We start from the raw sequence: 57,671 nt of genomic DNA on the forward strand, positions 1-57,671 counted from the left end.
CTACGAACTGGGCGCCGGCCGCTTCCACAGCTGCAAACATATGCCGATCCAGTACAGTGCCCGCCCCCACCGTCAGGTTCGGCCGCTGCTCACGCAACAGCTCGATAGCCTTGAGCCCAAACTTGGACCGCAGGGTCACTTCAAGGCACGTAAGCCCACCGGCGGCCAAGGCATCGGCCATCGGCAGAATTTCGCGTTCGTCGTTGATCACGATCACCGGCAGCACGCGTGCACGCTGTGCAATTTCGTCGATCAATGTGACCTTGTCCGCCATGCGGGCTTGTTGTTCAGGCGTCATAACGGCTGATCCTTGGCTCAGGGGCGCCGGTTCGTGCCCGGCAGGGTGGTTGAGAGAAGCGAAGCCAGTACTGGGCTACTGGCCGGTTTCAGATATCGCCATACCAGGACCGCCCATCACGGGTAATCAAGGCAATGGAGCTCATTGGTCCCCAGGAACCTGCAGCGTAAGGTTTAGGGGCATCACCAGAACGCTTCCAACCAGCAATCAACTGGTCACACCAGCGCCATGCATACTCGATTTCGTCCTTGCGCACGAACAGGTTCTGGTTACCCTGCATCACTTCAAGCAACAGCCGCTCGTACGCGTCAGGAATACGCGAGCTGCGGCTGTCCGACAGGTTGAGCTGCAGCGGGCCGCTCTTGAGGTGCATGCCTTTGTCCAGGCCCTGCTCCTTGGTCATCACACGTAGCGAGATACTTTCGTCCGGTTGCAGGCGGATGATCAGCTTGTTGCTGATCTGAAGCCGCTGTTCGGGTGCAAAGATGTAGTGCGGCGGCTCTTTGAAGTGGATGACGATCTGCGACAGCTTCTGCGGCATGCGCTTGCCCGTACGCAGATAGAAGGGAACGCCTGCCCAACGCCAGTTGCGGATATCTGCACGCAGGGCAACAAAGGTTTCGGTATCGCTCTGGGTATTGGAGTTTTCCTCCTCCAGGTAACCTGGCACACCACGGCCCTCGCTATAGCCGGCGATGTATTGCCCTCGAACCACATGGGTACTCAACCCCTCGCCTGTAATAGGCGCAAGTGCTTTAAGCACTTTAACTTTCTCGTCCCGAATAGCGTCTGCCGACAGGTCTGCGGGAGGGTCCATTGCGATCAGGCATAGCAACTGGAGCAGGTGGTTCTGCACCATGTCGCGCAGTTGGCCTGCCTTGTCAAAGTAGCCCCAGCGCCCTTCGATGCCCACTTTCTCGGCAACGGTGATCTCTACGTGAGAGATGTAGTTCTGATTCCACTGGGTCTCGAACAAGCTGTTGGCAAAGCGCAAGGCAATCAGGTTCTGAACCGTTTCCTTGCCCAGGTAATGGTCGATCCGGTACACCCGGTTTTCCGGGAAGTAATGCGCCACCGCGTCATTGACGCGGCGTGAAGATTCAAGGTCATGGCCGATGGGCTTTTCCAGCACCACCCGTGTGCGTTCCGCTAAGCCAGCCTTGGCGAGGTTTTCGCAAATCGCGCCATACACTGCAGCGGGTGTAGCGAAATAAGCGATGACTGGGGCAGGGCCAATGCGCTCGGCCAGGACGGCATAGTCCTCGGCAAGCAGAAAGTCGACATGCAGGTATTCAAGGCGAGCCTTGAAACGTGCCAGGTGATCGTCGTCCAATTCTGCTGCAGGTACAAACTCATGCAACTGCTCGTCAATTCTTGTCAGGTGCGCAGCGGTGTCACCTGGCTCACGAGCCAGGGCAAACAACCGAGTCTCGGGGTGGAGCAGGCCTGCCCGTTCCAACTGGTACAGCGCTGGAAACAGCTTGCGCAGGGCCAGGTCACCGAGGGCGCCGAATAAAGCGAAGGTGCAAGGTTCGGAAATTGACAGCATGATATAGGTTCTTTTATCAAGTTGGACGAGTATTACGGGTTTGAGGCCCGCGTATCAAGCCAAAAGTAGTAATAAAACAACAAGCCCAGGGCTTGCTGCATCGGTACTGGTGATTGGCGGGCCCCATCAGTACGATAGACCACCCATTTTCCCCACCGCACAGGGCGCCGCGCCAGAAAACGACCCGCGGTGCCCCGCAGTGCCAGTGGCCCCACAGGAGAGTACATGGATCGCGTGCGCAACCTACTGGAGCAGATCCAGGGTCGCCTTGAAGACCTGAACAAAGCGGAGCGCAAGGTTGCCGAGGTTATTCTAAGCAATCCCCAGCAGGCCACCCGGTTCAGTATCGCCGCCCTTGCCCAGGCCGCCAAGGTCAGTGAACCTACGGTAAACCGATTCTGCCGGTCCTTCGAGGTCAGCGGCTACCCCGAACTGAAACTTCAACTGGCCCAAAGCCTGGCCAGCGGTGCAGCTTATGTGAGCCGGGCCGTAGCGCCAGACGATGACCCTGCTGCCTATACACAAAAGATTTTTTCCAGCGCCATTGCCTCGCTGGACAGCGTTTGCCAGCAACTGGACCCACAACTGATCAGCCGCGCTGTGGATATGATGATCCAGGCCCGGCAGATCCATTTCTTCGGGCTGGGTGCTTCCGCCCCTGTCGCCGTAGACGCTCAGCACAAGTTTTTCCGCTTCAACCTGCCGGTCTCCGCCCATGCAGACGTATTGATGCAACGCATGCTGGCTTCGGTAGCGCACACGGGGGAGCTCTTCGTGATTATTTCCTACACCGGGCGTACTCGCGAATTGGTGGAGGTGGCGCGTATCGCCAGGGAGAATGGCGCTTCGGTACTGGGCCTGACCTCGGCCGGTTCGCCGCTGGCGCAGGCCAGCAGCCTCAGCCTGAACATCCCATTGCCTGAAGACACGGACATCTACATGCCCATGACTTCGCGCATTATCCAATTGACGGTGCTGGATGTGCTGGCTACAGGCATGACCCTGCGCCGTGGCTCGGATTTCCAGCCACATTTGCGCAAGATCAAGGAAAGCCTGAACGCCAGCCGTTACCCCCTCGAAGAGGGTTGATGGCGGCTGGCTGTGCTGTCGCCTGAAGGCGACAGCGTGCTACAGGGTTAGAACTTGGACTGCACCTTCAAACCGGCAACCAGGGCGTTGTCCACATCGTCCACGCCGCCTGGGCGCTTGATGTACTGCAGGTTGGGGCGCACGGTAAGCCAGTTGGTGACGTGGAAGCCGTAATAGATTTCCGCGTCGTACTCGCTGCTGCGTATTGGAACGAACGTCGGATTGTCATAGTCGTCGATGCCGTTCAGGGCATTGGCGAGGCGGGCATTGTCCGAGACGTCATCGTTAACATGGATACGCGCCAGGCCTACGCCGATGTCGTCTTTGGGACGGCCATCGAACAGGCCCTTGTACACAAAGCCAACCTGTTGGTAGTTATCCACAACGGTCGTGGCTTTGTCGTGCACAGTGGCGTTGGCAAAGATACTCAGGCCGCGGCTTGGGTCGCCATTGTGACTGGTCAGCTGTTGCTGGGCCACGATCCAGGCACCGTGCTTGCTGCCGTGGCGGCGGAAATCGCCCCCGCTGGCGGCTTGCAGTTGGCCGTCTTCGCCTTCGGACACGTCGTTGGCTTTGGCTGTGCTGTAGTAGTAACCGGCACGGTACTCGCCTGGCAGGCCATTGACCGAGGGCGACCACACCACTTCCACTGGGATGATAGCGCCTTTGGTACCGCTGCCACTGAGCTTCCAGGCATTGCCTGTTTCCAGGTAGGACGGGTTCTGCTCATACGCACCAATCTGCGCATAGAACTCTGGCGTGATGTTGTACTTCACGCGCAGTGCCCATTGGGACACAGGCCAGTTGTACCAGATGTCGCCAATCCAGTTACCCACTTGAGAACCGCAGAACGCCAGGTTCTGGAAATCGCATGGGAAGCTGTTGAAGTCCTCGCCTTCGCCGAAGCGGCCGAACTTCACATCCAGCTTGTCGTCCAGGAAGGTCTGCTTGACCCACATCTGGGTGAGCCGCCAGGTTTGGCCGCGGCCCCAGACTTCCTGGGAGGAGCTGAGGGTGCCGGCACGAGGGTCGCCAATGCGATCGTTGCTGATGTTGCGACCACTACGCTCGGTGACCGCCAGCTTGAACTCCGCACCATGCCAGCCGAACAGCTTTTCCAGGTCCAGCTGCACGCCTAGGGCGAACTGGTCGGAATAACGGGCAGTACGGTCGTCGTTGTAGCCACCATTGAGGTTGGTGGCCGCTTCACCGACGTATTCGAGGGTGAAGTCATAGCCTTTGTCGTACAGCTCATGGCGCAACCCGCCCCAGTCGCCGGTGCCGTATTGGGAGGCATCGTAGGGCTTGGCGGCATAGGCCGTTGTAGCCAGCCCCATGGCGCCGAGCACCGACAGCTGGCGTGCCAGCCGGAAGGTCCTTTTTTTAGTGGTAATTTGCTTCTTCATTCCCTGGCTACCCTCGTTGTTTTATTGTTATTAAAACGCTGTGTTGTGTGCCTTTGTGTGTTGGCACGCTCTTAATGGCGGCCGGCGAACCGGGCCACGTTGTCATCTGACGGCTGTATGGCAGCAGCCTCCGTCACACCAAGCCGTTCACCCGTAACGGCGTCGAACAACAGCACCTTGCTTGGGTCGAAACGTACATCAAGTGTCTCGCCTATCACGGGGGCGTCGTCCGGTGCCACGCGGCAACACACCTTGGTGTCGTTCAAGGTCACGAACACCAAGGTGTCCGGGCCGGTGGGCTCGGTCACCTGAACCTCAGCGCGCAGGCCTGGCAAGGCACTACCGGCTTCCCTGGCTACAACCAGCTGTTCAGGGCGTACGCCCAGGATCACGTCACGGTCTTCAAGGCCAGCGGTATGCACGCCAAGTGGCAATTCGCAACGCGCCTGCCCGCTGTCCAGCACTGCCACCAAACCTGTATCCCTGCGCTGTAAGCGTAGCGGAATAAAGTTCATGGGGGGAGAACCGATAAAGCTGGCGACGAACAGGTTGGCCGGATTGTTGTAGATGTCCTTGGGCGTACCGAACTGTTGGATGATCCCGTCCTTCATCACGGCCACCTTGTCACCCAGTGTCATGGCTTCGATCTGGTCATGGGTCACGTACACGGTAGTGGTGCGCAAACGCTGGTGCATCAGCTTGATTTCGGTGCGCATTTCTACCCGCAACTTGGCGTCCAGGTTCGACAGCGGCTCATCGAACAGGTAGATCTTCGGCCGCCTTGCCAAGGCCCGGCCCATGGCGACCCGCTGTTGCTGGCCGCCTGACAATTGGCCTGGCTTGCGTGAAAGCAAATGTTCAATTTGCAGCAGCTTGGCCACGCGCGCGACTTCCTGATCGATCTCGGCGGTAGGCATTTTGCGGATTTTCAGCCCAAAGGCAATGTTTTCCCGCACAGTCATGGTGGGGTACAGCGCATAGGACTGGAACACCATGGCAATGTCCCTGTCTTTCGGGCTCATGCCGCTGATGTCGACCCCGTCGAGCATGATGGCGCCGCCCGTTATATTCTCCAGGCCGGCAATGCAGTTCATGAGGGTGGATTTGCCACAACCTGACGGGCCTACAAGAATCAGAAACTCCCCAGCGTCAATCTGCAGCTGGATGTTCTTGAGGGTATCCGGCAAACCAGTGCCGTAGGTTTTGATCACGTTACGCAGTTCGAGCGCTGCCATTTGCCTTACCCCTTGACCGCGCCGGCCGTAAGCCCACGCAGGAAATACTTGCCCGCCAGTACATACACCAGCAGTGTCGGTAGCCCGGCGATCATCGCCGCGGCCATGTCTACGTTATATTCCTTCACGCCGGTGCTGGTATTGACCAGGTTGTTCAGCGCAACGGTAATCGGCTGAGCGTCGCCACTGGCGAACACCACACCGAACAGGAAGTCGTTCCAGATCTGCGTGAACTGCCAGATCAGGCACACCATGATGGTGGGAATCGACATGGGCAGCAGAATGCGCCCGAAAATCGTAAAGAACCCTGCCCCGTCCAGCCGCGCCGCACTCACCAGCGCGTTGGGTACGCTGACGTAGAAGTTACGGAAGAACAGTGTGGTGAACGCCAGCCCGTACACCACATGGACCAGAACCAGGCCGGTGGTCGTGTTGGCCAGGCCCATCTGGCCCAGGGTGAAGGAGGCTGGCAGCAATACTGTCTGGAACGGCAGGAAGCAGCCGAACAGCAACAGGCCGAAGAACAGCTGGGAGCCACGGAAGCGCCACATGGACAGCACATAGCCATTCAGGGCACCCACGAACGTGGAGATCAGCACAGCCGGCACCGTGATCTTTACCGAGTTCCAGAAGTAGCCACCCACGGTGTTCCACGCCTTGCCCCAGCCGTCTACGGTAAATACCTGAGGCAGGCTCAGCAGGTTGCCGGCAAATACATCTTCCGGCGATTTGAAGCTGGTGAGCAGCATCACTACCAGCGGTACCAGGTAAATGGCCGCAGCGACCAGCAATACGGTGTAGATCGCCACCCGGTCAAGGGTCAGGCCTTGCTTGAGGCGGGTATCAGTCATGGCGCTTGCCTCGCAGTTCCGAATAGAGGTAAGGCACCAGGATGGCCAGGATGGCCCCTAGCATTAGCATGGCGCTGGCCGAGCCCACGCCCATCTGGCCACGGCTGAAGGTGAAGGAATACATGAACACGGCGGGAAGGTCCGAGGCATAGCCTGGCCCACCGGCTGTCATGGCCATCACCAAGTCAAAGCTTTTGATCGCGATGTGAGCGAGGATCATGAAGGCACTGAAGAACACCGGGCGCAGGCTAGGAAGCACAATCTTCAGGTAGATGGTGGGCAAGCTGGCGCCGTCGACCTGGGCCGCGCGTACGATGGAGCTGTCCACGCCACGCAGGCCGGCCAGGAACAGCGCCATCACAAAGCCGGACGCCTGCCATACAGCAGCGATCACCACGCAATAAATCACACGGTCCTGATCCACCAGCCAGTCCAGGCGAAAGCCTTCCCAACCCCAGTCACGTAGCATCTTGTCCAAGCCCAGGCCTGGGTTGAGCAGCCATTTCCAGGCGGTGCCGGTCACGATCATGGACAGGGCCATGGGGTAGAGGTAAATCGTGCGAAGGAAACCTTCGCGGCGAATGCGCTGGTCTAGCAGCACGGCCAGAAAAACGCCGATCACCAGGCTGATGGCAATGAACATGCCGCCGAAGACCGCCAGGTTTTTGCTGGCGACCCACCAACGGTCGTTCTCCATCAACCGCATGTATTGTTGCAGGCCTACAAACTTGTAGGTCGGCATGAAGGTAGAACTGGTAAACGAAAGGATGAACGTCCAGATGATGTAACCGTAAAAGCCCACCAGCACGACAAGCATGCTTGGGGCCAACACCAGCTTGGGCAGCCAGCGTTGCAGGGCATCCAGGGGCGAGGCTTTGCTCAAGGCCGCTACTGAGCTCATAAACTTGGGTTCCGCTGAAAGCATTCGGGTTCGAGCTCGCCACTGCGGTCAGGCACAGGCCCGCAGTGGCGAGGGTACGGCGTTACTTAGCTGACTTGATAGCGCTTGCCAGTTGCTTGGCAGCCGCGGCTGGATCGGCCTTGGTGTTATTGATGTAGTTGGTGACTACGTCAAAGATCGCGCCTTGAACGGCCAGAGAGGTCGCCATGTTGTGCGCCATGCTTGGCTGCAGGCCGCCGCTCTTGTCGTCCGCTACGAAGTCCTTGGCTGCCTGCTGTGCACAGGAATCGAAACCAAGTTTCTCCATGTCGTTCTGCATGTCGGTGCGAACAGGGATCGAGCCTTTGTTGATGCTGAACACCTTCTGGAAGTCGGTGCCCAAGGCAACCTTGGCCAAATCTTGCTGAGCGGCAATGGTGTTCTTGTCTTTGACCAGGAACACGGCCAAGGAGTCGATGTTGTACGTGAAGGCCTTTTCGGTGCCTGGGAACGGCACACACTGGTAGTCCTTGCCGGCGATTTTCTTCGCGGCGGTCCACTCGCTCTTGGCCCAGTCACCCATGGCCTGCATGCCCGCCTTGCCGCTGATCACGTCACCGGCCGCCAGGTTCCAGTCACGCCCGGCACGGTTGGCATCCATGTAGGTAGCGACTTTCTTGAGCTCGGTAAAGGCCTTGACCATGTCCGGGCCCGTAAGCGTGCCCTCATCCAGGTCTACGAACGCCTTCTTGAAGCCTTCCGGCCCCATTACCGACAGCACCACATCTTCGAACACGGTGCTGTCCTGCCACGGTTGGCCGCCATGCGCCAATGCAATGAAGCCAGCAGCCTTGAGCTTGTCGCCTGCTGCATAGAATTCTTCAAGGGTGGTAGGCGCCTTGTCGATGCCGGCCTTCTTGAACACTTCCGGGTTGATCCACAGCCAGTTCACACGGTGGATGTTCACAGGCACCGCAACGTATTTGCCTTCGTACTTGACGGTGTCAGCCACTTTCTTGGACAGCAGCCCGTCCCAGTTTTCCTGCTTGGCCACATCAGTGAGCGCGTCAGGGTTCAACAGGCCAGTGCTGGCCCATTCCTGGATATCCGGGCCTTTGATCTGGGCCACACCCGGCGGGTTACCGGCCATGGCGCGGCTTTTCAGTACGGTCATTGCGGTCGAGCCGCCACCACCGGCGACAGCACCGTCCTTCCAGGTGAAGCCGTCTTTTTCCACCTGCGCCTTGAGCACGTCAACAGCGGCTTTTTCACCACCCGAAGTCCACCAATGCACGACTTCGACCGTGCCTTTGCTGTCGGCAGCCTGGGCAGCGAAGGGAAAGAGTGTGGCGAGGGATATGACTGTAGCGAGGCGATTGATCGCGTTCATTGAGTTACCTTTTTGTTGTTATGCATTGCAAGTCTGGCGCTTGCGCTGCGGGAAGTGTATGCAGGGTATTCAGCATGCCGGGTAACGAATGGATGCAGTTTTGTCACAACTTGGTGACAACTGGCTCCCCAACGCCGGTGGCCAGGCTTCGCGCCAACGGCAGTGTAGGCAAGAGCACTGCCTGAAGGGCATGGTAAAGGTCAGGCTTGCCACCCCACACTTGCGCTGAAGGCCTGTTATAGGCGTCCAGTTCGTGATGCCAACTGCCCTTGATCGTATCCAGCAGGTAGGTCGCAGAGAACTCCCAGAAGGTGCGGTACCACTGTTCGTATTCGCTTTCCCCGGTACGTTGCAGCAACGCCGCTGCCGCCGAACTAGCTTCGGCATGCACCCAATGCATGCGCTGCCGGACCACGGGCTGATCGTTCCAGTCCAGGGTGTAAACCAGCCCAGGCGCACCGTCCACATGCCAGGCGGTATGGCAGGCCTTTGCAAACAGTGCACGGGCATCGGCCAGCAGCCAGGCCGGCGCGTCCAAGTTGCGCAGGCTTAGGGCTGCCTCAAGGTGCAGCAATAGCCGGGCCCATTCGAATGCATGCCCGGGTGTGCTGCCGTAAGGCCGGAAAGGGTCCGCCGGCTGGTCATGGTTATAGTCCAGTGCAGGGGCCCAGCCAGGGCTGAAGTGCTCGATCACCCGGTGCCCGTTGCTGGCGGCGTGCTGGTGAATAACACGCGCACAGATCCGCACTGCCCGCTCCAGCCATTTCACCTCACCTGTTACGTCCGCCAGGGCCAGGAAGGCTTCGACCGTGTGCATGTTGCTGTTGGCGCCCCGGTAGGCTTCCTCGTTCGCCCAGGCCCGATCAAAGGCTTCGCGCATGGCACCTTCAGTTTCGCTCCAGAAGTGCTTTTCAATGATACGGATGGCCTTGGCCAACAGTTCGGTCGCCCCTGGCCGGGCAGCTGCCACGGCAGAGCTGGCCGCCAGCGCCACGAAGGCATGCAGGTAGGCCGCCTTGCCCTCGTCCCTGGCCATGTTGGCGGTGTTGTACCAGCCGCCGTGTTCAGGGTCTTGCAGGCAGCCTTCAAGGGCGGCAATGCCATGATCGATGTACCCGGCATAGCCCGGCACACCCTTCAGGTGCATCAGGGCAAAACTGTGGGTCATGCGGGTGGTGATCAACGTTTGAGCAGTGGTGTCGGCAAGCTGACCGCTGTCATCGAGGGGGCCGAAGCCTTCGGCCAGCCGGGAGGCCTTGGCAAAATCAGCCAGCCGGGCCGCCTCGGCCGTGAGCCACTGCTGGTGCGCAGGTGCAGCCAGCCAACTGTTGTATGCAGGTTGGAACCTGTTCATGGAAGCCCTTTGGTTTTTATTGTTCGCGCTGGAGTGTAACCAAGGGCAATGGCGGCACGGGTAACGAAGCGGTTTTTAAATGTCACAGGGCGGTGACGTTCATGCCGGGTGTGGCCAGCCCCGTGGCGGCCAAGCCGTTTGCAAACCGTTAGCGACGGGGAAGGTACAGTGTCACCCGCAAGCCACCTGCGGGTAGGTTCTGAAGGGTGATCTCACCCCCATGGCTATGGGCGATGTTGCGTGCGATACCTAGCCCCAAACCGTAGCCCTGCTGGTTGCTGGACAAACGCACATGGGGCTCGAACACCGTTTCCAAGCGTTGCGCGGGTACACCAGGCCCTTCGTCGTCCACATGGAGCACAAAGGCCTTTGCCGAATCCTCCACAAACAGGTGCGCCCGGTCGCCATACTTGAGCGCATTGTCGATCAGGTTGCCCATGCAGCGCTTGAGTGCCAGCGGCTTGCCCCGGTAGGCGCGGCGCGCCCCCCCTTCCAGGGTCACACGGCCCTCTCCGGCCTGCCCAAGGTACGGCTCCACCAGGCAATCAAGCACTTGGTTGAGGTCCACCCGCTCGATGTTCTCGTGAATGTCTGTGTCTTTCACGCACTGCAGAGCACCTTTTACCAACAGGTCCAGCTCGTCCAAATCCCGGTTGAAGCGTGTATGCAGTGTTTCATCCTCCAGCAGCTCGACACGCAGGCGCAGCCGGGTAATAGGCGTACGCAGGTCATGGGAAATGGCGCTGAACAGCAGGCTGCGCTCCGTCAGGTAACGGCTGATACGATCGCGCATGGCATTGAAGGCACGGCTGACTTCCATGACTTCGCTCCCACCCCCTTCGGCAAGGGGCTTTTGGGGTTCTTCACCCAGCGACAATTCGCGCGCCGCCTGGGCCAACCGTTTCAAGGGGCGGCTTTGCCAATGCACCAGCAACCCGATGAACACCAGCAGGAAGGCGCTGGTCAGCCCAATGAATAGCAATTGCTGGGCAGGCAGGCCCTCCTCGTCCAGGCTGGTGTAGGGCTCGGGCAATAGTGAAGCAATGTACAGCCACTCCCCGTCACCCAAGTGTATCTGGGTCACCATCACCGGCGGGTTGACCGGTTCCAGGGTCAAGGCGTAATGCGCCCAGGAGCGCGGCAAATCGTCCAAGGCCAACCCGCTGTTGAATATGCGCAGGTCCTGCGGCGTCACGAACTGCACCGTCAAGCTCACCTGCTCCCCCAATTGCTGGTGAAGTACGGCCTCCACGGCACTGACCACTGCCTGGCGCCGGGGCGAGGGGCCTAACACCCGCATGCTCAAGGGCTTGTCGTTGAGGGACACGAAGAACCGTGTTCCGCCCATGCTGCGCAACTGGTCCAGCACCAGTGGCCGGTAGGCCAATGGCAGAGAGCGGAAATAGCTGACACTGGCCGACATGGAATGCGCCAGGCTGCGAGCGCTGGTTACGACACCCTCCAGCTGGGTTTCCCGTAGTTGAGACAGCCAAATGACGCTGGACAGGGTTTGCGCCAGCAACACCGCCAGCAATGTCAGCATCAGCATGCGCCCCAGCAACGAGCGTGGCAGGGGCAGGCGTTTAAGCAGCGACAACGTGAGCGGCCAGCAGGTACCCACTGCCGCGTACAGTACGGATCAGCCGAGGCGGTTTGTCTGTATCGCGCAGCCGTTGCCGCAGGCGGCTGACGGCCATGTCAACGATGCGGTCCAGGGGCATGGGTTCACGGCCGCGGGTCGCATTGCCAATGGTGTCGCGGTCCAGAATCTGTTGGGGGTGGTCCAGGAACAGCTTGAGCAAGGCGAAATCCGCGCCGGAAAGAATGACCTCTTCGCCGTCCACATGGAACAGGCGGTGGCTGATTACATCCAGCCGCCACTCATCGAAGGCGAGCAGCTCGCTGACGCGCTCGCTGCCAAATTGGGCCCGCCGTAGCAAGGCCTTGATACGGGCCTGCAATTCGCGGGGGCTGAAGGGTTTGCCAAGGTAGTCGTCCGCCCCCAGCTCCAGGCCCACGATGCGGTCGGCCTCGTCGGAACTGGCAGTGAGCATGATAATGGGCACATGGGCCTGCCGAGGGTGCTGGCGCGCCCACCGGCACAGGCTGAAGCCGTCTTCATCGGGCAGCATGATGTCCAGGATGACCAGGTCTACGCTGGCCGCGTTGAACGCGTCACGAAAGCCCTGGCCATCGCTGACCGCATGAACCTGGAAGCCGGCGCGGCCCAGGTATGTGGTCAGCAGCTCTCGAATGTCCTGGTCGTCGTCTACCAGAAGGATGGTTTTGCCGGCAGTGGTCACAGCGTTTATTTCCCGTCAGCCCGGGTCGTCGCCCGTTCGACGCCGATTAGACGCTCAAGCTGCCCCTTCCCGCAAGGCCACACCGGCACCAATCAGGCCGGAAAACTCGGCCGTGACCACCCAGACCGGTACATTTGAGAAATATCCGCTCATGCAACCCTTGTCTGCGAAGCTGTCCTTGAAACCGCTGGCCAGGAACAGCTCGATGAATTTAGGGATCACACCGCCCACAATGTACACACCGCCCAACCCACCGACGGTCAATACGTTGTTACCCGCCACCCGCCCCAGGAAACGGCAGAACTGGTCGATGGTCTGGCAGGCCACGTCATCACCCTTGAGCGCCAGCTCGGTCACCTGTGACGGCGAAGTTGCCTTGGCTACGCGGTCATCCACGGCACAGATCGCCTGGTAGAGCCGCAACAGGCCACCGCCGCTGAGAATGGTTTCGGCGCTGACATGGCCGATTTCATCTTGGATATGCTGGCGCAGTTTGGCTTCACGCGCATTGCCCACAGGCAGGTCCACATGGCCTCCCTCCCCCGGCAAAGCCATATAGTGGCCGTTTTCCAGGCGAAGCAACGTGCCCACGCCCAGGCCCGTGCCCGGCCCGATGACCACAGCAGGCCGGCGCGGCTGTGCCTGGCCTTCACACACGGTCTTGAATTCGCCTTCCTGCAGCTGCGTCATGCCTAACGCCATGGCAGTGAAGTCATTGATCAACAGCAACCGCTGCACACTCAACGTGCTGCAAAACGCCTTCTGGCTGATCCGCCAATGGCTGTTGGTGAACCGGAACTCATCGCCGGACACCGGCCCGGCTACCGCCAGGCAGACGGAACTGATCGCACCGGCAGCCAGGCCCTGGTCTTTGAGGTACTGACCAATAGCTTGCTCGGGGCTGGTGTAATCGGCGGTGGCAAACACCTGAACTGCCCGGATGGCCCCATTTTCCCACAGGGCGAAACGTGCATTGGTGCCGCCGATATCACCTACCAGTGACAATGTCATGTAAGGGCTCCCAAAGCCGAGGTAAAGGCGCTGGCGCCCTGCTCGGCCGAGCTGAACGCCACGCGCATGAAACTGAACAGTTCGCGACCACAGCCCACGCTGCTGTCGATTGTAGGCACGGCGGGTTCACGTGCGGCAAATTCGGCAGGGTCTACCTTGATTTCAAGGGTCCCGGTCGTGCCGTCTACGCGAATGATGTCACCATCACGCACCCTGGCCAGCGGCCCACCCGCTGCCCCTTCAGGGCACACGTGGATCGCGGCCGGGATCTTGCCCGAAGCACCTGACATTCGTCCATCAGTAACCAACGCTACTTTGAAACCCCGGTCCTGCAACACGCCCAGGAACGGCGTCATCTTATGCAACTCCGGCATGCCGTTGGCACGCGGCCCCTGGAATCGCATAACGGCCACCAGGTCGCGCTCCAGCTCGCCTGCCTTGAACGCGTCGGCCAAGGCCTGCTGGTCCTCGAACACCCGGGCGGGGGCTTCGACCACACGGAATTCAGGCGCCACAGCCGACACCTTCATCACGCCCCTGCCCAGGTTGCCTTCCATCACCCGAAGCCCGCCTTCGGTAGAGAACGGTCGGCTGGCCGGGCGCAGGATGGCTTCGTCCAGGCTGGCCACTGGGCCTTCACGGAACACCACGTTGCCGTTGTCCAGGAAAGGTTCACGGGTGTAGGCCTTGAGGCCCTTGCCCATCACCGTGTTCACGTCCTCATGCAGCAGGCCGGCCTCCAGCAGTTCGCGGATCAGGAACGCCATGCCACCCGCCGCCTGGAAGTGGTTGATGTCGGCTTTGCCGTTGGGGTACACGTTGGACAGCGTTGGCACTACCTCGGAGAGGTCGGCCATGTCTTTCCAGGTCAACTGGATGCCAGCGGCCATGGCGATCGCGGGCAGGTGCAGTGTGTGGTTGGTGGAGCCGCCCGTGGCGTGCAGGGCCACGCAGGCGTTGACCAATGCCCGCTCGTCCACGATTTCACCCAAGGGCATGAAGGCGCCGCTGGCTTTGGTAATGCGCGTCACTTGCTGTGCGGCTTCCACTGTGAGCGCTTCGCGCAGCGGCGTATTGGGGTTGATGAAGGACGAGCCTGGCAGGTGCAGGCCCATCACTTCCATCACCAACTGGTTGGTATTGGCGGTGCCGTAGAACGTGCAGGTGCCAGGGGCGTGGTAGGAGTTCATCTCCGACTCCAGCAATTCCTCGCGGGTAGCCTTGCCTTCGGCGTAGCGCTGGCGCACATCCGCTTTCTGCTTGTTGGAGATCCCCGAGGGCATGGGGCCGCCTGGCACGAAAATGGTCGGCAAGTGGCCAAAGCGCAGTGCGCCGATCATCAGGCCGGGCACAATCTTGTCGCAGATGCCCAGGCACAAAGCGGCGTCGAACATGTTGTGAGACAACGCCACGGCCGTGGCCATGGCAATGGTTTCGCGGCTGGCGATGGACAACTCCATACCCGGCTCGCCTTGCGTCACACCATCGCACATGGCGGGTACACCACCGGCGAACTGCCCCACCGAGCCCATTTCACGCAGTGCGGCCTTGATCACCTCAGGGTAGCGCTCATAGGGCTGGTGGGCCGACAGCATGTCGTTGTAGGCCGACACGATAGCCACGTTGGCCGCATTGAGCAGGCGTAGCTGGTGCTTGTCCTCCGCGCCGCACCCGGCCACGCCATGGGCAAAGTTGGCGCATTGCAGCTTGCCGCGCTGAGGCCCCTCGGTCGCGGCGGCACGGATCATGGCCAGGTAACGCTCGCGCGTGGGGCGGCTGCGTTCGATCAGCCGTTGGGTAACCTCGAGGACGCGGGGATGCATGTAAGACTCCAGGCTTTCAGTGGGACCGTTGTCGGGCGCTGCAAAAGGATCCGCCTGGTTTCAAATCTTTCAACTTAACTGCCAGGGGTCGATCAAAAGACAGAGCCGTACCGGTCACGCGTTGTAGATAAAACAAAATTCTGCCATTAAAAAGGCTTGTTTTCTATTTCTATGCGAATAATCTTGTAATTCCAACAACAAAACAGATTTTCGCGGTTCCGGCTATGGTTTGGAAACGCTCACACTCTGACAGTAGGTAATGCCATGACCATTCGCATCGCAATCAATGGCTTCGGCCGCATCGGCCGAAACGTCCTTCGTGCACTGTATACCCAGGGGTACCGTCAGGACCTGCAGGTCGTCGCCATCAACGACTTGGGTGACAGTGCCATGAATGCCCACTTGCTCAAATACGACACCGTGCACGGTACGTTTGATGCCACAGTCGAGCACGATGAAAACGGCCTGAGTGTCAATGGAGACCGCATCGCGGTGTCGGCGATCCGCAACCCGGCGGAATTGCCATGGAAAGCCAACAATGTAGACGTTGTGTTCGAATGCACCGGTTTTTTCACCGACCGTGAAAAGGCTGCTGCGCACCTTACCGCCGGCGCTGGCAAGGTCATCATCTCGGCACCCGCCAAGGGCGCAGATGCCACGGTGGTGTATGGGGTCAACGATGACGTGCTGACCGCCTCCCATCAGGTCATCTCCAACGCCAGTTGCACCACCAACTGCCTGGCACCCGTGGCGCAGGTACTGGAACGCGAACTGGGTATCGAACAAGGCCTGATGACCACCATCCATGCCTACACCAATGACCAGAACCTGATTGACGTGTACCACACCGACCCCTTCCGGGCGCGCTCGGCCACCCAGTCGATGATTCCGAGCAAGACCGGCGCGGCTGAAGCCGTTGGCCTGGTGTTGCCAGCGCTGGCCGGCAAGTTCACAGGCATGGCCGTGCGCGTGCCCGTGATCAATGTGTCTGTGGTGGACCTGACCATCAACGTCAAGCGTGATACCACGGTTGCCGAGGTCAATGCCCTGATGAAGGCCGCAGCCGAAGGCTCCAAGGTGCTGGGTTACAACACCCTGCCGCTGGTGTCATGCGACTTCAACAACAACCCGCTGTCCTCGATCTTCGATGCCAATCACACCAAAGTCATCGGCCGTATGGTCAAGGTCATGGCGTGGTACGACAACGAATGGGGCTTCTCCAACCGTATGCTGGATAACTGCCTGGCACTGTGTAACGCCAAGTAATGGTTTCTCGGTGGGGCTGACTTGACCGGCTGAAAAGATGAGAAGCATTATCATCTGACCTCCGTAGCCAGGTCGTCCCCCCCGTGAATCCGTCCCGCCTCGACGCTGTCTTTCTGCGTCACCGCCTCAGCCTGCTGCGTACCCTTCACAGTATGGTAGGCGACCCACACGTCGCCGAAGACCTGCTGCATGACACATGGCTACGGGTGTCGCGGGCGCTGGCGGGCTATCACGTGGAACACCTTGAACCCTTCGTTTTTCAAACCGCCCGCCGCCTGGCGCTCGACCACCTGCGTACCCAGCGCCGGCACACGTGCATCCTGGACGGTGACCTGCCCTTGCAGGTTGTGCACAACATTCCCCAAGAAGGCAGCACCGCCGAAGACGCTGCGTACACCGATCAGCTCCTCCAGCGCCTGAGCAGGCGGGTCGCTCGGCTTACGCCACGACAACGCAGCATCTTCATTGAGAACCGGTTACACGGCCAGCCTTGCCCAGCCATTGCTCGGGCATTAGGGGTCTCGGCCAGCACCGTACAGAAGGAACTCAAGCAGGTAATGCGGATATGCCAGCAGGTCACAGAGGGCACCGGTGAATGACAGGCCTGCGCGCAACGCCTTAAGCTACCTGTAAGCGCCTGCGAAGCGGGCGAAATGATGTTCGCAGGCTTACGCCTACTCCCACAAAGACTGTGCTGCGTGCAGAAGAAACTCAGGCAGGTAATGCGGACATGCAAGCAGCTCACAGAAGGTACCTGTAGGAGCCTGCGAAGCGGGCGAATAATGTTCGCAGGCTTACGCCTACTCACACAAAGGCTGTGCCCCGTGCAGAAGGAACTCAGGCAGGTAATGCGGCTATGAAAGCAGGTTACAAAAGGTACCTGTCGGCGCCTGCGAAGCGGGCGAAATGATGTCCGCAGGCTTACGCCTACTCCCACAAAGGCTGTGCCCCGTGCAGAAGAAACTCAGGCAGGTAATGCGGACATGCAAGCAGGTCGCAGAAGGTACCTGTGGGAGCCTGCGAAGCGGGCGAATGATGTTCGCAGGCTTACGCCTACTCCCTCAAAGGCTGTGCGGCGTGCAGAAGGAACTCAGGCAAGTAATGCGGACATGCAAGCAGCTCACAGAAGGTACCTGTGGGAGCCTGCCAAGCGGGCGAATGATGTTCGCAGGCTTACGCCTACTTACACAAAGGCTGTGCCGCGTGCAGAAGGAACTCAGGCAGGTAATTCGGCTATGAAAGCAGGTCACAGAAGGTACCTGTGGGAGCCTGCGAAGCGGGCGAAATGATGTCCGCAGGCTTACGCCTACTCCCACAAAAACTGTGCCCCGTGCAGAAGAAACTCAGGCAGGTAATGCGGACATGCAAGCAGGTCGCGGAAGGTACCTGTGGGAGCCTGCGAAGCGGGCGAAATGATGTCCGCAGGCTTACGCCTACTCCCACAAAGGCTGTGCCCCGTGCAGAAGGAACTCAGGCAGGTAATGCGGACATGCAAGCAGCTCACAGAAGGTACCTGTGAGAGCCTGCGAAGCGGGCGAAATAATCTTCGCAGGCTTACGCCTACTCCCACAAAGGCTGTGCCCCGTGCAGAAGAAACTCAGGCAGGTAATGCGGCTATGAAAGCAGCTCACAGAAGGTACCTGTGAGAGCCTGCTAAGCAGGCGAAATAATCTTCGCAGGCTTACGCCTACTCCCACAAAGGCTGTGCCCCGTGCAGAAGGAACTCAGGCAGGTAATGCGGACATGCGAGCAGCTCACAGAAGGTACCTGTGGGAGCCTGCGAAGCGGGCGAAATGATGTCCGCAGGCTTACAGTTACTCACACAAAGACTGTACCCCATGGCACTGAACAACCCACCCAAAACCCTCCACGTCACCTGCTGAAAAAATTTACGCATTTGCCTCGCTCATTCGTCTCGTCTTTCTGCCAATGCAAACCATTCGCATCAAGACGGAGCTATTCATGTACCACCCTCTTCTACCCAGCGCCTTGCTGGCTTTCGCTGCCACTTTCGTCACCCCTGCGTTCGCTGAATCCGGTAGCCGCACGTTTAATATCGCTCAACAACCGCTGACCCACGCCCTTACTGCGTTCAGCCTGGCCACGGGATGGCAAGTGGAGGTTCCTACCGAACTGGGCAGCGACCTACTCTCATTAGGCGTGAGCGGGCATATGGCGCCGGAAGAGGCGCTGAAAAAACTGCTCGCAGGTACTGGGCTCGGTTATCGCCGGGTAGGCGAAGGTTCCGTTGTGCTAATGCGCCGGGCAGCAGCAGTGGAACTGGCACCGGTAACCGTAAGCGCCACGCGACGCGTCCAGGCCGTGACGGAGGTGCCTGGCACAGTGAGCGTGATTGACCGCCAGGTATTGGACCAAGGCAACGTCAACACCCTTCAGGACGTGGTGCGTTATGAACCTGGAGTGAGCGTGGGTGGTAGCGGCCAGCGTGCAGGCATCACGGGTTACAACATTCGTGGTATCGACGGTGACCGCGTCCTTACCCAGATCGACGGCGTGGGCATCCCGGAAAGCTATTTCTTCGGACCTTACGCGCAAACCCAGCGCAACTACGTAGACCCTGAGATCATCAAGCGCGTGGAGATCCTGCGCGGGCCCAGTTCTTCGCTGTATGGCAGCACGGCCATCGGTGGGGCAGTCAGTTATTACACGCTCGACCCTGCTGACATCATCAAGCCAGGGCAGGCCACTGGGGCGCGCCTGAAGGCTGGTTACAGCTCTAAAGACAACAGTTGGTTGAAGTCCGGTACCGTTGCAGGGCGCCAGGGTAATGTGGATGCACTTGTGCACCTGAGCCAGCGAGACGGCCACGAAACAGAATCCTTTGCCAGCCACGGCGGCAATGGGCTGGCCCGTACTGCCGCTAACCCTGAGAACACGCACAGCACCAACGTGCTCGCCAAGGCCGGGTGGACCTATGCGCAGGACGGGCGCCTGGTGTTCACCTATGAAAGGTTCAAAGGCAACAGCCAGGCCGACGTAAAAAGCGCCATTGGCGGGCCGTTCATCCAAGGCGTGGCGTCGGGCATGTACCGTTCCAGAAGCACGGACGACACACGCACGCGGGAGCGCTTCGGCATCGCCCATGACGTGACACTCGACAGCCCGCTGGCCGATGAAGCCAAATGGAGCTTGAACTACCAGTTGGCCAAGACTGACGAGCAGACCGACGAACTGTACGTTCCTTACACCCGCCAGGTGCTACGGCACCGGGAAACCTCATACAAGGACCGTCAATGGGCCTTCGATGGGCAGCTGGATAAAGCCTTCAGCCTGGGCGCTAGCGACCATGCATTGACCTACGGTGCTACGCTCAAGCGGCAAAAAATCACCAACCTGCGCTCCGGCTACGGTATCTGCCTGGCAAATGGTCGCAACTGTACCGCAGGCCAACCCAGCCCCGGTGACGCCTTGGCGCCGGAAAGCGATTTCCCGGACCCTACCGTCGATACGTACAGCGTGTTCGCCCAGGATGAGATCCGGTTGGGCAACTGGTCCTTGCTCCCTGGCGCGCGTTATGACTACACCCACCTGAAACCGAAGCTGACCGCGGCGTTTTTGCGCACCCTCAAGGGCAGCGATAACACCCAGTACAGCGACGACACCAAAACCTGGCACCGCCTCTCGCCCAAACTGGGCGTGACCTATGCCTTCACCGAGCATACCTCCTGGTATGGCCAGTACGCTGAGGGGTTCCGCACACCCACTGCCAAGGCCCTGTATGGCCGGTTCGAGCATGCTGCCAGTGACTATGTAGTAAAACCCAACCCGAACCTGGAGCCTGAAAAAAGCCGTAGTTTTGAAACCGGGCTACGAGGCTACTTCGAAGCAGGCAACTATGAGCTGGCCGTGTTCTATAACACCTACCGGGACTTCATCGACGAAAACCAGCTGCAAGGCGGCTACGACCAAGCCACGTTCCAGAGCAGCAATATTCGGCACGCCACGATTCGCGGCGTGGAAGCCAAGGGCCGGCTCAACCTGGACCGCTTCGGTGCACCGCAGGGCCTGTATACCCAAGGTTCGATCGCCTACGCCCACGGGCTCAACAGGGACACCGGCCAGCCCCTCAACAGCATCAACCCGTTAACGGGTGTGCTGGGCATTGGTTACGACCGGCCGCGCCATGGCGGGTTGCTCAGTTGGACCCTGGTCAATCGCAAAGGGCGCGTGGACAGCAGCCGCTTCAATACGCCTGATGGCGGCACCCTGTTCAAAACACCGGGTTTCGGCACGCTGGACCTTACCGGCTATTACAAGCTCAGTGACGACATCACCCTCAACGCAGGCCTTTACAACCTGGCCGACAAAAAATACTGGCTCTGGGACAACGTGCGCGGCTACGACAGCGTGGGTGAAGCCTCGGTCACTGCGCCTGCCAACCTGGACCGCCTTACTCAGCCAGGCCGCAACGTTTCGGTCAATCTGGTCTGGGACATCTAAGCCCCCTGCGTGTGCTGTCATCATTTCAAGGAGCGATTCCCAATGCGTCTACAGGCTTCTCCCGCACTCGAACCCGTCACGCCCCTACTGCGCTCGCAGCGCTTGAACCAGGCCACGCATGCCCCCCATGCAGCGCTTGATCAGCTGGTGAAAACGCAGGCGCCCTTCGATTCCCTCGAAGGCTTCGGCCGTTTCGTAACGGCCCAATACCTCTTCCAGGCAGACCTGGAAGGGCTCTACCAGGACCTGCACCTGCGTACCTGGTTTACCGACCTGCCCCGCCGCTGCCGCGCCGGTGACGCCCTGGCAGACCTCGCCGACCTGGGTGTAACGCCCCCCGAGCCGCCACCAGGAGGGCCTGCTGTGCTGAGCGTTGGTGAGTCACTGGGGTGGCTTTTTGTCTCGGAAGGGTCGAAACTCGGCGCCGCATTCCTGATCAAGCGTGCTGAAGCGCTCGGGTTGTCTGCCACCTACGGTGCTCGTCACCTGGCGGCGCCTGTAGAGGGCCGCGCGGCAAGCTGGAAGGGTTTCACCCAAGCGCTGGATGCGCTTGAACTAAGCCCCAGAGACGATGCACTGGCCCAAGCCGGTGCCCTGGCAGCCTTTCAACGCTTTACAGTACTGCTGCAAACCGCCTTTGCCCGTGCATAGGCCTGAACTCACCGCCCGGCCCGCCCATGGCGTGGCCTGGCCCGATCACTGCCCGGTGCCGATGACCGACCAGCTCCCCCCTACTCGCTCACGCCTGGCTCGCGTCCTCTATGGGGTGCTTGCGTATGTCTGCGTAGGCATTGGCATCGTTGCCATCTTCGTTCCTGGCCTACCCACCACCGAATTCATCCTCATAGCCGCCTGGGCGGCCACGCGCAGTTCTCCACGCCTGGCCGCCTGGCTGGAAAACCACAAGGTGTTTGGCCCCATCATTCGCAACTGGCGCCAAGGGAAGGTGATTACCCGCCGTTCCAAGGTCGCAGCCACCGGGAGTATGCTGGTGTGCGCGGTGATCATGTGGCTTACCTTGCGCCATTACTGGGCGATCTACGCAGCGATTGGCGGCATGGTGCTGGTCAATCTCTGGATCTGGTCACGGCCCGAGCAACCTAGAAGGCCCAGCTAGGCTCCACCGCTTGTCGGCAGATGATAAAGCCGTGGTCAAAGAGGCCGATGAGGAAGTAAAGCCGAACCCTCTGCTTCTGGGGAGGCCAGCCCTCGCCCTCTCAACTGCCCACGAGCACACTCATGCTGCAGTCCTTGTCCATTCGTTTGAAAATAGTGCTGCTGGCAGGCTTGTGCCTGGTTGCAGTAGTGGCCACCGTTGTTGGCATGAACCTTTACCAGAGCCGGGCAAATAATGCGCTGGTGAGCCAGTCCAGTGAACGCATGCTCACCACAAGCGTTGAAAAACTACTGCTGGCCCAGGCCGCCGAAAAAGCTACCTCGCTGCAAAAAGCCTATGGCGCAGACTTGGCACTCACCAGCGACCTGGCTGAGCAGATGGCCCAATTGAGCACTGCACGCAAACGCCATGATTTCGGCGCTGCCGCCCTGCGAGAAGAGGCTAACCAAGCCTTGTCGCTGGCGTTCAAGCGCAACCGCGACGTACTGGCGGTGTGGGCTGTGTTTCAGCCCAACGCCTTCGACGGCGACGATGCCGGCTTTGTCGCCGACCTGGCACGCGGCTCCAATGAAACCGGCCGTTTCAGCAGTTATTGGAGCCGTTACGACGGCAATGACAGCAATTCAGCCATCAATGAGGATGACCTCTCCAAGACCGAAATAAACGCCAGCGGCTTGCCGTTTAACAGTTGGTATACCTGCGCCCTGCAAGCCGGCAAGCTGTGCCTGCTGGAACCTTATGCCGACACCAGCGACGGCAAGACCTTGCTTATGACCACTCTCGCTGTGCCTATCCGGGTGGAAGGCAAAGTAGTGGGCGTGGCAGGGGTCGACTTGGCCCTGAACGCCTTGCAGGTCAGCGCTGTGAAAGCAAAAGGCGAACTGTTCGAGGGGGCGGGCCATATCATGGTGCTGTCCAGCAAAGGCGTACTGGCTGCCGACAGCAACACCCCTGATACGTTAGGAAAAACCCTCGAAGCAGCCTTAGGCGGTGAAGGCCGCGAAACCCTGCAGCAGCTACAAGGCGGTACGGCCAAGGTAGTACCCCATGGCGACTTGATTCGCGTCGTCTACCCCGTGGTGCCGGTGGAGGGTGTACCGGCCTGGGGCGTGGTGATTGACCTGCCACGCAATGTACTGCTGGCAGACGCCTTGCAGCTCCAGGCCCTGCTTGACCGTTCACAAACCAGTGGCGCCTTGCAGGCTTTGATGGTGGCCATCGTGGCAGGCTTGCTGGGGCTGGTGGTGCTCTGGTTAACGGCCTCAGGCGTCACCCGGCCTATCACCAGCGTTGCCTTGATGCTAAAGGACATTGCCAGCGGCGAAGGTGACCTGACGCGCCGTATTCACTATGCGCGTAAAGACGAACTGGGTGAGTTGGCCAACTGGTTCAACCGCTTCCTCGACAAGCTGCAACCTACGATCGCGCAAATCAAGGCCAGTGTCACCGAAGCCCGGAGCACAGCCGACCAGTCTTCGGACATTGCTCACAAAACCAGCGAAGGCATGCAGGTTCAATTTAGAGAAATCGACCAGGTGGCTACCGCGTCCAATCAGATGAGCGCCACCGCCCATGAAGTGGCCAACAGTGCTGCCAATGCCGCCAATGCCGCCAAAGGTGCCGATCAGGCTGCCCAGGATGGCCTGCGTATCATCAAGCGCAGCACCCTGGACATCAACGGCCTGGCTGAAGAAGTGAGCACGGCGGTAGGCCAAGTGCAAACCCTTGCCGTTAACAGCGAGCAGATTGGCTCGGTGCTGGAAGTGATACGGGGTATCGCGGACCAGACCAACCTGCTGGCACTCAATGCGGCTATCGAAGCGGCGCGTGCTGGGGAAAGCGGTCGTGGTTTCGCGGTCGTGGCTGACGAAGTGCGCAACCTGGCACGCCGCACACAGGATTCGGTAGGCGAGATTCGCCTAGTAATCGAACGTATCCAGGGGGCAACCCATGACGTAGTGGCCACCATGCACTCAAGCCAGGCCAAAGCCCAGGAGAACGCTACGCAGATCCTCCAGGCTTCGTCCGCGTTAAGCCGCATCAGTGAAGCAGTGGGCATCATCAGCGACATGAACCTGCAAATCGCCAGCGCCGCCGAAGAGCAGAGTGCCGTGGCCGAAGAGGTAAACCGCAATGTATCGGCGATTCGTGTGGTCACCGAGGCCTTGACCGTACAAGCTTCTGAGGCTGCCCAAGTCAGCAGCCAGCTCAACGCGCTGGCCGGCCAGCAGATGCGCCTGATGGACCCATTCAAGGTATAAGGCGGCCCACGCAGAGCACGTCTATGCTTGACCCTTCGACGCCCCGGCCTGCGGGGCGTTTCTGTCAAGGAGTACGTCATGTTCGAACCCGGCCACCTGCGCCTTGAGCACAGCCCCGTCCAGCCCCGTGATGTGGCATACCAACTGGACATTACTTACGAACCTCGCAGCGACGCCCGTGGCACTGTCATGCACTTCGAAGTGGCAGGTGACATTGCTGGCCATGCCTTGAACGAAGCACTGGACCTGCCAAGGGACCTGGCCTTCAACTTCGCCAGCGATATCGATCACCTGGCACGTCAACACGGCCTGCCTGCCACGCAAGTCATCCCTATCAGCGTGCATCACCAGTACGACGCCATGTTTGCTGATATCCAAAGCAAGCTTGAGCGACACGCGGGCGATACCATGGACCCAGCTCACCTGCCTGGCACCTGAGTGCGGGTTTCATCGGTAGCACTGGGGAGTGCATAATCCATGGCTTCTGACGTTCAGGCCCTGTTTTCCCCATGCGTATTCACGTCAGCTTTCAAGACCGTGTAGGCATCACTCAAGAGGTACTGGCCCTGCTGGGTGCCCGCAACCTGAACCTGGATGCGGTCGAGATGGTACCGCCCAATGTGTATATCGATGCCCCTACGCTCAGTGCTGCTGTACTGGACGAACTGCGCGGGGCGTTGTTTGCCGTGGCCGGTGTTCAGGCCGTCACGGTGGTAGACATTTTGCCAGGCCAGCGGCGCCACCTTCAGCTCGATGCGCTACTTGCCGCCATGAGCGACCCGGTACTGGCCGTGGACACTGCTGGAAAGGTACTGCTAGCCAACCCTGCCATGGTTTCGTTATGCGGTCGGGAACCCGCTGGCGAGCTGGTGGCACAGGTGTTCCGCGACACCAGCCTGCTGGAGGCACTGGTTGAGAATGGCTTCCGCCTGCCCCTCAGAGAAGTGTCGGTAGAGGGCGAAACCCTGATGCTGGACGCCACGCCCATCCCCCACGCCGGCGCGCTCATCACGCTCTACCCCCCCAACCGCATCGGCGAACGGCTGGCCGCCTTGCACCATGACCACGCTGAAGGCTTCGAGGCCTTGCTGGGCGAGTCCACCGCCATTCGCCAGCTCAAGGCGCGGGCACAACGCATTGCTACCTTGGATGCGCCTTTGTTGATTCAGGGGGAAACGGGTACGGGAAAAGAACTCGTCGCGCGCGCCTGCCATGCCGCCAGCGCACGCCATAGCTCACCCTTCCTGGCACTGAACTGCGCAGCGTTGCCTGAAAACCTGGCTGAAAGCGAGCTGTTTGGCTATGCACCTGGGGCGTTCACAGGCGCACAGCGCAATGGCAAGCCCGGCTTGATGGAGCTGGCGCACCAAGGCACGGTCTTTCTCGATGAGATCGGCGAAATGTCCCTCTACCTGCAGGCTAAATTGCTGCGGTTCCTCAATGACGGCAGCTTCAGGCGCGTAGGTGGCGACCGCGAGATCAACGTGAATGTACGGATACTGAGCGCCACCCATCGCAACCTGGACAAGATGGTGAGCGAAGGGACTTTCCGCGAAGACCTGTATTACCGGCTCAATGTACTCAACCTGGACGTACCGCCCTTGCGTGACCGAGGCCAGGACATTCTGCTATTGGCCCGTTGGTTCATGCGCCAGGCCTGTGCGCAGATCGGCCGCCCCATCTGCCGCCTGGCACCGGGCACCTACCCTGCCCTGCTGGGCAACCGTTGGCCCGGCAACGTTCGCCAGTTGCAGAATGTGATTTTCCGTGCAGCGGCCATTTGCGAAAGCACACTGGTGGACATTGGCGACCTGGACATTGCGGGTACGTCGGTGGCGCAGCAGCGTGACCGGGAAATCCATAGCCTGGAGCAGGCTGTGGACGATTTCGAACAGGCGCTGCTGGAAAAACTGTATACCGATTATCCGTCCACGCGGCAGTTGGCTGCGCGGCTGCATACGTCCCATACGGCCATTGCCAACCGGTTGCGCAAATACGGCATAGGGGTTACCAAAAGCTGACGTCGGCCGTGCCTACCGCTTGTGTCACGTTATCGATACAGCGTCTTCATTTCATTACACCTTAAGGGCCACCTAGGCCCTATGCCTGGCAAAAGCCGTAATGAAATCATTACATGCAATGCCGAAGGCTGTCGCCCTACATAGCCTTCTGGCCCAGCAAAACCGGGCATTTCTCTACGTTGGCAGCCTATTTGCAACGCCACGGCGATCCAGCCCGCATGGGCGCGTGTTTGCGGCCACCCTTGGCCATTTGGAGTGTTGCATGACTGTTTTGCGTTTCACCCACGAGCATGAATGGCTGCGTGCCGAAGCCGACGGCACTGTAACCGTAGGGATTACCGATTTCGCCCAGCAGGCCCTTGGCGACGTGGTGTTCGTACAGTTGCCGGACACCGGCGACTACACTGTGGAGGCTGAAGTGGCTGTGCTGGAATCTGTTAAAGCCGCCAGCAGCATCAACATGCCTTTGGATGGCGAGATCACCGAGGTTAACCCGGCCCTGGAAGGCAACCCTGAACTGGTCAATGAAGATCCCCTTGCACGTGGCTGGTTCTTCCGTTTCAAGCCTGTCGATGCGTCGCAACTCGATGGCCTGCTGGACCAGAACGCCTACGATCAATTGATCGCTGCCCAAGCCTGAGGACATTTGCCATGCCTTTTGACGTTGCCTTGACCACTGATAACGAATTCATTGGCCGCCATATCGGCCCACGCCCAGAAGACGAGCAGGCGCTGCTACAAACCCTGGGCTTCGATAGCCTGGACGGCCTGACCGCTGCAGTGATTCCCGCCACCATCAAGGGCACCAGTGTGCTGGATGCTGGCGATGGGCAAAGCGAAGCCGATGCACTGGCTGCGCTCAAAGCTATTGCTGGCAAGAACCAGTTGCTCAAGACCGTGATTGGGCAGGGGTACTACAACACCCATACCCCGGCACCCATCCTGCGAAACCTGCTGGAAAACCCAGCCTGGTATACCGCGTACACCCCCTATCAGCCTGAAATTTCCCAAGGCCGCCTTGAAGCCCTTCTCAACTTCCAGACGCTGATCAGCGACCTGACGGGGCTGCCCATTGCCAATGCCTCGCTGCTGGACGAAGCCACCGCCGCCGCCGAAGCCATGACCTTCTGCAAGCGCCTGTCGAAAAACCGTGCCAGCACCGCTTTCTTCGCGTCGGTGCATTGCCACCCGCAAACCCTTGCGGTGCTGCGTACGCGCGCCGAGCCGCTGGGCATTGAGGTGGTGGTAGCCGATGAGCACAACCTGGAGGACACCAGCCGCTTCTTCGGTGCCCTGCTGCAATACCCTGCCAGCAACGGGGATGTGCTGGATTACACCGCCGTTGTGGAGCGCTTCCACGCCAGCCAGGCACTGGTGGCCGTCGCCGCTGACTTGCTGGCCCTGACCCTGCTCACACCCCCTGGCGAATTCGGCGCTGACGTGGCCATTGGCAGCGCACAGCGGTTCGGCGTGCCCCTAGGCTTCGGCGGCCCTCATGCCGCTTACTTTTCTACCCGGGACAGCTTCAAACGTGACATGCCGGGCCGCCTGGTGGGCGTGTCCATCGATCGCCATGGCCAACCTGCCTACCGGCTGGCCATGCAAACCCGCGAGCAGCATATCCGTCGAGAGAAGGCCACTAGCAACATTTGCACCGCGCAGGTGCTCTTGGCCAACATCGCCAGCATGTATGCGGTGTACCACGGGCCTCAGGGCCTGCAGCAGATCGCTAAACGCACCCATGCCCTGACGGCGATTCTGGCGGCAGGCCTCCGTGACATGGGGGTAGTGGTCGAGCAGACGCACTTCTTCGACACCCTGACACTGCACACAGGGGCTGCCACCGCTGAGCGGCATGCCAAGGCACGGGCGGCGGGCTACAACCTGCGCCAGGTAGACGCCGAGCGTGTGGGCGTGTCCTTGGACGAAACCAGCCGGCAGGCCGACGTGGAAGCGTTGTGGGCTATTTTTGCCACCGGCCAGCAGCCAGCTTTCGCTGCTGTTCAAGGCAGTGCCTCCAGTGCATTGCCTGAGGGGCAACTGCGCCAAGGTGCTCTGCTCAGCCACCCCGTATTCAACCGTTACCACTCTGAAACCGAGTTGATGCGTTACCTGCGCCGCCTGGCCGACAAGGACCTGGCCCTGGACCGCACCATGATTCCGCTGGGCTCCTGCACCATGAAGCTCAACGCGGCCAGCGAAATGATCCCGGTGACTTGGGCCGAGTTCGGAAACCTGCACCCCTTCGCTCCCGTAGAGCAAAGCCAGGGCTACACCGAGCTGACCAAAGAGCTTGAAGCCATGCTCTGCGCAGCCACGGGTTACGACGCTGTCTCGCTGCAACCTAATGCGGGCTCACAAGGTGAGTACGCCGGCTTGCTGGCCATTCGTGCCTACCACCAGAGCCGTGGTGATACCCAGCGCGACCTGTGCCTGATCCCTTCTTCTGCCCACGGCACCAACCCTGCGACCGCCCACATGGCCGGCATGCGCGTAGTGGTTACCGCCTGTGATGCGCGGGGCAATGTGGATATCGACGACCTGCGTGCCAAGGCCGAGGCGCATAAAGATCACCTGGCTGCCCTCATGATTACTTACCCGTCCACCCACGGGGTGTTTGAAGAAGGGATCGGCGAAATCTGCCAGATCATTCATGACAACGGCGGCCAGGTGTACATCGACGGCGCCAACATGAATGCCATGGTGGGCCTGTGTGCACCAGGCAAGTTCGGCGGCGACGTATCTCACCTCAACCTGCACAAGACCTTCTGCATCCCCCATGGCGGCGGCGGCCCAGGTGTGGGCCCGATCGGCGTAAAAGCGCACTTGGCCCCTTTCCTTCCTGGGCATGAAGCGCTGGAGCGCAAAGAAGGCGCCGTCTGCGCTGCTCCGTTCGGCAGCGCGAGCATTCTGCCCATCACCTGGATGTATATCCGGATGATGGGGGGAGCAGGCCTCAAGCGTGCCTCGCAAATGGCCATCCTCAACGCCAACTACATCGCCCGCCGCCTGGAAGAGCATTACCCAGTGCTCTATACCGGCAGCAATGGCCTGGTGGCCCATGAGTGCATTCTTGACTTGCGCCCGCTCAAGGACAGCAGTGGTATCAGTGTGGACGACGTGGCCAAGCGCCTGATCGACTTTGGGTTCCATGCCCCTACCATGTCGTTCCCGGTAGCAGGCACCTTGATGATCGAACCCACTGAAAGCGAATCCAAGGAAGAGCTGGACCGCTTCTGTGACGCCATGATCTGCATTCGCGAAGAGATTCGTGGTGTGGAGAGCGGCGCGCTGGACGCCGAGGACAACCCGCTGCGCAACGCGCCGCATACAGCTGAGGAATTGCTGGGCGAGTGGCCCCATAGCTACAGCCGGGAACAAGCGGCCTACCCGCTGGCCAGCCTCAAGGCTACTAAGTACTGGCCGCCGGTTGGCCGGGTGGACAACGTGTTTGGCGATCGCAACCTGGTGTGCGCCTGCCCGCCCATCGAAGCCTATCAAAACGCGTGAGCCAGGCTCTGACACGAGGGGCCACAACCGTGGCCTCTTTTTCTCAGTTTTATCCTGGAATGCTCATGTCCTTAAGTGTGTTTGACCTGTTCAAGGTGGGTATTGGCCCCTCCAGTTCCCATACCGTGGGGCCCATGCGCGCTGCTGCGCGCTTTGCCGAAGGGCTTCGACGCGAAGGGATGCTGGCCAGCGTGGCCCAAGTGAAAGTAGAGCTGTATGGCTCGCTAGGTGCAACGGGCAAAGGGCATGGCAGTGACAAAGCGGTGCTCATTGGCCTTGAAGGCGAGCAGCCTGACACAGTAGACACCACGACCATCGATGCTCGCCTGGCCGCCATTCGCAGCACAGGCCGGCTGCGGCTGCTGGGCGAACACGAAATCGACTTCGTCGAAAAACAGCACTTGGCAATGATCCGCAAGCCCTTGCCTTACCACCCCAACGGCATGATTTTTCGTGCCTTCGACGGGGCTGGCCTGCAGGTACGCAGCCGGGAGTATTATTCGGTGGGCGGTGGGTTCGTGGTGGATGACAACGCTGCCGGTGCAGACCGCATCGTGGCCGATACCACCACACTGCCCTACCCGTTCACCCTGGCCAAGGAATTGATGGCCCACTGCACGGCGCAACACCTGCCTATCAGCCAGATCATGCTGGCCAACGAAAAGGCCTGGCGCCCGGAAGCTGAAACTCGCGCCGGCCTGCTGCACATCTGGCAGGTGATGCAACAGTGCGTAAGTGCAGGTTGCGAGAACGAAGGCATCCTTCCGGGCGGCCTGAAAGTGAAGCGCCGCGCAGCAGGGTTGTACCGCCAACTGCGCAGCAACCCAGAGGCCGCGCTGCGCGACAGCCTGTCCGTGCTGGACTGGGTCAACCTCTATGCCCTGGCCGTGAATGAAGAAAACGCCAGCGGCGGCCGCGTGGTCACCGCCCCTACCAATGGCGCAGCTGGCATCGTACCGGCTGTACTGCACTACTACATGCGGTTTGTGCCTGGGGCCAACGAGGACGGCGTGGTGCGCTTCCTGCTTACCGCCGCCGCCATTGGCATCCTGTACAAGGAAAACGCTTCAATCTCGGGGGCTGAAGTCGGCTGCCAGGGCGAAGTGGGCGTGGCCTGCTCGATGGCCGCCGGTGGGCTGTGCGAAGTCATGGGCGGCACCGTGCAGCAGGTCGAAAATGCGGCAGAAATCGGTATGGAGCACAACCTGGGGCTGACCTGCGACCCTATTGGCGGCTTGGTTCAGGTGCCATGCATCGAGCGCAACGCCATGGGATCGGTAAAGGCGATCAATGCCGTGCGCATGGCCCTGCGTGGCGACGGCCAGCATTTTGTATCGCTGGATAAAGTCATCCGCACCATGCGCCAGACCGGCGCTGATATGAAAAGCAAGTACAAGGAAACCGCGCGCGGCGGCTTGGCGGTAAACATTATTGAATGCTGACGGCCATGCCGCAGCAGAAGGAGCACAGCAATGTCCGACACCCTTTTGAAAACCCCTTTGCATGCCCTTCACCTGGAACTGGGTGCGCGCATGGTGCCTTTTGCCGGGTACGACATGCCGGTGCAATACCCCTTGGGCGTACTGAAGGAGCACTTGCACACCCGCGAGCAGGCTGGCCTGTTCGATGTATCACATATGGGGCAGATCCGGCTGCTGGGCGAGCATGCTGCGGCGGCACTGGAAGCGCTGGTGCCAGTCGACATCATCGACCTGCCGGTAGGCACCCAACGGTATGCACTGTTCACTAACGACCAGGGCGGCATTCTCGATGACCTGATGGTGGCCAAGGTTTCGGAGACAGAACTGTTTCTGGTGGTCAACGCGGCCTGTAAGGAGGCAGACCTTGTACACCTGCGTAGCCACCTTGCCAGCCACTGCGTGATCGAGCCTTTGTTCGAAAGCCGTGCCTTGCTGGCGCTGCAAGGCCCCAAAGCCGTGGACGTGCTGGCGCGGTTGCACCCTGCAGTGTCGAACATGACCTTCATGCAGTTTGCAGCCTTGGAGCTGGCAGGCATTGCCTGCTACGTAAGCCGCTCGGGCTATACCGGTGAAGATGGCTATGAGATTTCCGTACCCGTGGAACTGGCCGAAACACTGGCCCGCCGCCTGCTAAGTGAGCCTGAAGTGCAGCCTATTGGCCTGGGAGCGCGAGACTCGCTACGCCTGGAGGCCGGCCTATGCCTGTACGGGCATGACATGAACGCCGAACTTACGCCAATAGAAGCCAACCTGGGCTGGGCCATTTCCAAAGTGCGCCGCGCTGACGGAGCACGTGCCGGCGGGTTCCCTGGTGCGGAAACTATCTATGCCCAACAGAAAGACGGCGTGCCCCGCAAGCGGGTCGGCTTGCTGCCCCAGGAACGCATGCCGGTACGCGAAGGCGCTCAAGTAGTAGATGCCGAGGGCAATGAAGTGGGCCAGGTCTGCAGTGGTGGCTTTGGCCCTACATTGAATGCCCCGGTTGCGATGGCGTGGATAGATACGCACCTCAGTGGGTTGGAGACCGAACTCTGGGCACTGGTACGGGGCAAGAAGGTACCTGTGAAAGTGTCACGCATGCCCTTTGTAGCGCAGCGTTATTATCGGGGCCAAGCGTAAATAGGCATTACAGCGAATTCGACCTTAATAACCCGGTCATGGCGCTGAGCTTGCATGGCATAGCCAGCGGCTTCGGCAGTGTTATGTCCGCCGAGGCACTGCGCTGAGCACATAGGAACAGGACCGCAAAACGGGTATGAAAAAGGCATAAAAGCTAGCAGTTTCAGGGCTTGTTTTTGTGACTAAAGCTAGCGTAGAGTCGTCTGCACTGAGTTTGCATGGGTCGCTTTGGTTCGTGACCTGGGCAGTAGCGCTAGGCTTTGCTACAACCCGTTCTGCGTCTCTTACTTTCCTGCAACCAGTAATAGCGGCCTTCAAATTGAGCGCCAGCTGAAATCACTATTGAGCTTCAAGGAAATAAGACATGAGCACTCGTCAGAGCGGTACCGTCAAGTGGTTTAACGACGAAAAAGGTTTTGGTTTTATCACGCCTGAAAGCGGTCCGGATCTGTTCGTGCACTTCCGCGCTATCCAAGGCAACGGTTTCAAAAGCCTGAAGGAAGGCCAGAAAGTGACCTTCGTCGCGGTGCAGGGCCAGAAAGGCATGCAAGCGGACGAAGTTCAAGCCGAAGCCTGATCACCTTCGCACAAAAAGCCCCGGCTAGTGATAGCCGGGGCTTTTTTATGGGCGCCTGTTTTTGTCAGCTTTTAACAGACCACCGCCCAAAGGCGCTGATAGCCCTACCCAGCCCTGCGCAACAGCCACACGCCTGCTATGCCGCAGATCGTCGCAGGCAAGGCAACCGCCAATAGAGGCGGGAAGCCGAACACCAGGCTCGAAGGGCCAAGCAAGTCTTGGGCAATGCGGAACACGAAACCTACCAGCACCCCGGTAAACACACGCTGGCCCAGGGTGACGGAGCGCAGCGGGCCGAAGATGAAGGAGATCGCCATCACTACCAAGGCGGCAGTTACGAAGGGTTGCAATACTTTTGTCCAGAAGGCCAACCAGTACTTCCCGCTGCTCAGCCCCTGGGCGCCCAGGTAATGCACATACGCCCACAAACCCGTGATGGAGAGGGATTCAGGGGCCATGACCACAGTGCTCAACAGCTGCGGGGTAAGGGCCACGTCCCAGCGTACTGTGTCTGCAGGCACAACCTCGGTATGGTCCCCTTTGAACACAGTGGTAGTGACCTCGCTCAACTGCCAGTGGTCCTGTGCATACACGGCCTTGCGAGCGAAGCTGGACTGCTGAAGGTGGTGCTGGGCGTCGAACTCGTAACGGGTTACGCCATATAGCAACCCGTTGGGCTGCACGGTATTGATGTGGATGTACTCGTTGCCCTGGCGGTGCCACAAGCCGTGCTTACCGCTTTGGGCATCACCACCGCCCTGTGCGAGGGAGCGGGAGGCCTGGGCCTGGTCTTCAGCTGGCGGCGCCACGTATTCGCCGATCAGCACGCCTGCCACCATCAGCACCAGCATCGGTTTCATTACGGCCCATACGATGCGCGAGATGGATACGCCTGCTGCCCGCATGATAGTCAGTTCGCTGCTGCTGGCCAGGCTGCCCAGGCCGATCAGGCACCCAATGAGAGCGGACATGGGCAGCAGTTCATACAGGCGCCGTGGTGCGGTGAGGAGTACGTACCAAGCCGCATCCCCCAACGTATAAGTGTCACTAAGGTCGCTCAGCTCGTCGATGAGCGCGAACAAGGTGGCCAGGCCCAGGATGATGCCCAGCACCGCCAGGATAGCAACGAACACGCTGCGACCGATGTAACCGTCAAGCTTCTTCATTTTGCCACCCCAGCCCGGCTACGACGCTGCGCCTGCGAAAGACGCAGGGGTTGCCACCCCATCAGCCCTATCCCGATGGCGAGGAACAGCCCATGCACCCACCACAGGCCAAGGCCGATGGGCAGGCGCCCTTTCTCCACGGCACTGCGTACCGAAATCAGGATAGTAAGGTAGGCCATGTACAGCAGGATGGCCGGTAACAGCTTGAGGAACCGGCCTTGGCGCGGGTTCACCCGTGACAGGGGAACGGCCATGAGCGTAACGATGAAGACCAGCAGAGGCAACGAGAGCCGCCATTGAAGTTCAGCACGGTCACGCAGCACGGTGGACCCGAACAGGGTGGACGTTGGAATGGCCTCGCGCTCGCTGATGTCATCGCTCACCTCAGGCTTTGGCAGCATTACGCCATAGGTGTCGTACTTGATGGCGCGGTAATCGGGTTGGCCCGGGTTACCGTCGTAGCGGTAGCCGTTCTCGAGGATCAGGTAACGGTTACCGTTGGTGTCCACCTCTTGGCGACCTTTGTCGGCTACCAGTACCGAAATGCCCCGATCCTTCTTGCCATCGGTAGAGGCGCGTTTTTCCGAGATGAATACGCCGCCCAGGTTGACACGGTCTTCGGAGAGCTCTTCGGTATAGGTGACGCGCGTGCCATCACGCAGCATCTGGAAGCGCCCCGGTACGAGCGTGTCGAACTCGGTCAGCGCATCCTGCTGGTTTATCAGTTGGGCAAACCGCGTTGCGCCCAGGGGCGCCAGGCTGAAACTAAGCCAGGCGACCAGCAGGGCAACCACGGTGGCCGGGATCATGGTGATGCCCAGCAAGCGCCCTGGGCTCATACCAGTGGCAGACAGCACCGTCATCTCGCTTTCCAGGTACAGCCTGCCGTAAGCGAGCAGAATGCCCAGGAACAACCCCAACGGGAGAATCAGCTGCAGGAAACCCGGCAGCCGATAGCCCATGATCTGAAATAGAACACCGGGGTCGAGCGCACCGCTGGCCGCCTGGGCCAGGTACTTGATAAAGCGCCCACTCATGATGATAACCAGCAGCACGGCGCTGACGGCACTGAGGGTCACCAGGACTTCGCGGGACAGATAACGGAAAACGATCAAACCAGACACTCCGGGGTAACCAGCCTTGACGGCCATGCGCTTGTGCGATTACGCACAGGCCCGACGGAAAAAGTGGGCGCATTATCCTGTGAATGTGGGTGCCTGTCACTTGGCGGCGTGCCATCGGGGTTGTCAGCGACAGAGACACAGGCTCAAACTGAACGCTTACGCCTGCGCGACCACGAGGCACAGGGCCGCGTGGCAGTCGAACCACTGATTGGGGACGTTACATGGAACTGCTTGTAAAAAGCGTGAATGCCGAGACGCTCAAGACCGCAACCCTGGTGGTGCCGGTCAGCGAAGGCCGCAGCCTGGGCGCTGTGGGCAGAAAGCTTGACGAACAGAGCAGCGGCGCCATCAGCGCGATTCTCAAGCGTGGTGACCACGAAGGCAAGCCCGGCCAGACCCTGCTGCTGCACAGCCTGCCTGGCATCAAGGCCGAGCGGGTACTGCTGCTGGGCATCGGTAAAGACGCACTGGGCGACCGCCCCTTCCGCAAGGCCATAACCTCCGCCCTGGGCGTATTGAAAACCCTCGGCGGCGCTGATGCAGTGCTGGCACTTGACGAAGTGACTGTTGCCAACCGCGATACGTACAGCAAGGTCCGCCTGCTGGCCGAAACCGTGCTGGACGCCGGTTATGTGTTCGAACGTTACAAAAGCAAGAAGGCAGACCCACGCGCGCTGAAGAAAATCACCCTGGCCACCACCAAGGTGGACACCGCAGAGGCTGAACGCGCCGTTCAGCACGCACGCGCCATCGCCTTGGGCATGAGCCTGACGCGGGACCTGGGCAACATGCCACCGAACATCTGCCATCCCACCTTCCTTGGCGAGCTGGCAAAGGGCCTGGCCAAGGAGCACAAGAACCTCAAGGTGGACGTGCACGACGAGAAGAAGCTTGCGCAGTTGGGCATGGGCTCGTTCCTGGCCGTGGCCCAGGGCAGTGCACAGCCTCCGCGCCTGATCGTGGCGCAATACCAGGGTGGTGCCAAGGCAGACCAGCCCTATGTGCTCATCGGCAAAGGCATCACGTTCGACACCGGCGGCATCAGCATCAAGCCATCGGCCGGCATGGATGAAATGAAATTCGACATGTGTGGCGCTGCCAGCGTGTTCGGCACCCTGCGCGCGGTGCTTGAGCTGCAACTGCCCATCAACCTCGTCTGCCTGATGGCTTGCGCGGAGAACATGCCCAGCGGCACTGCCACGCGCCCTGGCGACATCGTGGAAACCATGAGCGGGCAAACCGTCGAGATTCTCAACACCGACGCCGAAGGCCGCTTGGTGCTGTGCGACGCCCTGACCTATGCCGAGCGCTTCAAACCCAAGGCTGTGGTGGACATCGCTACCCTCACCGGTGCCTGCGTGGTTGCCCTGGGCGGGCATACCTCTGGCCTGCTGGGCAACAACGATGGCCTGATCAGCGACCTGCTGGACGCCGGCCGCCGGGCCGATGACCGTGCCTGGCAACTGCCGTTGTTCGACGAGTACCAGGAGCAGCTGGACAGCCCGTTCGCCGACATCGCCAATATCGGTGGCCCGAAGGCCGGGACCATCACGGCCGCTTGCTTCCTGTCGCGCTTTGCCAAAAGCTACGACTGGGCGCACCTGGACATCGCCGGTACTGCCTGGCTCAGTGGCGGCAAGGACAAGGGCGCCACAGGCCGCCCGGTACCCCTGCTGACCCAGTATCTGCTCGATCGCGCTGCAGGCTGAGGGGCCGCCCCTGGCCGATCGCTCGCCAGGGGCACCTTGAACCATGACCCAGGTCGATTTCTATATTCTGCCCAGCGCGCTGCCTTCAGCGCGGCTGGACTTCGCCTGCAAATTGGCCGAAAAAGCCTGGCGCCTGGGCCACCAGGTGCATGTGCTGTGTTCAAACGCCGACCAATGCGAGGACATGGACACCCGCCTCTGGGCGTTCAAAGGTGAAAGCTTTGTGCCCCATACCCAGGGGGATGACCTTACGCTGGCACCGGTGACCCTAGGCCTTTCAGAACCTGAAAGTGCGAACGGCGAACTACTGATCAACCTTACCCTGGCGGTACCCGCGTTCGTTGGCCGCTTCAACCGCGTGGCAGAAATTGTCATCTCGGACCCCACCGTACGAGACCAGGCCCGGGAGAATTTCCGCTTCTATCGCGAACAGGGCTATCCTTTGCAGGATCACCGCCTGACGCGCCTTTGAGTCTACTTTGATGGATAAGCCCACCCCCTTGCCCGATTCCAACCAGTTGCTGGATGACCTGGAGTCGATTCGTCGATTGCTGGGCGATGATGCCCTGGAACCACCGGTATTGACCGAAACTGTGGGCGAGCCTACTGAAGAGGTGGTGCCCCTGTTATTTGAAACCACCGGTGAAACGCCACTGGACATCGACCAGCCTCCCCTGCTGGTGGACGTGGCTGAGCTACCCAAGGCCACTCCCGCCCAGAACCGCCAGGACACGTTACTGCACCTGGACGCCGAGTTACGGGAAGCGGCGCGCAAGATCATGCAAGACGTGATCGATGACTTTGCCCCGCATATCGAAACGGAGATCAAACGCCGCCTCGAAGCCCGCATGCAGCGCCTGCTTACGCCTTGACGGCTTCCAGGCCGTTGCTGCCACGCCTACACCCCTGCCGCCCTGTCCGTTATACTGTCCGGCTTTCCGAATCGTTTGCCTAACAGGGCCCTGCCGCGCATGGACAAGACTTACCAGCCGCACGCCATCGAAACGTCCTGGTACCAGACCTGGGAAGCGCAGAACTATTTCGCGCCCCAGGGCTCTGGTGACCCGTACACCATCATGATCCCGCCGCCGAACGTGACCGGCAGCCTGCACATGGGCCATGGCTTCAACAACGCCATCATGGATGCCCTGATCCGCTTCCGCCGCATGCAGGGCCGCAACACGCTATGGCAGCCTGGTACCGACCACGCCGGTATCGCCACCCAGATGTTGGTAGAGCGCCAGCTCGAAGCCAAGGGCCAGAGCCGTCACGACCTGGGCCGCGAGGCCTTCCTGGATAAAATCTGGGAATGGAAGCACGAGTCCGGCGGCAACATCAGCCGCCAGATCCGCCGCCTCGGCTCGTCGGTAGACTGGACCCGCGAGCGCTTCACCATGGATGACGGCCTGTCCGAGGCGGTCAAGGAAGCCTTCGTGCGCCTGCATGAAGACGGCCTGATCTACCGTGGCAAGCGCCTGGTGAACTGGGACACCAAACTGCACACCGCTATTTCCGACCTGGAAGTGGAAAGCCACGACGAGAAAGGCTCCCTCTGGAACCTGCGCTACCCCTTGGCCGACGGCGCTACCACAGCAGAAGGCAACGCCTTCCTCGTAGTCGCCACAACACGCCCCGAAACCATGCTGGGCGACGTGGCCGTAGCCGTTAACCCCAATGACGAGCGCTATCAGGCCCTGATCGGCAAGTTCGTGGACCTGCCCCTGGTAGGCCGCCGCATTCCGATCATCGCAGACGACTACTGCGACCCCGAATTCGGCACTGGCTGCGTGAAAATCACCACCGCCCACGACTTCAACGACTATGAAGTGGGCAAGCGCCACAACCTGCCGCTGCTCAATATCTTCGACAAGCATGCCCGGGTGCTCCCGGCCGTGCAGGCGTTCAACCTGGACGGCTCGGTGAATGAGCACATCGACACTGCCCTGCCCGCGGCCTACGCAGGCCTGGACCGGTTCGAAGCACGCAAGCGCATCGTGGCGGACTTCGACGCGGACGGCCTGCTGGTCGGCATCAACGACCATGCCCTGAAGGTGCCCAAGGGCGACCGCTCCGGCACCGTGATCGAGCCCTGGCTTACGGACCAATGGTACGTGTCCACCAAGCCATTGGCCGAGCCAGCCATCGAAGCAGTGGAAAACGGCAGCATTCAGTTCGTGCCCAAGCAGTACGAGAACATGTATTTCTCATGGATGCGGGACATCCAGGATTGGTGCATCAGCCGTCAATTGTGGTGGGGCCATCGGGTACCGGCTTGGTACGACGAAAGCGGCCAGGTGTATGTAGGCCGTAGCGAAGCCGACGTGCGCGCCAAGCATGGGTTGGGTGCCGAGGTGAAGCTGGAGCAGGACACCGACGTACTGGACACCTGGTTCAGCTCCGGCCTGTGGACGTTCTCCACCTTGGGCTGGCCGGAACAGACCGAGTTCCTGAAAACCTTCCACCCCACGGACGTGCTGGTCACCGGCTTCGACATCATCTTCTTCTGGGTCGCCCGGATGATCATGCTTACGATGCACCTGGTGAAAAACCCCGACGGCACACCACAGGTCCCGTTCAAGACGGTCTACGTGCACGGCCTGGTGCGTGATGGCCAGGGCCAGAAGATGTCCAAGTCCAAGGGCAACGTGCTGGACCCACTGGACATCGTCGACGGCATTACGCTGGATGCGCTGCTGGACAAACGCACCAGTGGCCTGATGCAGCCTAAGCTGGCCGACAAGATCGCCAAGCAGACCCGCGCCGAATTCCCCGAGGGTATCGACAGTTACGGCACTGACGCCCTGCGCTTCACGTTCTGCTCCCTGGCATCCACGGGCCGCGACATCAAGTTCGACATGGGCCGTGTGGAAGGCTACCGCAACTTCTGCAACAAGATCTGGAACGCAGCCCGCTACGTGCTGGACAAAGGCGAGGACTGCGGCCAGAACGGCGAAGCCTTCGAACTGTCACTGGCCGACCGCTGGATCATCTCGCAGCTGCAGCGTACCGAAGCCGAAGTGACCCGCCAGCTGGACCAGTTCCGTTTCGACCTGGCCGCCCAGGCCCTGTACGAGTTCATCTGGAACCAGTACTGCGACTGGTACCTGGAACTGTCCAAACCCGTGCTTTGGGACGACACGGCGCCAGTCGAACGTCAGCGCGGCACGCGCCGCACGCTGGTGCGGGTACTGGAAGTGGCGTTGCGCCTGGCGCACCCGTTCATGCCGTTCATTACCGAAGAGATCTGGCAGCGCCTGGCGCCGCTGGCGGGTATCGAAGGCAAGACCATCATGCTGCAGCCCTGGCCTGTGGCCAACGACAGCCGCATTGATGAAGCCGCCGAGCGGGACATCGAGTGGGTCAAGGAGCTGATGCTGGGTGTGCGCAACATCCGTGGCGAAATGAACATCGGCCCCGGCAAGCCATTGCACCTGTACCTGAAGAACGCGAGCGAAGACGACCGGCGCCGCCTTGAGGAAAACCAGCACCTGCTGCGCAAGCTGGCCAAGATCGAAGCCTTTACGGTATTGGCCGCTTCCGACGAAGCCCCGCTGAGCGCCACTGCGCTGGTGGGCGAACTGGAAGTGCTCGTGCCCATGGCCGGCTTGATCGACAAGGACGCTGAGTTGGCCCGCCTGAACAAGGAAATCGGCCGCCTGCAAGGGGAAGTGGACCGTGTGGGCGGCAAGCTGTCCAATGCGGCCTTCGTAGACAAAGCGCCCCCTGCCGTGATCGACAAGGAACGCGCCAAGCTCGCCGAAGCCGAGCAAGCCCTGGCCAAACTGGCCGAACAGCACGCCCGTATCAGCGCGCTTTAACGCCACCCTCGCGGCTGGCCGTTGCTCCAGGTTCCGGAGTGGCGCCAGCCGCGTTCCTTTTTCTGTGGCCCTATTGATGAAACCGACCTTGCACCCCCGTAACCGCCACCAAGGCCGTTACGACTTTCCCAAGTTGATCCAGGGTACCCCTGAACTCGGCGATTACGTCATTCTCAACCCCTATGGCAAGGAAAGCATCGACTTTGCCAACCCAGCGGCTGTACGCGTGTTCAACCGTGCTTTGCTCAAGGCGTTGTACGGGATCAAGTTCTGGGACATTCCCGAGGGCTACCTGTGCCCGCCTGTGCCAGGCCGTGGGGACTACGTTCACGGCGTAGCCGATCTGCTCGCCGAAGACCACGGTGGTACACCTCCCACAGGTGCCCAGGTGCGTGTGCTGGACATCGGCACCGGCGCCAATTGCATCTACCCATTGCTAGGCCACCTGGATTACCGCTGGCGCTTCGCAGGGTCCGACATTGACCCGGTGGCCGTGGCATCCGCCCAGACTATTGCCAAGGCCAACGGGCTGGGCAAAGCGATCGAGGTGCGCCTGCAAACACAGCCAAGGCACGTACTGGAAGGCATTGTGCAACCTGGCGAGCGCTTTACGGCAACCTTGTGCAACCCGCCTTTCCATGCGTCCGCGCAGGAAGCGATCGCTGGCAGCCAACGAAAATGGCGCAACCTGGGCAAGGCCGACCCCGCTCGGCAGCTGCCTGTGCTCAATTTTGGCGGGCAACAAACCGAGCTGTGGTGCGAGGGCGGGGAGTTGAGCTTTGTAAGCCGCCTGATTGACGAGAGCACGGCGAAGGGGCCCTACATCGGCTGGTTTACCTGCCTAGTGTCCAAAGTGGGCAACCTGCCCCCTTTACAGGCGCGTATTGCCCGCGCAGGTGCCTTGGAAACACGGGTAGTTGCCATGGGCCAAGGCCAGAAGCAAAGCCGTTTCCTGGCCTGGACCTTTCAAACGCGGGAACAGCGCACGGGCGCCTGAACGCTGGCCAAAAAAAACCGCACCCTGAGGTGCGGTTTTTCATAACGCTCAACTTACTTGTTGATAGCGTCGGTCAGTACCTTGGCAGGCACGAACTTTACAACTTTCTTTGCAGCGATTTCGATAGCAGCACCGGTGGACGGGTTACGACCGGTACGTGCAGGACGCTCGGAAACCTTCAGCTTGCCAATACCTGGCAGGGTGATTTCGCTGCCGTTTTCCAGCTGGTCGGCAACGATCTGGCCCAGTTGCTCCAGCGCGTTCTTGGCCATGGCCTTCGGCGCGTCTACAGCTTCGGCGATGTCAGCGATCAGTTGGTCTTTGGTAAGTGCCATGTAGTGTTCCTTCCCTTTCAAATTCGTTTGGGTTGCCAGAGCATTGTCACCCGTCAAAACCGGCCCCCGCAGGGCCCGGCCTCTGGATACAGCCTCGCCAATCGGCAATGTAGATGCCCGCAGCGGTGTTTGGTTCGCGCTGAAGGAAGGCCGATAAAGCGGGCTAACGCCGGGGCCAGCGGGCCAGCCGTTGGCGTACCAGCGCAAGAGCCGGCAAAACTAGCACAGAGCCAGATAAATATCCGCCACCCCAGCAGTAAATATTCGTCTTTATTAAGGTTTTGGCTAAAAAACAGCCAAAAAAAGGGCAGGCTGCGGTCGGTTGTCGCGGTTGGCTCACCACGATACAGCCGTTCTGCCGCCCAGCAGTTACGGTACACTTGCTGCTTTCCGTAATTCCCGAGGCGCCCATGCCGATCCGTCATTGCATTGTTCACCTGATCGACAAGAAGCCCGACGGCACCCCCGCCGTGCTCCATGCCCGCGACCGCGAGCTGGAGCCTTCCCAGGCGCTGGACGACATGCTGGCCGACCTGAATGAAAGCTATAACGCCAAGCAAGGCAAGGCATGGGGACTTTTTCATCCTGAGTCCGGCGCCTACCCCTTCAGCGGCTGGCTCAAGGCTTACCTTGAGCAAGAGCAGGATTTCACGGCCTTCAGCCGCGTCGCCGTCGAGCACCTGCAAAAGCTGATGGAGGAGTCCAACCTGTCGGCAGGGGGCCATGTGCTGTTCGCTCACTACAACCAGGGCATGACGGACTATCTGGCCATTGCGCTACTGCACCATAGCGATGGGGTGGCGGTGACCGCTGAGCTGGACGTTACGCCCTCTCGCCACCTGGACTTGGGCCAGCTACACCTGGCGGCACGGGTGAACCTGTCCGAGTGGCAGAACAACAAGCAGTCCAAGCAGTACATCTCGTTCATAAAGGGCAAGAACGGAAAGAAAGTTTCAGAGTACTTCCGTGATTTCATCGGCTGCCAGGAAGGCGTAGACGGCCCCGGTGAAACCCGCACGCTGCTCAAAGCCTTTAGTGACTACGTTGAAAGTGAAGACCTGCCCGAAGAAGCCGCTCGCGAGAAGACCAAGACACTGGTGGACTATGCCACCAGCCAGAGCCGCAATGGGGAGCCTGTGGAACTGGAAGAATTGTCTGGCCTGATCGATGAAGACCGGCCACGGGCGTTCTATGAACACATTCGCAACAAAGACTACGGCCTGTCGCCGGAAATCCCGGCCGATAAACGCACCCTCAACCAATTCCGCCGCTTCACAGGCCGCGCCGAGGGCCTGTCCATCAGCTTTGAAGCCCACTTGCTGGGCTCCAAGGTCGAGTATGACGAAGCAGCGGGTACGCTGATTATCAAGGGGCTGCCGACGCAGCTGACGGACCAGTTGAAGCGTAGGAAGGATTGAGTTGGGGACGGGACCCACACTCCCCTTTTGCCATCCATAAAAAAACCGCCGTAGGAGGGCGGTTTTTTGTGGAGCGCGGCATCATTCGTTCGTTTAACGATGAAGCCTAGGCTTCGAAAAGCCCCATCAACAGCGCAAGTCTAAGCAGATGGAGCAGGCAGGACAAGCCCCTTGATAATTCAACATGTTAAGTACGTGCAACATTGCCCAGAGTATGTCACTGGCGTTGCAACGTAATACTTCCTCTTACAAATCCTTCCCCTACAGCCCCCTATTGACGGTTACCATGCACGCGCTCAGCCAGTGATAAGGCATCGAGCGGTAGGTTGAACCGCACGGGATCTGGCCCTTTCGGCCCAGGGCGTAGGAACCCGGATCGGACTTGCGAAAGGTCCATCAACCAGCCGCCTCGAAAAGCCCTATCAACAATGGACTCAAGCGTATCAGCTCCGATCAGTACGTTAGAGGTCAGGCCTTCCTTGGAGGCTTGAAGACATGAAACGCTTTTTTGCAAAAGTGTGGACTGTACTGAGCGCCCTTGCCAGTTGCTATCGGCTATACCGTTGGTTTGACTGGTTTAGGGATCACCACGAAGAGTAATTTTCAACGGTGAGCCCACCCCGGAAAGCCGGGGTGGGTTTTATTCAATGAGCCTTGACCTGGCTCAAACACGCAAAACGAAAGCGTGTGATGCTTCACACCGCCTTGATCGCAAACCCCATCCGAGGGAAATGCACCTGCACCGTGCCAGCACGGTCATCTTCACGGCGCACCACGATCTCTTCGTGGTCGGTGTAGACCAACTCACCCGCTACCCCGTCCACCCCATAATCGGTGGCCGAAACGACTACCTGATCACCCGCCTTGAAACCGCTGGGGTCCACGAAATCGATTTCCGGGAAGCCGGCCGGCGTAGCGGCCTTGGCTTTCTCCAAGGCTTCACCGCTGCTCAACTCCGTAGGTGTACCCTGGCCAAACGCCTGTACCCGCTTGAACCATGCCATTACGTTGGGGTAGCCCTCGATCAACGGCGAGGTCACCGGCGTGGCCAGCAGGAACCAGCAGATGTGCGCCAAGGAAAAATCGGCATGGCTAGGCACCCCGAACAGGAACTCCCCACCGGCGCTCAGCTGCTGTTCAACGCGGCCCATGATGACCGGCCACTGATGGCGGGCAATCTCGATCGGTAAACGGCTGGCCGCCCCGCCACTGAACAGCTTGGCACGGTCGGCCAGGAAGGCGTTGCGTTGCTCTTCGGTGAAGCGGGAAAAGCGCACCGCTGCCGACTCAGGCTGGAATACAAAGCTTACGGCATGCTGGAACACTACCGAGTCCACCCAGCCAGCGAAGGCCGCCACCACCGCTTCTTTACCGGCAGGGAATAGCGCGGGGGTGGGCTGTACCTTGTCCAACTGGCGGGCAATCAGGGCGGTATCGCAGTACACATCAGCCCCAATCTGCAGCACGGGAGTTTTGCGGTAGCCACCGGTCAGGGGCATGAGGTCTGGCTTGGGCATCATCGGCGGGATATTGACCGAGTGCCACGCCAAGCCTTTGAAGCCCAGCATCAGGCGAGCCTTCTCAGCGAAGGGCGAGGTAGGGTAGTGATGCAGGATCAGTGCGGTCATTGCAGCATCCAGGCGGGTGAGAGTATGCCCAGCTTAGCGGCGTCTGAAGGCCAAGCCTACCCATACCCGCCGATCCTTTGTTATTCACACCCGCTATGGTCGTTTTGCCAAGCCAGGGCCATGGCTTCCTTCACTTTTTTGGGCAGCCGTTTGATGGCGCGCTCGGTTCGCAAAGCCTCACCCTTCTCCAGGCAGGCCTGGATGTACACCAGCGCCACAGCCGGGCTGGAGCGGAAGAACCGCGCGCCCTTTCCACTCTGGTGGGCTGCAAAGCGACGGTGCGGGTCGTTACTGATGCCACAGTAAAGCGAACCGTTGGCCGCTCGCACCAGGTACACCGACCAAGGCGTTGCTGGGAGGTCAGTCATTGATACGTTCGCTGCGCACGTTCACCAGGCGCGAACGCCCAGCACCCATGCCAGCCACTGTGGCGCCAATGCCGATTACGGCAAATACCCAGCCCATGGCCGACCAGCCACCGGTCAGGTCATGCACGATACCTACGGCCAGCGGCCCCATGGACGCCAACGTATAGCCGAACCCCTGTGCCATACCCGAAAGGCCAGCCGCCGCATGTGCATCGGGTGAACGCAATACGATCAGCGTCAGTGCCACAGCGAATACACCGCCCTGCCCTAGCCCCAGTACAACGGCCCAACCCCACAGGCCACTCACTGGGGCGTACAGGCAGCCGAACAGGCCTACCAGGGTAAGCCCCATTACCACCAGGATGGCCATTCGCTGGTCATGGCTACGTGTGGCCAGCCATGGCGCACTGAGCGAACTGGCCAACTGCACAATAATAGAGCCTGATGTCACCAGCCCGGCGTCTTCAGCAGACAGCCCGCGATCGATCAGAATCGAGGGGAGCCAGCCGAACACAATATAGGCCAACGAGGACTGCAGCCCCATGAACAGCGTCACTTGCCAGGCCAACGGGTCGCGCAACAGGCCATGCACCTTGTAGATCGCCCGGCGAGCGTGGTGGCCCGTACGGGTTTGCGGCCACCAGGCCAGCGCAGCGATCAGGGCAGGCACCAGCCAGAACCCCAGCCCCCAGCGCCAGCTGTCATCGAACACCTGGCTGAGCGGCACGCTGGTGCCTGCTGCCGTCGCCGCGCCCAGGCACAGGGCCATGGTGTAGACGCCCGTCATCAGGCCGGCATGGGCAGGAAAGTCTCGCTTGACGATACCCGGCAGCAATACCCCAATGATGCCGATACTGGCCCCCGCCACCACACTCCCTGCAAACAGCCCCACAGCACCGAATTGAGTGCGCAGGAGAATACCCGCGGCCAGCAGCAGCAAAATACCTCCGATGGTACGCTCCGCGCCAAAACGTCGAGACAGCAGCGGTGCCAGCGGGGCGAACAGCCCCAGGCACAAGACGGGCAGTGTCGTGAGCAGCCCGGCCATGGCCGCACTTATTCCCACAGCTTCGGACACCTGATGCAGCAAAGGCGAAAGGCTGGACAACGCCGGCCGCAGGTTCAAGGCAACCAGGACCAGTGCACCGATCAGAACGACAGATTTCCACCGGGAGGTGAAGGCGACAGCATCAGGTGAAGCGTGGTCGGGAGGCATGCAAGGCTCGGCTGGATTTATTCGGAAACAAATTAGCCGAGCACTCTACGCCTGTGATCGGAGGAGGATCAACTGAAGTGAAGCGGGTGCACTGCAGCCGTCAGGCTGGTGCTGCGCGGTGACGTTGAAAGCGGGGGCAAGCCTGGCGCCTACAGAAGCATCATTGGGCATGAGGCTAATGCGCTGTAGGCGCAAGGCTATGCTTGCGCAATCAGATTGAAAGCGCGCCGGCATGCCCGGCGCCTACAGGCACCTCAGTGAATGATCTGGCTCAGGAACAGACGGGTACGGTCGCTCTGCGGCCGATCGAAGAAGTCGTCCGGTGCTGCCTGCTCTACGATCTCGCCCTTGTCCATAAAGATCACGCGGTTGGCCACAGTTCGTGCGAAGCCCATTTCGTGGGTCACGCACAGCATGGTCATGCCGTCTTCGGCCAGGCCGATCATGGTATCCAGTACTTCCTTTACCATTTCCGGGTCCAGCGCCGAGGTGGGCTCGTCGAACAACATGATCTTGGGCTTCATGCACAGTGCACGTGCAATGGCCACACGCTGTTGCTGGCCCCCGGAGAGCTGCCCAGGGAACTTGTTCGCCTGCTCTGGAATGCGTACGCGTTCCAGGTAATGCATGGCAATTTCCTCGGCTTGGCGCTTGGGCATCTTGCGTACCCACATAGGCGCCAAAGTACAGTTCTGCAAAATGGTCAGGTGCGGGAACAGGTTGAAATGCTGGAATACCATGCCCACTTCGCGGCGGATGGTTTCGATCTGCTTCAGGTCGTTGGTCAGTTCCACGCCGTCCACCACAATGCTGCCCTGCTGGTGTTCTTCCAACCGGTTGATGCAGCGGATAGTGGTGGACTTGCCTGAACCGGACGGCCCGCACAGCACGATACGCTCGCCTTGGCGCACGTTCAGGTTGATGTCCTTGAGCACGTGGAACTGGCCGTACCACTTGTTCACACCGGTCATGCGAATAATGCCTTCAGCGCCGGCGGGTTGCTTGATGGGGTTGTTCATATTCTCTCCTGACGCTTAGCGCTTATGACCGGTGTCCAGCTTATGCTCCAGATGAATGGAGTAGCGGGACATGCCGAAACAGAAAATCCAGAACACCAGGGCCGCGAATACGTAGCCCTCGGTCGCCATGCCGAGCCATTTGGGATCGGCGGCAGCCTGCTTGACGCTGTTGAGCAGGTCGAACAGGCCAATGATGATCACCAGGCTGGTGTCCTTGAACAGTGCGATAAAGGTGTTCACCAGGCCTGGGATAACCAGTTTGAGCGCTTGTGGCAGTACCACCAGGCCCATACTGCGCCAGTAGCCCAGCCCCATGGCGGAAGCCGCTTCATACTGGCCTTTGGGAATGGCCTGCATGCCGCCCCGCACCACCTCGGCCACATAGGCCGACTGGAACAGGATCACGCCGATCAAGGCCCGCAGCAGTTTGTCGAAGTTCATGCCTTCAGGCAGGAACAGCGGCAGCATCACCGAGGACATGAACAGCACAGTGATCAGAGGTACACCGCGCCAGAACTCGATGAAGGTCACGCACACTACCTTCACGGCGGGCATCTTGGACCGGCGGCCCAGTGCAAGCACGATGCCCAGTGGCAGCGCACCGGCAATCCCTACCGTGGCAATCACCAGGGTGAGCATCAGCCCGCCCCACTGGCTGGTGGGCACAGTGGCCATTCCGAACACACCACCGTGCAGCAGGCACCAGGCGATGATGGGATAAAGCACGATGAAGGCAATGCCGTACTTCACCTTCTTCGGCATCTTGGGAATGAAGAGCGGGGCTGCCCCGATAACGGCCAGCCATACGGTGAGGTCAACGCGCCAGCGGAGGTCGCTGGGGTAATAGCCGTACATGAACTGGCCGATGCGCTGCTCGATGAACACCCAGCAGGCGCCTGCCTTGGTGCAATCCTCGCGTACGGTACCGACCCAGTTGGCATCGAAAATCGCCCAGCTCAGCAAGGGCGGTACGATTATCCAGATAAGGTACAGTGCCAACAGGGTAAGCACGGTATTGAACCAGCCCGAGAACAGGTTGGCGCGCATCCAGGCCACAGCGCCCACGGCCCTTACGGGTGGCGGCTGGTCTGGCTTGAAGACATGAGTAGTCATGGTGGTTTCCTATCGCTCGATCAGCGCGATGCGCTTGTTGTACCAGTTCATCAGCAGCGAGATGCTGATGCTGATCGCCAGGTACACGCTCATGGTGATGGCGATGACCTCGATGGCCTGACCGGTCTGGTTGAGCACAGTACCGGCAAACAACGAGACCATTTCCGGGTAGCCGATACCCGCGGCAAGGGAGGAGTTCTTGGCCAGGTTCAGGAACTGGCTGGTCAGGGGCGGAATGATCACCCGCAGCGCCTGGGGGATTATCACCTTGCGCAGGGTAGGCCCGTTGCGCAACCCCAGTGAGCGGGCAGCCTCGGTCTGGCCATGGCTGACCGATTTGATACCCGAACGCACGATCTCAGCGATAAAGGCAGCGGTGTACACCGTCAACGCCAGCGTGAGCGCCAGCAGCTCGGGAATCATCACCCAGCCACCCACGAAGTTGAAGCCGCGCAGGGCAGGCACTTCCCAGTGAACGGGTGAGCCGAACACCAAAGCACAGAGCGCTGGAATGACGACCAGCAGCGCAAGGCCTGTCCAGAATTTATGGAAAGGCACGCCCGTGGCTTCAAACCGGCGGTTGGCCCACCGCACCATGGCCCATACCGCAACCAATGCAATGACCACGCTGACCACGAATGGCCAGAAACCTTCGGCAATATTGGCGCCTGGCATGTTCAGGCCGCGGTTGCTGATAAAGAAACGGTCGGCAATGTTGATGCTGCCACGGGGGCCGGGCAACGTCAGGAATACGGCGAAGTACCAGAACAGGATCTGCAGCAACGGCGGAATGTTCCGGAAAATCTCGATATAAACCGTGGCCAGCTTGTTGATCATCCAGTTGTTGGACAGCCTGGCTACACCCACGATGAACCCCAGCAGCGTGGCCAATACGATACCGATGAAGGTCACCAGCAAGGTATTGAGCAGGCCTATAAGGAACACACGGGCGTAGGAATCGGACTCGGTGTAGGGGATCAAGTGCTGTGCAATACCGAAGCCTGCACTGCGCTCCAGGAAGCCAAACCCTGAAGTAATGCCACGGTGCTGCAGGTTGGTCTGGGTATTGTCGAAAAGGAACCAGCCGAGCGAAACCACTGCCACGATGGTGATGATCTGGAATACCCACGCGCGTACACGCGGGTCGGTCAGGGAAAACCGCCCGGATTTAGCACTGGGTGCGCCGATGTTTTTTTGCATGAAATGCCCCGGAATAAAACGGAGGATACAGCCGTTCGGGTTGATCGAAGCGTCCTGGAAATGCCAAAGCAGGCACCGGTGCGAATGAATCGCGCACTGCGCCTGCCCTGGTGTCCTGCCTTGCTCCTGCTGCGCCAGCGGCTTTCACGGCTGGCGCAAGGGGGATCAACGTACCGGTGGTGCGTACATGATGCCGCCGTGGGTCCACAGGGCATTCATGCCACGGTCGATCTCCAGCGAGCCTTTGCCCAGGTTCTTCTCGAACACTTCACCGTAGTTACCCACTTGCTTGACGATCTGCACGACCCAATCCTTGGGCAGGCCCAAGTCTTTGCCGTACTCGCCGTCAGCGCCCAGCAGGCGAGCTACGTCCGGGTTCTTAGTGGATTTGGCCTGCTCTTCGACGTTAGCCGAAGTAACGCCGGCTTCTTCGGCGTTGAGCATTGCGAACAGGCTCCACTTGACCACGTTCAGCCATTCGTCGTCACCCTTGCGAACCACAGGGCCCAGGGGTTCCTTGGAAATGGTTTCAGGCAGCACGATGAAGTCAGCCTTGGAGGCCAGCTTGGAGCGTTGTGCGTAAAGCTGCGACTTGTCCGAGGTCAGTACGTCGCAACGGCCGCTTTCCAGGGACTTGGCCGATTCGTCAGAGGTGTCGAACGTGATCGGGGTGTACTTCAGGCCATTGGCGCGGAAGTAGTCGGACACGTTCAGTTCAGTGGTGGTACCGGCCTGGATGCAGATGGTCGCGCCATCCAGTTCCTTGGCACTTTTCACACCGAGCTTGTTGTTCACCAGGAAGCCAACGCCATCGTAATAGGTCACGCCCGCGAAGATCATGCCCATGCCCGCGTCACGGGAACTGGTCCAGGTGGTGTTGCGCGACAAAACGTCGATTTCGCCGGATTGCAGCGCAGTGAAGCGCTCCTTGGCGTTCAACTGGCTGAACTTGACCTTGGTAGCGTCGCCGAATACCGCCGCTGCCACAGCGCGGCAAACGTCCGCATCGATACCCTTGATCACGCCCTTGCTGTCTGGCACGGAGAAACCTGGAAGGCCGTCGCTCACACCGCACTGCACGAAGCCTTTCTTCTTCACGCCGTCCAGGGTAGCCCCTGCCTGAGCAAACCCTGCCGCACCGAACAGTGCGGCGGTTGTCAGTACTGCCAGGGTGGATTTCAACTTCATCATTCAAACCTCCAATGGGCTCTTGTTGTGTCGAGCGTGTGTTACCTGCACCTTTGTGAGGCGACCTCGACCAGTGCCGGCTTCGTTTTGGGTCGAGCGGTGTCATGTGCACATGTATCAAAACAAACGCGCTGATCTGCGACAGACGCCCCTGTTGCCTAGCCTACGGCTCAACATCGGGGCCCTCCCCGCCTACCGCAGGTGTTACCGGTAACGGGCGCGTTCCATTTGCCCTATAGGTTTAGCAAAGCGCGTACCATACCGCCACGCTCAAGCGTTTCCGTGGGCGTCAATATAGAAACTTTCAACCACGCGACGTTTTGTTAGCAAATTGCCACCTACTGCCCCTAATAGACGCACCGTATCGAACCTCATCGCACCAAGAAGGAGCACTTATGACCGACCCTCTGATCCTGGAACCCACCCAGCCTGCAGACGCATGTGTAATCTGGTTGCACGGGCTAGGCGCAGACCGTTTTGACTTTCAGCCGGTTGCACAGATGCTGCAGCACATGCTGCCAAGTACGCGCTTTATCCTGCCCCAGGCGCCTACCCAAGCCGTGACCATTAACGGCGGGTACCTGATGCCTAGCTGGTATGACATCAAGGCCATGAGCCCGGCGCGTGCTATTGACCGTAGCCAACTGGACGCGTCAGCCGCCGTGGTACACGGGCTGATGGATGCCCAGAACGCACAAGGCATCGGGGACGAACGCATTGTGCTGGCCGGGTTTTCTCAGGGTGGGGCCGTGGTGCTTCATGCGGCGTTCATCGAGCAGTCACGCCCACTGGCCGGTGTTATGGCCTTGTCCACCTACGCACCAAGCTTTGGTGATGTGCTGCCGTTGACCACCGTTCAGCAGGCTATACCCGTACTGAACCTGCACGGCACCCGCGATGGGGTAGTGATCCCTCCCATGGGCCGCGCCGCCCACGACCAGCTCAAGGACGCGGGTGTAGCAGCCACCTGGAAAGACTATCCCATGGAGCATGCGGTGGTAGAGGAGGAAATAAAGGACATTGCCGCCTGGCTCATGGAGCGCCTTGCCTAACGCAGGCCAAGCGCGGCACTACGCCGCGCCCGATTCTTGCATTACACTGCCAAGCGAACCGATCCTTACAAACGACGAAGAGAACACCGTGCTCAAAGCACTTAAGAAAATGTTCGGCAAAAGCGAGGCTGAGCCGCTCGCCGCCGCACCTGTTCCACCTTCACCGGCGCGCCCATCGCGCCCGGCGCCGGCCCAACCGGCTGAAGCAGCCACCCCCGTTGCTGCGCCCCCGCCGGCCACAACCGTGAACGCGGAACGGCCACGGCGTGAGCGCAAACCCAAGCCAGTGCCTGTGCCAGCAGCACCATGGACGCTTGAAGATTTCCAGGTGCCGCCTCAGGAAGGAAAAACCCGCTTCCACGATTTCGCTTTGCGGCCAGAACTGATGCACGCCATCCAGGACCTGGGCTTCCCTTATTGCACACCCATCCAGGCGCAAGTACTAGGCTTTACCCTCAAAGGCCGCGATGCCATTGGCCGTGCCCAGACAGGAACAGGCAAGACCGCTGCATTCCTGATTTCCACCATCAGCCAGTTATTGCAGACGCCGCCACCGGCAGAGCGCTACATGGGCGAGCCCCGTGCGCTGATCATCGCCCCCACACGTGAGCTGGTAGTACAGATCGCCAAAGATGCGGCCGAGCTGACGGCGCACTGCCCTTTGAATGTCATGACGTTCGTAGGCGGCATGGACTTCGACAAACAGCTCAAGCAGCTGGAATCCCGTTACTGCGACATTCTCGTCGCCACGCCGGGGCGCCTGCTGGACTTCAACCAGCGGGGCGACGTGCACCTAGACATGGTTGAGGTGATGGTGCTGGACGAGGCGGACCGTATGCTGGACATGGGCTTCATCCCCCAGGTGCGCCAGATCATTCGCCAAACCCCGCCCAAAAGCGAACGTCAGACGCTGCTGTTCTCGGCCACCTTTACCGAAGACGTGATGAACCTGGCGCGCCAGTGGACCACGGACCCCGCCATCGTCGAGATCGAACCCGAACAGGTGGCCAGTGATACCGTGGAGCAACATGTGTATGCCGTCGCCGGCAGCGACAAGTACAAGCTGTTGTACAACCTGGTCACCAGCGAAGGCTGGGACCGCGTGATGGTATTTGCCAACCGCAAGGACGAAGTACGCCGTATCGAGGAGCGCCTGGTGCGCGATGGAATCAGTGCCGCCCAGCTGTCAGGGGACGTTCCGCAGCACAAGCGCATCAAGACCCTGGAAGCCTTCCGAGCTGGGCAGGTAAAAGTGATGGTGGCCACCGACGTGGCAGGCCGAGGCATTCATATCGAAGGGATCAGCCACGTGATCAACTTCACGCTGCCTGAGGACCCGGAAGACTACGTGCACCGGATCGGCCGTACCGGGCGGGCGGGCACCAGTGGCATTTCCATCAGCTTTGCCGGTGAGGACGACTCTTATCAGCTGCCTGGGATCGAAACCCTGCTAGGCCGCAAGATCAGCTGCGAAATGCCGCCGGAAACCCTGCTCAAGCCAGTGCCCCGCAAGGGCAACGCGCTGTAGGCGCCGCAAAGCGCGCGAACGCATGGTCGGCCGCACCAACCTTTTCGCCGGCTGGCGCCAGCTCCCACAAGGCCGCAACCTCCCACAGGGGCTTAGCCTATGTGGGAGCCTGCGCAGCGGGCGAACGCGTGGCGGGCCGCATTAACCTTTTCGCCGGCTGGCGCCAGCTCTCACAAGGCCGCAACCTCCCACAGGGGTATAGACTGTGTGGGAGCCTGCGAAGCAGGCGAACGCGTGGCGGGCCGCATTAACCTTTTCGCCGGCTGGCGCCAGCTCCCACAAGGCCGCAACCTCCCACAGGGGCATAGCTTGTGTGAGAGCCCGCACAGCGGACGAACGCATGGCGGGCCGCACTAACCTTTTCGCCGGCTGGCGCCAGCTCCCACAAGCCCGCAACCTCCTACAAGGACATAGCCTGTATGGGAGCCTGCGAAGCGGGCGAACGCATGGCGGGCCGCACCAACCTTTTCGCCGGCTGGCGCCAGCTCCCACAAGGCCGCAACCTCACACAGGGGCTTAGCTTGTGTGGAAGCCCGCACAGCGGGCGAACACATGGTCGGCCGCACCAACCTTTTCGCCGGCTGGCGCCAGCTCCCACAGGGCCGCAACCTCACACAGGGGCTTAGCCTGTGTGGGAGCCTGCGCAGCGGGTGAACACATGGTCGGCCGCACCAACCTTTTCGCTGGCTGATGCCAGCTCCCACAAGGCCGCAACCTCCCACAGGGGTATAGACTGTGTGGGAGCCTGCGAAGCAGGCGAACGCGTGGCGGGCCGCACTAACCTTTTCGCCGGCTGGCGCCAGCTCCCACAAGCCCGCAACCTCCCACAGGGGTATAGACTGTGTGGGAGCCTGCGCAGCGGGCGAACAAGCGTCGGCACGTGTTACCAGCGATCGGCCGCGTACTGATCTGTCGCTCGGCCCTCTACCCACCGCGGGCCTTCCGGCGTCGCTTCTCTCTTCCAGAAGGGGGCCTTGGTCTTCAGGTAATCCATGATGAACTCACAGGCTGCAAACGCGGCCTGGCGGTGGGCGCTGGCACAGGCGACAAACACGATAGGCTCACCGGGCGGCAGATCGCCCACCCGGTGAATCACCTCGACCCCCAGCAGCGGCCAACGCCCTTCGGCGTCCTTCACGATCTTCTCCAAGGCCTTTTCTGTCATGCCGGGGTAGTGCTCAAGAAACAGCCTTGCTACGCCCAGGCCATCGTTGAAATCCCGTACATACCCCGTAAAGCTGACGACCGCGCCAATGCCCAACTGCTGCTGGTGAACATTATTCAGCGCCACGCCAGGATCGAAGGGCGTAGGCTGCACGTGAATGGCCATGTCAGCCTCCTGTCACGGTAGGAAAGAACGCCACCTCGTCGCCGTCTGCCAAAGGCTCATCAAGGCCGCACAGTTCTTCGTTGCGGGCGCACATCAGGTTAGGCTCAGCCAATACCTCATGCCCACCCTGGGCCACCAGAAAGGCACGCAGGGCTTCCAGGGTAGCGAAGCTGCCCTCTACCTGTTCGGTATCGCGCCCCATGGCTTCTCGAAAACGCGCAAAGTAGAGCACCTTGAACGTCATAGGGCCTGCGCCTCGAAATCGCCACTCTTGCCGCCCTTTTTTTCCAGCAGGCGTACAACCTCGATCACCATGCCCTTGTCCACCGCTTTGCACATGTCGTAAATAGTCAGGGCGGCCACGCTGGCAGCCGTGAGCGCTTCCATCTCGACACCCGTCTGCCCCGCCAGCTTGCAGCGCGCCCGGATCAGCACGGTATCGGTGCCCTCCCCGCTTAGCTCAACCTTCACACTGGTGAGCATCAGGGGGTGGCATAACGGGATCAGGTCGCTGGTTTTCTTGGCAGCTTGAATACCGGCGATACGGGCCACTGCGAACACATCGCCTTTGGGATGAGCGCCATCGACGATCATTTGGAGCGTAGTGGGCAACATACGTACACGTGCTTCGGCCAGCGCTTCGCGCGCGGTGACTGCCTTGGCCGTGACATCAACCATGTTGGCGCGGCCTTGGGAATCCAGATGGGTGAGCATGGGGGGTTCCTTTCAAAACAGGTGTGCAGTGTAGCCTAAGTGGCATCGAGTTAAGCCTGTTCGCGGGCTGGGCCCGCTCCTACAATGCTCTGTAACCCATAACGCAAAAGGCCCTCCGGCAAGCCGGGGGGCTTGGCGGAAGGCCTCTTCTTGAAGCGTGACGCTTAACGCTTGCCGCTTACTGCGTGATCGACTTTACCGAAACGCCAGCGATGGTCGCGTTGGAGCGGCCGTAGACGTCTTCGAAACGCTCGATGTCGTCTTCACCCAAGTAGCTGCCCGATTGCACTTCGATCAGTTCGAGGGCGATCTTGCCTGGGTTGCGCAGGCGGTGAACCGACGCGATCGGGATGTAGGTCGACTGGTTCTCGGTCAGCAGGAACACGTTGTCGTCACAGGTAACCTCAGCGGTACCGGATACTACGATCCAGTGCTCGGCGCGGTGGTGGTGCATCTGCAGCGACAGGCAAGCGCCTGGCTTGACTGTGATGTGCTTGACCTGGAAGCGGCCGCCCTGGTCCACGGAGTCATACGAACCCCATGGGCGGTATACTTCACAGTGGTTCTGGGTTTCGCTGCGGCCCATGTCGTTCAGGGTCGCTACCATGTTCTTCACGCCCTGGACCTTGTCCTTGTGCGCAATCATCATGGCGTCGCGGGTTTCAACCACAACGATGTTGTCCAGGCCGATCACCGAGACCAGCTTGCCATTGCCATGGATCATGCAATTGCGGCTGTCCTGGATAACCACGTCGCCTTTGGTCACGTTGCCGTTAGCGTCTTTGGCGTGCACTTCCCACAGGGAGTTCCAGCAACCTACGTCGCTCCAGCCTGCAGTCAGCGGAACCACACAGGCGCGCTGGGTTTTTTCCATCACAGCGTAGTCAATGGAGTTGTCTGGGCAGCACGCGAAGCTGGCTTCTTCGATTTCAATGTTGTCGCCGTCGCGCTGGCTGCGCTCCAGGGTCAACAGGCAGTTGTCGTAGATGTCCGGATCGTGCTTTTTCAGCTCTTCCAGGAAGCGGCTGGCGCGGAACAGGAACATGCCGCTGTTCCAGAAGTAGCCGCCCACATCAACGAATTCCTGAGCGCGTTTTTCGTCGGGCTTTTCAACGAAGTGCGACACGCGGCTTACGCCTTCCGGCAGCAGTGCGTCGTTGGTGGACTTGATGTAGCCATAGCCTGTTTCAGGGCGGGTAGCCGGCACACCGAACAGCACCATTTCGCCACGTTCGGCGGCAACGGTAGCCAGGGCCAGGGCGCGCTGAAGCGCTTTCTGGTCTTCGATCACGTGGTCAGCCGGCAGCACCAGCATCAGGTCGTCACGGCCTTCGTTAACCAGCTTCATTGCCGCCAGGGCAACGGCAGGTGCGGTGTTACGGCCGAAGGGTTCGAGCAGGATACCTTGGGTTTCCAGCTTCAGAGCGGACAGTTGTTCGTTGACAATGAATTTGTGGTCCTTGTTGCAGACGACCAACGGCTTATCCATGCCTTCGAACACCAGACGTTCCAGGGTTTGCTGGAAGAGGGTGTGCTCTCCCGTCAGCGCCAGGAATTGCTTCGGGAACTGCTTGCGCGACAACGGCCACAGACGTGAGCCGCTACCACCTGACAAGATCACCGGAATCATAGTGTTTCTCCAAGAATTGCGTAGTAGTAATGAGATGACAGTGTTGTTCTACCGCTTCGTCTACTTATTGTTCCGTGCCGGTCGCCCCGAGGGGCGACCGCAAGTCTCGCAGTTAG

Annotated in this window: 49 protein-coding genes and 1 pseudogene (2 of these 50 cut by a window edge); 23 read left to right on the forward strand and 27 right to left on the reverse strand. The window is 60.2% G+C overall.

Translation table 11 applies throughout. The features are described from left to right. Positions 1–298, reverse strand: the start of a protein-coding gene (locus tag HBH25_RS05645) for a bifunctional 4-hydroxy-2-oxoglutarate aldolase/2-dehydro-3-deoxy-phosphogluconate aldolase (protein ID WP_168082349.1). 362 nt of this gene lie to the left of the window's left edge; only the first 298 of its 660 coding nucleotides appear in the window; the start codon lies at positions 296–298; its stop codon lies off the left edge, out of view. A gap of 88 nt (positions 299–386) precedes the next feature. Continuing rightward, positions 387–1,847, reverse strand: a complete 1,461-nt coding sequence (gene zwf / locus HBH25_RS05650; protein WP_168082351.1) for a glucose-6-phosphate dehydrogenase — start codon at positions 1,845–1,847, stop codon at positions 387–389. Between the two features lie 234 nt (positions 1,848–2,081). On the opposite strand from zwf, the gene HBH25_RS05655 reads away from it, so the two are divergent. Then, entirely contained in the window at positions 2,082–2,936 is an 855-nt protein-coding gene (locus HBH25_RS05655; RefSeq protein WP_195755876.1) for a MurR/RpiR family transcriptional regulator, read from the forward strand. Between the two features lie 47 nt (positions 2,937–2,983). Here HBH25_RS05655 and HBH25_RS05660 read toward each other — a convergent pair whose 3' ends face one another. The 10 genes from HBH25_RS05660 to edd form a co-directional block, all read right to left on the reverse strand. Next, positions 2,984–4,273: a carbohydrate porin gene (locus HBH25_RS05660; RefSeq protein WP_420708438.1), complete on the reverse strand. Its 1,290-nt coding sequence runs from the start codon at positions 4,271–4,273 to the stop codon at positions 2,984–2,986. A 140-nt stretch (positions 4,274–4,413) separates the two neighbouring features. After that, positions 4,414–5,577, reverse strand: a complete 1,164-nt coding sequence (locus HBH25_RS05665) for an ABC transporter ATP-binding protein (protein WP_168082357.1) — start codon at positions 5,575–5,577, stop codon at positions 4,414–4,416. A gap of 5 nt (positions 5,578–5,582) precedes the next feature. Further along, positions 5,583–6,428: a carbohydrate ABC transporter permease gene (locus HBH25_RS05670; RefSeq protein WP_168082359.1), complete on the reverse strand. Its 846-nt coding sequence runs from the start codon at positions 6,426–6,428 to the stop codon at positions 5,583–5,585. Further along, positions 6,421–7,329, reverse strand: a complete 909-nt coding sequence (locus HBH25_RS05675; RefSeq protein ID WP_168082361.1) for a carbohydrate ABC transporter permease — start codon at positions 7,327–7,329, stop codon at positions 6,421–6,423. The genes HBH25_RS05670 and HBH25_RS05675 overlap by 8 nt, the downstream gene beginning before the upstream one ends. Before the next feature lie 82 nt (positions 7,330–7,411). Beyond that, positions 7,412–8,698, reverse strand: coding sequence for an ABC transporter substrate-binding protein (locus tag HBH25_RS05680; protein WP_168082363.1), 1,287 nt, complete (start codon positions 8,696–8,698; stop codon positions 7,412–7,414). A gap of 103 nt (positions 8,699–8,801) precedes the next feature. Continuing rightward, a complete protein-coding gene (locus tag HBH25_RS05685) occupies positions 8,802–10,052 on the reverse strand; it encodes a D-mannose isomerase (protein WP_168082365.1) in 1,251 nt (416 codons plus the stop codon). A gap of 148 nt (positions 10,053–10,200) precedes the next feature. Then, positions 10,201–11,601 carry an ATP-binding protein gene (locus HBH25_RS05690; RefSeq protein WP_168082699.1) on the reverse strand — a complete coding sequence of 467 codons (1,401 nt, stop codon included), beginning with the start codon at positions 11,599–11,601 and terminating at the stop codon, positions 10,201–10,203. A gap of 34 nt (positions 11,602–11,635) precedes the next feature. Next, positions 11,636–12,355, reverse strand: a complete 720-nt coding sequence (locus tag HBH25_RS05695; RefSeq protein ID WP_168082367.1) for a response regulator — start codon at positions 12,353–12,355, stop codon at positions 11,636–11,638. A gap of 54 nt (positions 12,356–12,409) precedes the next feature. Further along, positions 12,410–13,366, reverse strand: a complete 957-nt coding sequence (locus tag HBH25_RS05700) for a glucokinase (protein ID WP_168082369.1) — start codon at positions 13,364–13,366, stop codon at positions 12,410–12,412. Further along, complete coding sequence (gene edd, locus HBH25_RS05705; RefSeq protein WP_168082371.1) at positions 13,363–15,189, reverse strand: phosphogluconate dehydratase; 1,827 nt, start codon at positions 15,187–15,189, stop codon at positions 13,363–13,365. The genes HBH25_RS05700 and edd overlap by 4 nt, the downstream gene beginning before the upstream one ends. Positions 15,190–15,453: 264 nt before the next feature. Here edd and gap point away from each other — a divergent pair, with 264 nt between their 5' ends. From gap to HBH25_RS05770, 14 genes and pseudogenes are all read left to right on the forward strand, one after another. Then, the gene (gap, locus tag HBH25_RS05710) at positions 15,454–16,455 is read left to right on the forward strand and encodes a type I glyceraldehyde-3-phosphate dehydrogenase (RefSeq protein WP_168082373.1); all 1,002 of its coding nucleotides are present in this window, start codon (positions 15,454–15,456) and stop codon (positions 16,453–16,455) included. An 83-nt stretch (positions 16,456–16,538) separates the two neighbouring features. Further along, complete coding sequence (locus HBH25_RS05715) at positions 16,539–17,054, forward strand: RNA polymerase sigma factor (RefSeq protein WP_168082375.1); 516 nt, start codon at positions 16,539–16,541, stop codon at positions 17,052–17,054. Positions 17,055–18,417: 1,363 nt separating this feature from the next. After that, entirely contained in the window at positions 18,418–20,916 is a 2,499-nt protein-coding gene (locus HBH25_RS05720; protein WP_195755875.1) for a TonB-dependent receptor, read from the forward strand. A 42-nt stretch (positions 20,917–20,958) separates the two neighbouring features. After that, positions 20,959–21,567 carry a biliverdin-producing heme oxygenase gene (locus HBH25_RS05725; RefSeq protein WP_168082379.1) on the forward strand — a complete coding sequence of 203 codons (609 nt, stop codon included), beginning with the start codon at positions 20,959–20,961 and terminating at the stop codon, positions 21,565–21,567. Between the two features lie 61 nt (positions 21,568–21,628). Beyond that, positions 21,629–22,033 carry a YbaN family protein gene (locus HBH25_RS05730; RefSeq protein WP_168082381.1) on the forward strand — a complete coding sequence of 135 codons (405 nt, stop codon included), beginning with the start codon at positions 21,629–21,631 and terminating at the stop codon, positions 22,031–22,033. Between the two features lie 377 nt (positions 22,034–22,410). Beyond that, positions 22,411–23,436 (forward strand): annotated as a pseudogene (locus tag HBH25_RS23690) (methyl-accepting chemotaxis protein); the annotation flags it as partial. Between the two features lie 102 nt (positions 23,437–23,538). Beyond that, entirely contained in the window at positions 23,539–24,294 is a 756-nt protein-coding gene (locus HBH25_RS23695; RefSeq protein WP_420708439.1) for a methyl-accepting chemotaxis protein, read from the forward strand. Positions 24,295–24,372: 78 nt separating this feature from the next. After that, positions 24,373–24,732 (forward strand): DUF5064 family protein, encoded by a 360-nt coding sequence (locus tag HBH25_RS05740; protein ID WP_168082385.1) that lies wholly within the window; start codon positions 24,373–24,375, stop codon positions 24,730–24,732. 71 nt (positions 24,733–24,803) lie between these two features. Further along, positions 24,804–26,315 carry a sigma-54-dependent transcriptional regulator gene (locus tag HBH25_RS05745; protein ID WP_168082387.1) on the forward strand — a complete coding sequence of 504 codons (1,512 nt, stop codon included), beginning with the start codon at positions 24,804–24,806 and terminating at the stop codon, positions 26,313–26,315. Between the two features lie 262 nt (positions 26,316–26,577). Then, the gene (gene gcvH / locus HBH25_RS05750; RefSeq protein WP_168082389.1) at positions 26,578–26,955 is read left to right on the forward strand and encodes a glycine cleavage system protein GcvH; all 378 of its coding nucleotides are present in this window, start codon (positions 26,578–26,580) and stop codon (positions 26,953–26,955) included. 11 nt (positions 26,956–26,966) lie between these two features. Further along, complete coding sequence (gene gcvP, locus HBH25_RS05755) at positions 26,967–29,825, forward strand: aminomethyl-transferring glycine dehydrogenase (protein WP_168082391.1); 2,859 nt, start codon at positions 26,967–26,969, stop codon at positions 29,823–29,825. 65 nt (positions 29,826–29,890) lie between these two features. After that, positions 29,891–31,267 carry an L-serine ammonia-lyase gene (locus tag HBH25_RS05760; protein WP_168082393.1) on the forward strand — a complete coding sequence of 459 codons (1,377 nt, stop codon included), beginning with the start codon at positions 29,891–29,893 and terminating at the stop codon, positions 31,265–31,267. 30 nt (positions 31,268–31,297) lie between these two features. After that, positions 31,298–32,425: a glycine cleavage system aminomethyltransferase GcvT gene (gene gcvT / locus HBH25_RS05765; RefSeq protein ID WP_168082395.1), complete on the forward strand. Its 1,128-nt coding sequence runs from the start codon at positions 31,298–31,300 to the stop codon at positions 32,423–32,425. 364 nt (positions 32,426–32,789) lie between these two features. Further along, a complete protein-coding gene (locus tag HBH25_RS05770; RefSeq protein WP_003227496.1) occupies positions 32,790–33,002 on the forward strand; it encodes a cold-shock protein in 213 nt (70 codons plus the stop codon). 104 nt (positions 33,003–33,106) lie between these two features. On the opposite strand, the gene lptG is transcribed toward HBH25_RS05770, so the two are convergent. Both lptG and lptF read right to left on the reverse strand, forming a co-directional pair. Beyond that, complete coding sequence (gene lptG, locus HBH25_RS05775) at positions 33,107–34,168, reverse strand: LPS export ABC transporter permease LptG (RefSeq protein ID WP_168082397.1); 1,062 nt, start codon at positions 34,166–34,168, stop codon at positions 33,107–33,109. Beyond that, positions 34,165–35,283, reverse strand: coding sequence for an LPS export ABC transporter permease LptF (gene lptF, locus HBH25_RS05780; RefSeq protein ID WP_168082399.1), 1,119 nt, complete (start codon positions 35,281–35,283; stop codon positions 34,165–34,167). The genes lptG and lptF overlap by 4 nt, the downstream gene beginning before the upstream one ends. A gap of 230 nt (positions 35,284–35,513) precedes the next feature. Here lptF and HBH25_RS05785 point away from each other — a divergent pair, with 230 nt between their 5' ends. From HBH25_RS05785 to rlmF, 5 genes are all read left to right on the forward strand, one after another. Then, the gene (locus HBH25_RS05785; RefSeq protein ID WP_168082401.1) at positions 35,514–37,001 is read left to right on the forward strand and encodes a leucyl aminopeptidase; all 1,488 of its coding nucleotides are present in this window, start codon (positions 35,514–35,516) and stop codon (positions 36,999–37,001) included. Positions 37,002–37,044: 43 nt separating this feature from the next. Next, positions 37,045–37,473: a DNA polymerase III subunit chi gene (locus HBH25_RS05790; protein WP_168082403.1), complete on the forward strand. Its 429-nt coding sequence runs from the start codon at positions 37,045–37,047 to the stop codon at positions 37,471–37,473. 10 nt (positions 37,474–37,483) lie between these two features. Further along, a complete protein-coding gene (locus HBH25_RS05795) occupies positions 37,484–37,873 on the forward strand; it encodes a DNA polymerase III subunit chi (protein ID WP_168082405.1) in 390 nt (129 codons plus the stop codon). 99 nt (positions 37,874–37,972) lie between these two features. Next, positions 37,973–40,819 (forward strand): valine--tRNA ligase, encoded by a 2,847-nt coding sequence (locus HBH25_RS05800; RefSeq protein ID WP_168082407.1) that lies wholly within the window; start codon positions 37,973–37,975, stop codon positions 40,817–40,819. A 76-nt stretch (positions 40,820–40,895) separates the two neighbouring features. After that, the gene (rlmF, locus tag HBH25_RS05805) at positions 40,896–41,816 is read left to right on the forward strand and encodes a 23S rRNA (adenine(1618)-N(6))-methyltransferase RlmF (protein ID WP_168082409.1); all 921 of its coding nucleotides are present in this window, start codon (positions 40,896–40,898) and stop codon (positions 41,814–41,816) included. A gap of 53 nt (positions 41,817–41,869) precedes the next feature. Here rlmF and HBH25_RS05810 read toward each other — a convergent pair whose 3' ends face one another. Further along, positions 41,870–42,151 (reverse strand): HU family DNA-binding protein, encoded by a 282-nt coding sequence (locus tag HBH25_RS05810; protein ID WP_168082411.1) that lies wholly within the window; start codon positions 42,149–42,151, stop codon positions 41,870–41,872. Positions 42,152–42,561: 410 nt separating this feature from the next. Between HBH25_RS05810 and yejK the strand changes: the two genes are divergently transcribed. Further along, on the forward strand, positions 42,562–43,569 hold the full coding sequence (gene yejK, locus HBH25_RS05815; RefSeq protein ID WP_168082413.1) for a nucleoid-associated protein YejK: 1,008 nt from the start codon (positions 42,562–42,564) through the stop codon (positions 43,567–43,569). Positions 43,570–44,264: 695 nt separating this feature from the next. Here the strand turns inward: yejK and HBH25_RS05820 are convergent. From HBH25_RS05820 to HBH25_RS05850, 7 genes are all read right to left on the reverse strand, one after another. Continuing rightward, entirely contained in the window at positions 44,265–45,197 is a 933-nt protein-coding gene (locus tag HBH25_RS05820; RefSeq protein WP_168082415.1) for a glutathione S-transferase family protein, read from the reverse strand. An 80-nt stretch (positions 45,198–45,277) separates the two neighbouring features. After that, a complete protein-coding gene (locus tag HBH25_RS05825; protein ID WP_168082417.1) occupies positions 45,278–45,565 on the reverse strand; it encodes a GIY-YIG nuclease family protein in 288 nt (95 codons plus the stop codon). After that, positions 45,558–46,781: a CynX/NimT family MFS transporter gene (locus tag HBH25_RS05830; RefSeq protein WP_168082419.1), complete on the reverse strand. Its 1,224-nt coding sequence runs from the start codon at positions 46,779–46,781 to the stop codon at positions 45,558–45,560. Before HBH25_RS05830 ends, HBH25_RS05825 begins: the two co-directional genes overlap by 8 nt. 254 nt (positions 46,782–47,035) lie before the next feature. Then, the gene (locus HBH25_RS05835; RefSeq protein WP_168082421.1) at positions 47,036–47,800 is read right to left on the reverse strand and encodes an amino acid ABC transporter ATP-binding protein; all 765 of its coding nucleotides are present in this window, start codon (positions 47,798–47,800) and stop codon (positions 47,036–47,038) included. Between the two features lie 15 nt (positions 47,801–47,815). Continuing rightward, positions 47,816–48,913, reverse strand: coding sequence for an amino acid ABC transporter permease (locus HBH25_RS05840; RefSeq protein ID WP_168082423.1), 1,098 nt, complete (start codon positions 48,911–48,913; stop codon positions 47,816–47,818). Between the two features lie 9 nt (positions 48,914–48,922). Beyond that, positions 48,923–50,113 carry an amino acid ABC transporter permease gene (locus HBH25_RS05845; RefSeq protein WP_168082425.1) on the reverse strand — a complete coding sequence of 397 codons (1,191 nt, stop codon included), beginning with the start codon at positions 50,111–50,113 and terminating at the stop codon, positions 48,923–48,925. Positions 50,114–50,278: 165 nt separating this feature from the next. Next, positions 50,279–51,304 carry an amino acid ABC transporter substrate-binding protein gene (locus HBH25_RS05850; RefSeq protein ID WP_168082427.1) on the reverse strand — a complete coding sequence of 342 codons (1,026 nt, stop codon included), beginning with the start codon at positions 51,302–51,304 and terminating at the stop codon, positions 50,279–50,281. Between the two features lie 392 nt (positions 51,305–51,696). Between HBH25_RS05850 and HBH25_RS05855 the strand changes: the two genes are divergently transcribed. Both HBH25_RS05855 and rhlB read left to right on the forward strand, forming a co-directional pair. Further along, entirely contained in the window at positions 51,697–52,353 is a 657-nt protein-coding gene (locus tag HBH25_RS05855) for an alpha/beta hydrolase (RefSeq protein ID WP_168082429.1), read from the forward strand. 88 nt (positions 52,354–52,441) lie between these two features. Further along, positions 52,442–53,881: an ATP-dependent RNA helicase RhlB gene (rhlB, locus tag HBH25_RS05860; RefSeq protein ID WP_168082431.1), complete on the forward strand. Its 1,440-nt coding sequence runs from the start codon at positions 52,442–52,444 to the stop codon at positions 53,879–53,881. Between the two features lie 883 nt (positions 53,882–54,764). Here rhlB and moaE read toward each other — a convergent pair. From moaE to HBH25_RS05885, 5 genes are all read right to left on the reverse strand, one after another. Continuing rightward, a complete protein-coding gene (moaE, locus tag HBH25_RS05865) occupies positions 54,765–55,211 on the reverse strand; it encodes a molybdopterin synthase catalytic subunit MoaE (RefSeq protein WP_168082433.1) in 447 nt (148 codons plus the stop codon). 1 nt (position 55,212) lies between these two features. Further along, positions 55,213–55,455: a MoaD/ThiS family protein gene (locus HBH25_RS05870; RefSeq protein WP_168082435.1), complete on the reverse strand. Its 243-nt coding sequence runs from the start codon at positions 55,453–55,455 to the stop codon at positions 55,213–55,215. After that, positions 55,452–55,925: a cyclic pyranopterin monophosphate synthase MoaC gene (gene moaC / locus HBH25_RS05875; RefSeq protein ID WP_168082437.1), complete on the reverse strand. Its 474-nt coding sequence runs from the start codon at positions 55,923–55,925 to the stop codon at positions 55,452–55,454. Before moaC ends, HBH25_RS05870 begins: the two co-directional genes overlap by 4 nt. Before the next feature lie 178 nt (positions 55,926–56,103). Next, a complete protein-coding gene (locus HBH25_RS05880) occupies positions 56,104–57,555 on the reverse strand; it encodes a mannose-1-phosphate guanylyltransferase/mannose-6-phosphate isomerase (protein ID WP_168082439.1) in 1,452 nt (483 codons plus the stop codon). A gap of 112 nt (positions 57,556–57,667) precedes the next feature. Further along, positions 57,668–57,671, reverse strand: the 3' end of a protein-coding gene (locus tag HBH25_RS05885; protein WP_168082441.1) for an alginate O-acetyltransferase AlgF. It continues 665 nt past the right edge of the window; 4 of the gene's 669 nt are visible here — the last part of the coding sequence; its start codon lies off the right edge, out of view — the gene reads right to left on this strand; the stop codon is at positions 57,668–57,670.

The organism is Pseudomonas quercus, from assembly GCF_012033695.1.
GTDB classification, from domain to species: domain Bacteria; phylum Pseudomonadota; class Gammaproteobacteria; order Pseudomonadales; family Pseudomonadaceae; genus Aquipseudomonas; species Aquipseudomonas quercus.

Bases quoted from the DNA above. Each gene is read 5' to 3' on its own strand.
- zwf (WP_168082351.1), bottom strand. From the start codon at position 1,847: ATGCTGTCAATTTCCGAACCTTGCACCTTCGCTTTATTCGGCGCCCTC.
- HBH25_RS05660 (WP_420708438.1), bottom strand. From the start codon at position 4,273: ATGGGGCTGGCTACAACGGCCTATGCCGCCAAGCCCTACGATGCCTCC.
- HBH25_RS05665 (WP_168082357.1), bottom strand. From the start codon at position 5,577: ATGGCAGCGCTCGAACTGCGTAACGTGATCAAAACCTACGGCACTGGT.
- HBH25_RS05670 (WP_168082359.1), bottom strand. From the start codon at position 6,428: ATGACTGATACCCGCCTCAAGCAAGGCCTGACCCTTGACCGGGTGGCG.
- HBH25_RS05675 (WP_168082361.1), bottom strand. From the start codon at position 7,329: ATGAGCTCAGTAGCGGCCTTGAGCAAAGCCTCGCCCCTGGATGCCCTG.
- HBH25_RS05680 (WP_168082363.1), bottom strand. From the start codon at position 8,698: ATGAACGCGATCAATCGCCTCGCTACAGTCATATCCCTCGCCACACTC.
- HBH25_RS05685 (WP_168082365.1), bottom strand. From the start codon at position 10,052: ATGAACAGGTTCCAACCTGCATACAACAGTTGGCTGGCTGCACCTGCG.
- HBH25_RS05690 (WP_168082699.1), bottom strand. From the start codon at position 11,601: ATGCTGATGCTGACATTGCTGGCGGTGTTGCTGGCGCAAACCCTGTCC.
- HBH25_RS05700 (WP_168082369.1), bottom strand. From the start codon at position 13,366: ATGACATTGTCACTGGTAGGTGATATCGGCGGCACCAATGCACGTTTC.
- edd (WP_168082371.1), bottom strand. From the start codon at position 15,189: ATGCATCCCCGCGTCCTCGAGGTTACCCAACGGCTGATCGAACGCAGC.
- gap (WP_168082373.1), top strand. From the start codon at position 15,454: ATGACCATTCGCATCGCAATCAATGGCTTCGGCCGCATCGGCCGAAAC.
- HBH25_RS05720 (WP_195755875.1), top strand. From the start codon at position 18,418: ATGTACCACCCTCTTCTACCCAGCGCCTTGCTGGCTTTCGCTGCCACT.
- HBH25_RS05725 (WP_168082379.1), top strand. From the start codon at position 20,959: ATGCGTCTACAGGCTTCTCCCGCACTCGAACCCGTCACGCCCCTACTG.
- HBH25_RS05730 (WP_168082381.1), top strand. From the start codon at position 21,629: ATGACCGACCAGCTCCCCCCTACTCGCTCACGCCTGGCTCGCGTCCTC.
- HBH25_RS23695 (WP_420708439.1), top strand. From the start codon at position 23,539: ATGCAGGTTCAATTTAGAGAAATCGACCAGGTGGCTACCGCGTCCAAT.
- HBH25_RS05740 (WP_168082385.1), top strand. From the start codon at position 24,373: ATGTTCGAACCCGGCCACCTGCGCCTTGAGCACAGCCCCGTCCAGCCC.
- HBH25_RS05745 (WP_168082387.1), top strand. From the start codon at position 24,804: ATGCGTATTCACGTCAGCTTTCAAGACCGTGTAGGCATCACTCAAGAG.
- gcvH (WP_168082389.1), top strand. From the start codon at position 26,578: ATGACTGTTTTGCGTTTCACCCACGAGCATGAATGGCTGCGTGCCGAA.
- gcvP (WP_168082391.1), top strand. From the start codon at position 26,967: ATGCCTTTTGACGTTGCCTTGACCACTGATAACGAATTCATTGGCCGC.
- HBH25_RS05760 (WP_168082393.1), top strand. From the start codon at position 29,891: ATGTCCTTAAGTGTGTTTGACCTGTTCAAGGTGGGTATTGGCCCCTCC.
- gcvT (WP_168082395.1), top strand. From the start codon at position 31,298: ATGTCCGACACCCTTTTGAAAACCCCTTTGCATGCCCTTCACCTGGAA.
- HBH25_RS05770 (WP_003227496.1), top strand. From the start codon at position 32,790: ATGAGCACTCGTCAGAGCGGTACCGTCAAGTGGTTTAACGACGAAAAA.
- lptG (WP_168082397.1), bottom strand. From the start codon at position 34,168: ATGAAGAAGCTTGACGGTTACATCGGTCGCAGCGTGTTCGTTGCTATC.
- HBH25_RS05785 (WP_168082401.1), top strand. From the start codon at position 35,514: ATGGAACTGCTTGTAAAAAGCGTGAATGCCGAGACGCTCAAGACCGCA.
- HBH25_RS05790 (WP_168082403.1), top strand. From the start codon at position 37,045: ATGACCCAGGTCGATTTCTATATTCTGCCCAGCGCGCTGCCTTCAGCG.
- HBH25_RS05795 (WP_168082405.1), top strand. From the start codon at position 37,484: ATGGATAAGCCCACCCCCTTGCCCGATTCCAACCAGTTGCTGGATGAC.
- HBH25_RS05800 (WP_168082407.1), top strand. From the start codon at position 37,973: ATGGACAAGACTTACCAGCCGCACGCCATCGAAACGTCCTGGTACCAG.
- rlmF (WP_168082409.1), top strand. From the start codon at position 40,896: ATGAAACCGACCTTGCACCCCCGTAACCGCCACCAAGGCCGTTACGAC.
- HBH25_RS05810 (WP_168082411.1), bottom strand. From the start codon at position 42,151: ATGGCACTTACCAAAGACCAACTGATCGCTGACATCGCCGAAGCTGTA.
- yejK (WP_168082413.1), top strand. From the start codon at position 42,562: ATGCCGATCCGTCATTGCATTGTTCACCTGATCGACAAGAAGCCCGAC.
- HBH25_RS05820 (WP_168082415.1), bottom strand. From the start codon at position 45,197: ATGACCGCACTGATCCTGCATCACTACCCTACCTCGCCCTTCGCTGAG.
- HBH25_RS05825 (WP_168082417.1), bottom strand. From the start codon at position 45,565: ATGACTGACCTCCCAGCAACGCCTTGGTCGGTGTACCTGGTGCGAGCG.
- HBH25_RS05830 (WP_168082419.1), bottom strand. From the start codon at position 46,781: ATGCCTCCCGACCACGCTTCACCTGATGCTGTCGCCTTCACCTCCCGG.
- HBH25_RS05835 (WP_168082421.1), bottom strand. From the start codon at position 47,800: ATGAACAACCCCATCAAGCAACCCGCCGGCGCTGAAGGCATTATTCGC.
- HBH25_RS05840 (WP_168082423.1), bottom strand. From the start codon at position 48,913: ATGACTACTCATGTCTTCAAGCCAGACCAGCCGCCACCCGTAAGGGCC.
- HBH25_RS05845 (WP_168082425.1), bottom strand. From the start codon at position 50,113: ATGCAAAAAAACATCGGCGCACCCAGTGCTAAATCCGGGCGGTTTTCC.
- HBH25_RS05850 (WP_168082427.1), bottom strand. From the start codon at position 51,304: ATGATGAAGTTGAAATCCACCCTGGCAGTACTGACAACCGCCGCACTG.
- HBH25_RS05855 (WP_168082429.1), top strand. From the start codon at position 51,697: ATGACCGACCCTCTGATCCTGGAACCCACCCAGCCTGCAGACGCATGT.
- moaE (WP_168082433.1), bottom strand. From the start codon at position 55,211: ATGGCCATTCACGTGCAGCCTACGCCCTTCGATCCTGGCGTGGCGCTG.
- HBH25_RS05870 (WP_168082435.1), bottom strand. From the start codon at position 55,455: ATGACGTTCAAGGTGCTCTACTTTGCGCGTTTTCGAGAAGCCATGGGG.
- moaC (WP_168082437.1), bottom strand. From the start codon at position 55,925: ATGCTCACCCATCTGGATTCCCAAGGCCGCGCCAACATGGTTGATGTC.
- HBH25_RS05880 (WP_168082439.1), bottom strand. From the start codon at position 57,555: ATGATTCCGGTGATCTTGTCAGGTGGTAGCGGCTCACGTCTGTGGCCG.